This window comes from Azospirillum lipoferum 4B, assembly GCF_000283655.1.
Taxonomy (GTDB): Bacteria; Pseudomonadota; Alphaproteobacteria; order Azospirillales; family Azospirillaceae; genus Azospirillum; species Azospirillum lipoferum_C.
Genome location: NC_016622.1, coordinates 995,294 through 1,050,906 on the forward strand (window position 1 = coordinate 995,294; position 55,613 = coordinate 1,050,906).

Below are 55,613 nucleotides of genomic sequence, written 5' to 3' on the forward strand. Positions count from 1 at the left end.
CGGCGTCATGGCGCGCGCCCTGTCCATCCCCGGCCTGCCGCCGGTGCAGGTGACGCTGAAGGGCGACGGCACGCTGGACGACTGGGCCGGCAAGCTCACCGCCATGGCGGGCGAGGCCGCAGCCCCCACCGGAACCCTGAACGCCGACGCCACCATCAGGAAGGTGCCGGAGGGGCATGCCCTGACGCTGGCGGCCGGCGGCAATTTCGCCCCGCTGATCGCCGGGCTGGCGGGGGAGACGGTGACGCCGCTGATCGGACCCGCCCCGACGCTGAACGCCAGCGTGCTGCGGGCGCCGACCGGCGCCATCACCGTCCGGCCGCTGGCCCTGACCGTCGCCGCCGCGACCGCCACGGTGAACGGCGACATCGCCGCCGACTACAACAGCCTGAACCTGCGCTGGACCCTGCAAGCCGGCCCGGACTCCACCCTGCATCCGCTGGTGCCGCTGTCCTGGCGCGAGGGCGTGGTGGAGGGTTCTGCCGAAGGCGCGCTGAACGCCCTGAACGTCGCGGTCGACGCCACGCTGCGCGATCTCGCCGCCGACGACCCGGCTCTGTCCCAGCTGACCGGGCCGGAGACGGTGCTGGCCGCCCGCGCCCGGATCGACGTCGGCAGCGGACAGGTCGGCCTGGAAACGCTGGCGCTGACCGCCGCCGCAGCGCGGGCGGAGGCGAAGGGGACCATCGGCGGCTGGGGCCAGACCGCCGATTTGACCCTGTCGGCCAGCGCCGACGACCTCGCCCCGCTGTCGGACCTCGCCGGCCGGCCTCTGGCGGGGGCTGTGGCGCTCTCCGGCCCGGTGCGGCGCGGTGCCGACGGCGTGCTGACCACGGAGTTGACCGGCAGCCTCGACCGTCTCGCCACCGGCACCCCGGCCGACGCGGTGCTGGGTGACAAGGCGACGCTGGCGCTGGCGGCGCGGATGGAGCCGGACGGCGCCATGCGGCTGACCGACCTGACGGTGGACGGCCGCAACGGCAAGCTGACCGGCACCGCGGCGCTGACGGACAGCCAAGTCGACGCCCGCACCACCCTGACGGTGGCGAAGCTGGAGCTGCTGGGCGGCGCGCTCGGCACCCCGATGGAGGGGTCGGCGACGCTGGAGGCCACCGCCCGCGGCCCGCTCGACGCCATCGAGGCGCAGGCGAAGCTGAATGCCCGCGACCTCGTGGTCCAGGGCCGCCGCCTGGGCGCCACGGAGGTGCAGGCCACGGCATCCGGCTTGCCGGAGACGCCGAACGGCACGGTGTCGGCCCGCACCAACCTGGACAAGACGCCGCTGTCGCTCGACGGACGCTATGCGCTGCGCGAGCAGACGCTGCGGCTGGATGGGCTGACCATCGCCAACGGGTCGAACCGCATCACCGGTCAGGCCCAGGTGGCGCTCGATACCCTGCTCGCCACCGGACGGCTGGAGGGCGCGCTGCCCAACCTGAACGGGCTGTCGGAACTGGCCGGCATGCCGCTCGGCGGCGGGGCGACCTTCGCGCTGGCGCTCGACGGCAAGGGCGGCAAGCAGGCGGCCAACCTCACCGCCGACGCCACCAACCTGCGGGTGGACGGGGAAGGCGGTCCCCTGCTGACCGCTCGCCGCCTGATGGCGCGGGCCGATGTCGTCGACGCGCTCGGCACCCCCAGCGGCAAGGCGCGGGTGGAGATGACCGGCGGCAACGCTGCCGGCAACGACCTGCGCAGCGTCACCGCCTCGGTCGACGGCTCGCTGGCCAAGGCCTCCTTCCAGGCTAATGCTACTGGGGCCAATGCTACCGGGGCCAATGCCGCAGGTTCAGGCGCCCAGCCGGTCGCCCTCGATCTCGCCGGCACTCTGACGCAGGAGGGGGAGGCGACGCGCATCCGGCTCGACCGCTTGCAGGCGCGCTATGCCGGCGAGGATCTGCGGATGACCGCTCCCGCCACCATCCTGCTGGCCGAGCGCCGCTACGAGGTGAGGGAACTGCGGCTGTCGTCGGGCAATGCCCGGCTGGCCGCCGACCTCGGCCTGAACGGCGAGCGGCTGAGCGGCGAGTTGACCATCGACCGGCTGCCGCTCGCGCTCGCCAAGCTCGCCAGCCCGACCCTGCGGCTGGACGGCGTCGCCAACGCGCGCGCCTCGCTGGGCGGGACTCTGCGCAACCCGCGCGCCGACGCCACCCTGCGGGTCAGAGGGCTGAAGGCGCAGCAGACGACGCAGGCCGGCCTGCCGGGCATCGACGCCAATGTGGACGCGCAGTGGCGCGACCGCCGCCTGTCGATGACCAGCCGCATCGCCATGCCGAAGAATGCAGGCACCCTGACCGCCAACGCCGCCGTGCCGCTGGTGATGGACCCTGACAGCTATGCCGTCAGCCTGCCGCCCAGGGGCGCGCTGGAGGCAGCGGTCAACGGCACGCTCGACCTGTCGCTGGCGAACGACATTCTGGCGTCGTCGGGCGACCGGGCGCGCGGGTCGCTGCAACTCGACGTGCGGGCCGGCGGCACGGTGGAGAAGCCGTCGCTCGGCGGTTCCGTCGTGCTGGCGAACGGGCGTTACGAGAACCGGGCGTCGGGCGCCGTCATCACCAACATCCAGGCCCGTCTGGCCGGCGACGGCGACGTCTTCACCATCCAGAGCTTCCAGGGCCGGACCCGCAACGGCGGCGCCATCAGCGCCAGCGGCGTCATCCGCCCGGCAGCCCCGGCCGACCGGCAGCTCGACATCGCAGTGAAGGCCGACAATGCCCGGCTGGTGGAACTCGACCTCGCGACGGCGGAGATCGGGGCGAACCTGACGCTGACCGGCGGATTCGCCAATGCGCGGCTGGCCGGGCCGGTCGACATCCGCCGTGCCGAAATCCAGATCCCCGACCGCATGCCGGCCAGCGTCGTCGACCTGAAGGTGACGGAGGTCGGTAGGGGCCATGGCCGCGGCACAACCCAGATCTCGACATCCGGCGGCACCCGCCGCATCCCGCAGCCGGAGGAGGCGCCGCCCGCCGCAGCGCCCTTCGTGCTGGCGCTCGACATGACGGTGAATGCGCCCAACCAGATCTTCGTGCGCGGCCGTGGATTGGACGCGGAGCTTGGCGGCAACCTGCGCGTCGGCGGCATCGCCGCAGCGCCCGAGCTGACCGGCCGCTTCACCATCCTGAAGGGCAGCCTGAACCTGCTGGCCCGCAACTTCGAGTTCAAGCGCGGCATCTTCGACTTCGACGGCGGCCTCGATCCCCGGCTCGACCTGCTGGCGGAGGCGACGGCCAACGGCGTCACCGCCAACGTGGTGGTCGGCGGCACCGCCCGCCAGCCGAAGATCGAGCTGACCTCGCCCCAGGGACTGCCGCAGGACGAGGTGCTGGCCGGCGTGCTGTTCGGCAAGTCGGTTGGCGACCTGAGTGCGGCGGAAGCGGTGCAGCTTGCCCAGTCGGCGGCGGCGCTGGCCGGCTTCGGCGGCGGGGGCGGCGGCATCCTCGACCGCGTGCGTCGCAGCATCGGCGTGGACCGGCTGGACTTCACCCAGGGCGCGAACGGCAAGGGCGGCGCGGTGCAGGCCGGCCGCTATGTCAGCGACCGTGTCTATGTCGGCGTCGAACAGGGCATCGGCGCCAACCAGAGCCGCGCGAAGGTCGAGATCGACATCACCAACAACCTGAAGGGCACCGCCGCGGTCGGCGGCAATTCCGACACGGAGTTCGGACTGGTCTACGAGAAGGATTACTGAGGGGAGCGGGGTGGGTAGGGGACGCGCATGTCCGAGGGGCGTCCAGCATGCCGGTCATGAGAGACTCTATCGGCCGTCATTCCCGCGAAGGCGCTACGGGACGCACATATTTCACATTTGCGAAAGAACAGCAGCTTTTGGTAGCGAGTGGCCCTTCTCCCCTTGCGGGAGAAGGGTTGGGATGAGGGGTGCGACCAGCTGAAAGCCCGAGGCAATCACATCTGCGCCCCTCACCCCAACCCCTCTCCCGCAAGGGGAGAGGGGCTTTCCTCAATGCCAAGCTGCACGTCTTTTCGCAAGTGCGAGATCTGTGCATCCCGTAGCGCCTTCGCGGAGATGGCAGAAAGTTCTTTTATTTCAGCACATTAAGGGTGAAGGGTGTGCGAAGAGTCCGGTCACTCCGGCCCGCATCCAGGCTTCAGCCCCGGATCGTTGGCGAAGCTGCCGTCGTCGGCCTGCTTGTCGGCGCCATAGTCCGGGTCGATCCCGGCCGCCAGCGCCGCCAGCCGGTGGGCGGTCGCCACATGGGCTTCGCGTTCGACGGCGCGGTAATGGTCGATGACCTGCTCGCCGAAGGCGGTCAGCACCGTGCCGCCGCCCTGCTTGCCGCCCACCGCCGCGTTGACCACCGGTTCGCGGAAGATGCGGTTGAGGTCGTCCACCAGCAGCCACGCGCGGCGATAGGACATGCCCAGCGCCCGCCCGGCGGCGGAGATGGAGCCGGTCTCGCGGATCCGTTCCAGCAGCGCGATCTTGCCGGGACCGATGGAGCCGCCGCTGTCGAAGTCGATGCGGATCCGCATGCGCGTCATTGCCGCGATTCTCCCGTCACCGTTCGGCGGTCTCGATGCCGTCGCCGCTCCAGGCGCCGGTGCGGAAGAAGCCGTCGATCCGCTCGCACCACGGGCCGATGTCCAGCCCGGCCGAGGTCAGCCAGTCGCGGTTGAAATAGGTCCCCATATAGCGGTCGCCGGGATCGCAGATCAGGGTGGCGACGCTGCCCTGCCGGCCGTCCCGCATCATCCCGGCGATCAGCTCGATGGACCCGACCAGATTGGTGCCGGTGGAGCCGCCGCAGGCGCGGCCCAGCCGGTCGCGCAGCACCCACACCGCGGCGATGCTGGCGGCGTCGGGCACGCGGATCATGCGGTCGATCACCGTCGGCTGGAAGGAGGGCTCGACCGTCGGCCGCCCGATGCCTTCGATGCCGGACCCGCGGCCGACGTCGGCCTTCGGGTTGTTGTCACGAAAGCCCTCGAAGAAGGCCGAATGTTCGGGATCGGCGACGCAGATGCGGGTCGGCAGCCGGCGGTAGCGGACATAGCGCCCGAAGGTGGCGGAGGTGCCGCCGGTGCCGGCGCCGCAGACGATCCAGTCCGGCACCGGATGCGGTTCCTGCGCCAGCTGTTCGAAGATCGACTGGGCGATGTTGTTGTTGCCGCGCCAGTCGGTCGCCCGCTCGGCATAGGTGAACTGGTCCATGAAATGGCCGTTGCAGGCCTGGGCCAGCCGCTGCGCCTCGGCACAGACCTCCGACGCACGCTCCACCATATGGCAGCAGCCGCCATAGAACTCGATCTGCGCGATCTTGGCCGGGGAGGTGTTGCGCGGCACCACCGCGACGAAAGGCAGGTCGAGCAGCTGGGCGAAATAGGCCTCCGAAACCGCGGTGGAGCCCGACGACGCCTCGATCACCGTGGTGCCCTCGCGCACCCATCCGTTGCAGATCGCATAGAGGAACAGCGACCGCGCCAGCCGGTGCTTCAGGCTGCCCGTCGGGTGGGTCGATTCGTCCTTCAGGTACAGCGTGATCCCCGGCGCCGACGGGATTGGCAGGCGCAGCAGATGGGTGTCGGCGGACCGGTTCACGTCCGCCTCGATGCGCCGCAGCGCCTCGTCGAGCCATCCGCGCCGGGCGGCGGTGGTGGGGGCGGCGGCGGGGGTGGGGGAGGTCATGAGGTCCCGTGTGACAGCGATTCGCAGGACACAATCCATAGCGCGGATTGTCGCGGATTGCACCCGGCGCGCGCCTCCCCCAACGCGCGCCCCCCGAACGCGCGCCGTCCGGTCGTTCAGCCCTGGCGGATGCGGGCGACGAAGGCCGAGACCTCGTTCAGCATGCGGTCGGCGCGCTCGCCCACCGCACGGGCCGCCGCAGCCACCTCGGTGGAGGCCTGACCGGTGGCGGTGGCGTGGCTGCAGACGAGGTTCAGGCTGTCCGACACCGAGCTGACGCCCTGCGCCGCCTCGTTGACATTCTGGCTGATGTCGCGGGTGGCGGCACCCTGCTCCTCGATGGCGGCGGAGATGCTGGAGGCGACGTTGTTCACCGTCTCGATGGCGCCGCCGACCCCGCGCATGGCCTCCACCACCGACGAGGTGGCGTCGGTCATCGCGGCGATCTGCGCCTGCACGTCGTCGGTGGCCTTGGCCGTCTGGTTGGCAAGGTTCTTCACTTCGCTGGCGACGACGGCGAAGCCCTTGCCGGCCTCACCGGCGCGTGCGGCCTCGATGGTCGCGTTCAGCGCCAGCAGGTTGGTCTGCTCGGCGATGGAGCGGATCAGGTCGACCACCTCCACCGTGCGTCGGGCGACGCCGTCCAGCTGTTCGATCAGGGCGTAGGTGCGGCGGACGTCCTCCACCGCGCGGGCGGAGCCGGTCGTCGATTCGGCGATCTGCTGGGCGATCTCGCGGATCGACGCCGCCAGTTCCTCGGTCGCGCCGGCCACCGCCTGGACATTGCCCGACGTGGTTTCCGCCGAGCGGGCGGCGCCGTCCATCAGCCGGGTCGTCTGTTCCGCCCCGCTGCTCATCGCGCCGGAAGTGTGGGTCAGCTGTCCCGCCGATTCGGCGACCGAACGGACCAGCCCGCCGACCGTGCTTTCGAACTCGTCGGCAAGGCGGGCCAGGGTTGCACGGCGGGCCTGCTCCGCCTCATGCTTCAGGGCGGCATGGCGGCGGCGCAGGTCCTCAGCCTCGATGGCGCTGAGCCTCAGCGTCTCGACCGAGCGGGCAAGGGCGCCCACCTCGTCACGCCGTTCCGTCCCGCCGACCTGGGTGGCGAGATCGCCCGTGGCGATGCGGCCGGTGGCGGTGCCGATGCCGTCTAGCCCCTTGGAGATGCGCGACACCAGACGGAAGCCGAACAGGCCGAGCAGGACCGACGCGACCAGCGTGACCAGCAGCGTTTCCAGCAGCGTGCGGCGGAAGGCGGCATCGACGTCGTCGATATAGACGCCGGTGCCGATCATCCAGCCCCAGGGCTCGTAGATCGCGGCGAGAGCCAGCTTCGGCACCGGATCGCCGCCGCCGGCCTTGGGGAAGTTGTAGATCAGGAAGCCGTCACCGGACTTTGCCGAGTCGATCAGCCCGCGGATCACCAGGACGCCGTTGCTGTCCTTGAAATCGGCCAGCTTGCGGGTGCCTTCCAGGTCGGCGCGCACACCATGGAAGACGTTCGTCCCGTCGAACTCGTAACCGAACATGTATTCGCTGCCGAAGAAGCGAAGCGCCCGCAGGGCGGCCTTGGCCCGCGCCTGCGCTTCTTCCCGGCTGAACTCGCCCTTTGCCGCGCGGGCGTCGTAGGACTTGATGATCGACAGCGAGGTCTGCACCACCGCCTGGATCGAGTTGCGGTATCCCTCCACCATGGTCTCGCGCTTGGACGTCGCGGACCAGATGCCGGCGCCCAGGATGGTGAAGAGGAACAGCCCCAGAAGGATCAGGAGCTTCGCCTTGATGCTGTGCAGTTTGTCGATCATCGCCCTTTTCCCCCCGAACGCGCGACTCCGCCGCCGGAACGCACCGGTGCGTCGCAATCTGATTAAATGAGCAGCTCCTAATGGAATGAGCCATTCATACTGGAGTATAACGCGTTGATGCAATCCCTAACGGTGGGGTAGGGATAATCCGGATCGACACGTAACCGGTTGTGATCTTTGTAATCCGGCGGATTGCGCCGGCCGGGAAATCTGGCAGGATACGGCACCATGACACTGATCGCCTATCCGCTGTCGGGGGCCATGCCCGACATCCGCCCGGCGCGCCCGACGCGCGACTGGATCGATGCCCTGCCGGAGCAGTACGGCTACCGCTGTCTGCCGCTGAACATCGCCAGCATGCATGGTTGGGAGGTCTGCTGCCCGGTGCGGGTGACGGCGGTGTGGGATGGCGGCGTCGGGATCGATGCCATTGCGGTCACGGCCGACGAGCCACACCCGCTGCTGCCGGCCAGCCATTTCGGCAGCGGCGTGCTGACCTTCCATGTCGCGGCTCTGTTCCGGACGCCGCCGGGTGTGAACCTGATGGTCACCGGACCGCTGAACCACCCGAAGCACGGGATTCTCGGCCTGTCCGGCATCATCGAGACCGATTGGTCGCCCTATCCCTTCACCATGAACTGGAAATTCACCGCGCCCGGCGTGCCGGTGACCTGGGAGAAGGGCGAACCCTTCGCCCATCTGATGCCGATCCAGCGCGGGCTGGTGGAAGGTCTGGAGCCGGAGATCCGCGATCTCGACAGCGATCCGGAAACGGCGGCGCAGTATCGTGCCTGGGCGGCCTCGCGCAGCCAGTTCAACGCCGACCTGCAGACCCCCGGCAGCGCGGCGGCGCAGGAGCGCTGGCAGAAGGGCTATTACCGCGGCAGGAGGCCGGACGGCAGCGACGGCCCGCCCGACCATGAGATCAAGGTTCGGGCGAAGCCGTTTCCCATCGGATAACTACAGCGTGTTCTGGATGCTGCGCACGAATTCCGGCAGGCCGACCTGACGGCGGCGGCGCAGCCGCTCGGCGCGCAGGATCGACTCCACCGCGGTGATGCTCTCTTCCACGTCATGATTGACGATGACGTAGTCGTATTCCGGCCAATGGCTGATCTCGTTGGATGCCTTGGCCATACGGTTGGCGATGACCTCTTCGGAATCCTGGCCGCGGCCGCGCAGCCGGCGCTCCAACTCGCTCACCGACGGCGGCAGGACGAAGACGCTGACCAGATCGTCGCGGGCGTTCTGCGCCAACTGTTGCGCGCCCTGCCAGTCGATGGCGAACAGCACGTCGCGGCCGGCGCCCAGCGCATCCTCCACCGCCACGCGCGGCGTGCCATAGCAGTTGCCGAAGACGCGGGCATGTTCCAGCAGGTCGCCGGTCTCGGCCATGCGGTCGAAGCGCTGCTGGTCGATGAAGTAATAGTCCAGCCCTTCGACCTCGCCGGGACGCATCGCCCGCGTGGTCACCGACACCGACATGGTGATGCCGGAATCGCGGTCCAGCAGGCCGCGGGCGATGGTGGTCTTGCCGGCGCCCGAGGGGGAGGACAGCACCAGCATCAGGCCGCGCCGGTGGATCAGGGGGGTGTTGGTCGCAGCCATGGCGCTCACTCGGTGTTGATGGTTACTCGATGTTGGCGATCATTCGATGTTCTGGACCTGCTCGCGAAGCTGCTCGATCGAGGCCTTCAGCGACAGGCCGATGCGGGTCAGTTCGACATCCGCCGACTTGGAACACAGCGTGTTGGCTTCGCGGTTGAACTCCTGGCACAGGAAGTCGTACCGGCGGCCGATGGCGCCGCCTTCCGCCATCAGGTCGCGCGCCGCCTGGATGTGGGCGCGCAGGCGATCCAGCTCCTCCCGCACGTCGGCCTTGCCGATCAGGATGGCGGCCTCCTGGGCCAGCCGGTCCTCCGACAGGGCGGGGAAGGAGCCGAGGATGGTGGCGACCTGGGCGCGCAGCTTCTCGCGCAGCGCCTCCGGCTGGGTGGAGGCGCAGGCCGACGCGGCATCGACCAGCCGGGCGATCTCGTCCAGATGGCCGTTCAGCACCTCGGCGATGCGGGCACCCTCGGCAAGGCGGTTGACCACCAGCTGGTCGATCAGCTTGGCGAGGTCGGCCTTCAGCGCCGATTCGACGCGCTCGCGCGATTCGGTCTCATCCTCCTCGACCGGCTCGATGATGCCGCGGACGGCCAGCAGCGAATCCAGCCGCGGCGGCGCGGCGCCGGCCCCCTCGATCTCGCGGGCGAGTTCCAGCACCTGGGCCAGAAGCTCCCGGTTGATGCGCAGCTGCGACACCGCCTGGGCGCGGTTGACGGTCAGCGTCAGGTTGACGTTGCCGCGGGCAAGCCGCTTCGGCAGCTCGGCACGGGCCACCGCCTCGACGCTGTCGAAGCCCGACGGCAGGCGGCATCGCAGGTCCAGGCTGCGGCCATTGACGCTCTTGGCCTCGAAGGTCCAGGAATAGCCGTCGCCGTGCCCGTCGACGCGTGCGAAACCGGTCATGCTGGCAATGACGGGGCGATGGGCGGGCAAAGGCGGCCTCACTTGAAAAGCGGTGTCGGTTGGTGTCGTGCTTATAAACGCGACATCACCCCACAACAAGCTCCGGCGCCAGACCTGGAGCGACGAGCAGGGCGGAGATTTCATGAAGCAGCCGCAATCCACCCCCCGTGCCACCCCTCGCTCCATCGTCATCACCGGCGCGTCGAGCGGCATCGGAGAGGCCCTGGCGATCCTCTATGCCGCGCCCGGCGTGGCGCTGGCCCTGACCGGCCGCGACTCCACCAGGCTTGAATCGGTGGCGCAGCGCTGCCGCACGGCCGGCGCCCGCGTGGACACGGCGGTGATCGACGTGGCGGACCGGGCGGCGATGGCGGAGTGGCTGGCGCGGGTCGATGCCGCCGAGCCGGTCGATCTGCTGATCGCCAATGCCGGGATGTCGGCCGGCACCGGCGGCGGCGGCGAGACGGAGGAGCAGGCCCGGCGCATCCTGGCGGTCAACATCGACGGCGTTCTGAACAGCATCCATCCGCTGCTTCCGGCGATGCGGGCGCGGCGGCGCGGGCAGATCGCCCTTATGGCGTCGCTGGCGGGTTTCCGCGGCCTTCCCGGCGCGCCTGCCTATTGCGCCAGCAAGGCGATGGTGCGGGTCTATGGCGAGGCGCTGCGCGGCGATCTGGCGGGGGAGGGGATCGGCGTCTCGGTCATCTGCCCCGGCTTCGTCAAGAGCCGCATGACCGCGGTGAACCGTTTCCCGATGCCCTTCCTGATGGAGACGGAGGCCGCCGCCCGCGTCATCCGCCGAGGGTTGGAGCGCAACGCGGTCCGCATCGCCTTCCCCTGGCCGATGATGGCCGCGGTGTGGCTGCTGGCTCTGCTGCCGCCGTCCTGGACCGACGGTCTGTTGCGGCAGGCCCCGCGCAAGCCGTGAGAGCTGTCCTCAATCCACCTTGGCGTGGGCGATGGCCTCGCGGACGCTGACGCCCTTGCGCATGATGTTGTCGACCGCCCGGCCCTGGACCAGATTGATGCCCATCTTGTGGGCATAGACCAAGCTCGACACGCTGTCGCAGCGGGCCAGGATGAACTTGCAACGGTCCTGTTCGGCGATGCGATCGCGGAAGAACTTCTCGAACGACGGATCCATCTCCAGCATGTCGTTCGACCAGAAGATCTTGGCGTAGTCGGCGTTCAGGTATTCGAGATCGAAATTCGTCACCCAGAACGGGTTCAGCCCGTCCACCGCGATCTGGTATCTGCGGTCCTGGGCGAACTCCACCACCTCGTTGAACAGCGGCAGGTTTTCGATCAGGTCGCCCTTCGACACCTCAAGCACCACCTGCCCGCGGAAATCGATGGGCAGGCGTTCGTCGAACTTCACGAAGCCGGTGGAGATGACGGTGGACAGGTTGATGTTGATGCCGATGCGCCGCCCGCGCATGAAGCTGAGGCCATGGTTCAGCGCCCGCAGAACCGACTGGTCGAGGTTGGCGGTGAAATAGTTGAACAGCCACTTGTTGGCGGTGATGTCATAATCGGGGCAGAGCCGTTCCTGCAGAAGCTTGATGGAGATGTAGAGCTCGTAATACTCCATCTCCGCTTCGCCGCCGCCGATGTTGGCAATGCCCTGGTTGAACAGGAAGGGCGACAAATCGAACATCTGCATCGAGCGTTCGAGCTTGCCCAGTTCCTCCAGCGTGATCGGCGGCTTGGTTTCGGTGACGTGGCTGCCGGTCTCGTTCGCCTGAAGCTCCTCGATGAAGCGGATGACGTTGATGAAGTTCAACGCCAGTTCCATGATCGAGTAGAGCGAATATTCCTTGTACGGGTTGGGGCCGGTCAACGTCGTCTTGGACAGGAAGACCTGTTCGACCGTCTGGCAGACGTCGGTGACGCCGGTCAGCTTCAGGCCCTTGTAGAGGATGATGACGTCGCCGTTGGAAATGTTGAAGGATTGCAGATAGGAGGCCTTGGTCGCCAGTTCCTGGATGATGGAGCGCACCATCATCTGGCTGGTCGGGTCGCGGTCCTTCAGCAGCGACAGGTGCATGTGGATCAACCGCATGCCCTGCAGCTCGTTCTTCGCCGACCGCAGCAGGTTCAGGAGCTTGTCGTTGTCGAATTCCGGCTTCTGGTCCTTGGCGGCGGCGACGGCGGCCTGCTTTTCCGTGGTGGAAAGCCGGACACGGTCCCGTCCCAGGGGGGGTCTGCCGCCAAACCTGCTCATACGATGCTCACTCCCACAACAAGCGCCACGCCTGCCAACCATCCGTATCGCCGGCTGCTCATTGTTCGGCAGCCTTCATGTCCGGTCCGGCGCCCTGTACCGGCCTGAACCGTGACTCCGCAAGCGCCGGTAACCCGGAATTCCTGCGGAGCCGAACCGATTCTAACGGTAACTATCTTTAAAAAGACCTTAAGGCAAAGGTCCGGACGCGGGCGGGTCCGGACCCGGGCAAAGGCCCCTCAGTCATCGAAGCGACGCCACTCGAAAAGGTCAAGTTTCCGAATCGACCGGCGCGGCCGACGGGCGCGGTTCTCCGGCAGGAACGATGCGGACGCGACGGTCGATGACCGCAAGTCCGATCTTTCCGTGTTTCAAGGCGAGCGCATCGCTGCCGAACAGCTCGCGCCGCCACCCGTGCATCGCCGGAATGTCTGCCGCGTCATCGGCGGCCAAAGCCTCCAAATCGGCAGACGAGGCCACAAGCTTCGCCGCGACATTGTTCTCGTCGCATTTCATCTTCAGCAGCACGCGCAGAAGCTCAACGATGGGTTGCAGGCCGGGCGGGGGTTCCTCGCGCGGCTCGACCCGCGGCAGGGCGCTGTCCGGCAGGTCCAGCCCAGCCTGCACCGCGGCAAGCACGTCGGTTCCCTGCCGCCCCTCCGCGAATCCGCGGCCCAGCCCGCGAGTGCGGGCGAGGTCGTCGACGGTGGTGGGGGCGTGGGCGGCGATCTCCAGAAGCGCTTCGTCGCGCAGCACGCGGGAGCGCGGCTGGTCGCGGCGCTGGGCTTCGCGCTCGCGCCACGCCGCCAGCTCCTTGAGGATCGCCATGAAGCGCGGCTTGTTGGTCCGCACCTTCAGCCGCATGTACGAGCTTTCCGGGTCAACCTGATAGGTCGCCGGATCGGTGAGGATCGCCATCTCCTCCTCCAGCCAGTGCGAGCGGCCGGAGCGGGCGAGGCGGCGCTTCAGCTTCTCATAGGCCGGGCGCAGGTGGATCACGTCGGACAGGGCGTAGGTCAGCTGCCGTTCGGTCAGCGGGCGGTGGGACCAGTCGGTGAAGCGGCTGGACTTGTCGATGCGGGCGCCGGCCAGCTTGGTCACCAGCGTCTCGTAGCCGACGCTTTCGCCGAAGCCGCAGACCATCGCCGCGACCTGGGTGTCGAACAGCGGATGCGGGATCTGGCCGGACAGGTGCCAGAAGATCTCCACGTCCTGGCGGGCGGCATGGAACACCTTCAGCACCGACGGGTCGCTCATCAGCGCGAACAGCGGTGCAAGGTCGATGCCCTCGGCCAGCGGGTCGATGGCGACCGCGCCGTCGGGTCCGCCGACCTGCACGAGGCACAATTGCGGCCAATAGGTCTTTTCCCGCAGGAACTCGGTGTCGACCGTGATGTACTCGGCCCCGGCCAGCGACTGACAGAAGGCCTGGAGGGCGTCGGTTGTCGTGATGAGCGTCATGGTTGCTTCATACACGACGGAACGGGTGCTTGAAAGTCCGCCGAAGCGCCGGGACGCCACGCGCTGAAAAAGGGACGCGCGGGCGGCAGGGCAGGAGACGTTGCGGGCGGATTTTCCTCTTGCGCTTATTGCCGCGCGGCGGCGGTGCTAAACTGTGGCCGATTGGACGGTGCGGCGGCCGGGAAGGGGATGTTGAACAGGTGAACAGGGCATCGGAAAGCGTTTCACGGCGTTTCAAACGTTCCATTCCAACCGCCGCGGACGCACGCTCCACCCTATCGCGGCTTGACTTTCGCGCGCGTCCGGTGTGGTGTGTCGGACCGCTTTTTCCGCCGGAATCCGCCCTTTTCAAGGTGTTTCGACCCATGCACCCCTACCGCACGCACACCTGCGGCCAGCTTCGTGAAGAGAATGCCGGTGAGACCGTCCGCCTGTCGGGCTGGATGAACCGGAAGCGCGACCATGGACAGCTGCTGTTCATCGACCTGCGCGACCATTACGGCCTGACGCAGTGCGTGGTCGATACCTCCAACCCGGCCTTCGAGGTCGCGAACCGGCTGAAGCTGGAATCGGTCATCACCGTCACCGGCAAGGTGGTGAAGCGCACGGCCGAGACCATCAACGACAAGCTGCCCACCGGCCGCATCGAGCTGCAGATCGCCGAACTGACCGTGGAAGGCGAGGCGGAGCAGATCCCGCTGCAGGTCAACCAGGACACCGATGCCGGCGAGGACGTGCGCCTGCGCTACCGCTTTCTCGACCTGCGCCGCGAGCGCATCCACGAGAACATCATGCTGCGGTCGCGCGTGATCGCCTCGGCGCGCCGCCGCATGATCGACCAGGGCTTCACCGAATTCCAGACGCCGATCCTCACCGCCTCCTCGCCGGAGGGTGCGCGCGACTATCTGGTGCCCAGCCGCAACCATCCCGGCAAGTTCTACGCATTGCCGCAGGCGCCGCAGCAGTTCAAGCAGCTGCTGATGGTCGCGGGCTTCGACCGCTACTTCCAGATCGCCCCCTGCTTCCGCGACGAGGACGCCCGCGCCGACCGCAGCCCGGGCGAGTTCTACCAGCTCGATTTCGAGATGTCCTTCGTTACCCAGGAAGACGTCTTCGCCGCCATCGAGCCGGTTCTGCACGGCATCTTCGACGAGTTCGGCGGCTTCCGCCGCGACTCGAAGCCGGCCATCGACGGCCTGCCGTTCCGCCGCATCTCCTTCGCCGAGTCGATGCTGAAATACGGCAACGACAAGCCGGACCTGCGCAACCCGCTGGTCATCACCGACGTGACCGAGGTGTTCAAGCGCGACGACGTGGAATTCCGCGCCTTCAAGCAGACGCTCGAGAAGGGCGGCGTCGTCCGCGCCATCCGCGCGCCGAAGGTCTCCGACCGTCCGCGCAGCTTCTTCGACAAGCTGAACGACTGGGCGCGCGGTCTGGGCGCTCCCGGCCTCGGCTACATCGTCATGGAAGCCGGCGGCGGCAAGGGTCCCATCGCCAAGTTCGTGCCGGAGGCGGCGCAAGCCCAGCTGCGCGAGCTGGCCGGCCTGGAAGACGGCGACGCGATCTTCTTCGTCTGCGACCAGCCCGGCCCGGCGGCCAAGCTGGCCGGCTTCGCCCGCACCCGCATCGGCGAGGAACTGGACCTGATCGAGAAGAACGCCTTCCGCTTCTGCTGGATCGTCGACTTCCCGATGTACGAGCTGGATGAGGAGACCAACAAGGTCATCTTCAGCCACAACCCGTTCTCCATGCCCCAGGGCGGCCTGAAGGCGCTGGAGACGATGAACCCGCTCGACATCAAGGCCTACCAGTACGACATCGTCTGCAATGGCGTGGAGCTGTCGTCCGGCGCCATCCGCAACCATCTGCCGGAAGTGATGTACAAGGCCTTCGAAATCGCCGGCTATCCGCCGGAGGAACTGGAGGCCCGATTCGGCGGCATGCTGAGCGCGTTCAAGCTGGGCGCCCCGCCGCACGGCGGCTCGGCCCCGGGCATCGACCGCATCGTCATGCTGCTGGCCGACGAGCCGAACATCCGCGAGGTCATCGCCTTCCCGCTGAACCAGCGGGCCGAAGACCTCCTGATGCAGGCCCCGGCGCCGGTCGACACCGCCCGCCTGAAGGAACTGCACCTGAAGCTCGACCTGCCCAAGCCGAAGGTCGCCGCGCCGTCCGCACCGCAGGCGTAAAGGAACTTTCGCCCCTCTTTGGCGGTTTGGTGAAAAGGCCATCCGGACACTGGTCCGGGTGGCCTTTTTCCTTGTCAACATACGCGCGCGGGGCTATGTAAGCGCCGTCGTCAAAACCTCACGCGGGCTGGCGGACCCTCGGCTTTACCCCGATGGCCCGATCCGGTGTCTTGGGCCATGGACTGCATGCGCTCTCGACAATGCCCGCGGCGGAGCAACCGGAAAAAGGGAATTTTTCCACATGACCATGCCCACCTTCACCATGCGCCAGCTGCTGGAAGCCGGTGTCCACTTCGGTCACCACACCCGCCGCTGGAACCCGAAGATGAACCAGTACATCTTCGGCGTGCGCAATGGCGTGCACATCATCGACCTCGAGCAGACCGTCCCGATGCTGCACCGCGCCCTGCAGGCCGTGCGTGACGTCGTCGCCGGCGGTGGCCGTGTCCTGTTCGTCGGCACCAAGCGCCAGGCCCAGGAGCGTGTCGCCGAGGCTGCCGCCAAGTGCGGCCAGTACTACGTCAACCACCGCTGGCTCGGCGGCATGCTGACCAACTGGAAGACCATCTCCCAGTCGATCAAGCGCCTGCGCGAGATGGAAGAGCGTCTTGCCGGCGACACCTCGGGCCTGACCAAGCGCGAAGTGCTGGAGCTGACCCGCGAGCGCGACAAGCTGGAGCGTGCGCTGGGCGGCATCAAGGAGATGGGCGGCCTGCCGGACGTCATCTTCATCATCGACACCAACAAGGAGTCGATTGCGGTCAAGGAAGCCAACAAGCTGGGCATCCCGGTCATCGCGGTCCTCGACAGCAACTCCGATCCGGACGGCGTGGCCTTCCCGATCCCCGGCAACGACGACGCGCTGCGCGCCATCGAGATGTACTGCGACCTGACGGTCGGCGCCGTGCTTGACGGCCTGCAGGCCGAGATGAGCGCCGCCGGCATCGACGTCGGCGCCGCTGAGGACGCCCCGGCCGAGCAGCTGCCGGAGGAAGAGACCGCCGCCGAGACCGCCCAGGCCTGACCCTGACGGTTCAAGGGCAGCCGGGCCTTATGACCTATGGCCCGGCTGCCTTTTTTATGGGTTGCCACCCGTTTTGACTTTGTGACTCAATCCGATCCGCCAGCCGGATCGCTTGGAAGGAAGAGGGCGCAACATGGCCGAGATTACCGCCTCGCTCGTCAAGGAACTGCGCGAGAAGACCGGCGCGGGCATGATGGACTGCAAGAAGGCGCTGAACGAGACGCAGGGCGACCTCGAGGGCGCCGTCGACTGGCTGCGCAAGAAGGGCCTCGCCGCTGCCGCCAAGAAGTCTGGCCGCATCGCCGCCGAGGGTCTGGTCGCCGTCGCCACCGCCGGGACCAAGGGCGCCGTCGTCGAGGTGAACGCCGAGACCGACTTCGTCGCCCGCAACGACAAGTTCCAGGCTTTCGCCGCCAAGTCCGCCGAGCTGGCCCTGGCCACCGGCGGCGACGTCGAGGCCCTGAAGGCCGCGGCCTATCCGGGCACCTCGCACACCGCCCAGGACGAGCTGACCAGCCTGATCGCCACCGTCGGCGAGAACATGAACCTGCGCCGCTCCGTCACCCTGTCGGTTTCGGCCGGTGTCGTCGTCAGCTATGTCCACTCGGCCATCGCGCCGGGCCTGGGCAAGATCGGCGTTCTGGTCGCCCTGGAGTCGACCGGCGATGCCGCCAAGCTGGCCGACCTCGGCAAGCAGATCGCCATGCACATCGCCGCCGCCCGTCCGGATGCGCTGGACATCGCCGATGTCGACAGCTCGTCGCTGGAGCGTGAGCGCAACGTGCTGGCCGAGCAGGCCCGTGCTTCGGGCAAGCCGGAAGCCATCATCGAGAAGATGGTCGAAGGCCGCGTCCGCAAGTACTACGAGGAAGTCTGCCTGCTGGAGCAGACCTACGTGATCGACGGCGAGACCAAGGTCCGCAAGGTGGTGGAGAACGCCGCCAAGGACATCGGCGCTCCGGTCAAGGTCACGGCCTTCACCCGCTTCGCTCTGGGCGAGGGCATCGAGAAGGCCCAGTCGGACTTCGCCGCCGAAGTCGCCGCCGCCGCCGGCGGTCAGGGCTGAGACCGGTAAGGTCGAACGCTTAGGTCCGCAAGCCGCATTCCGAAACAGCAAGGGAGCGTTCCCCCAATGGTTGAAGCCACCGGGACCACCGCGCCGGCCGAGGGCGTCCGCTACAAGCGCGTCCTCCTCAAGGTGTCGGGCGAGGCGCTGATGGGTCAGCGCGACTATGGTCTGGACCCGGAGATGGTGAACCGCATCGCCAGCGAGGTGAAGGCGGTCATCGCGCTCGGCGTCCAGGTCTGCCTGGTGATCGGCGGGGGGAACATCTTCCGGGGTGTGAAGGGTGCGGCGAGCGGGATGGAGCGTGCCTCGGCCGACTATATCGGCATGCTCGCCACCGTGATGAACGCGCTCTCGATGCAGAGCGCGCTCGAACGGATGGGCGTCAGCACGCGGGTGCAGTCGGCCATTCCCATGTCGACGGTCTGCGAGCCGTACATTCGGCGCCGCGCCGTCCGTCACATGGAAAAGGGCCGGGTGGTGATCTTCGCCGCCGGCACCGGCAACCCCTTCTTCACGACCGACACCGCCGCGGCGCTGCGCGCCTCGGAAATGGGCTGTGACGGTCTGCTGAAGGGGACGCAGGTCGACGGCGTCTATACCGCCGATCCGAAGAAGGATCCGACGGCCCAGCATTACGAACGCCTCACCTACATGGACGTCCTGACCAAGGAACTGCAGGTGATGGACGCTTCGGCGATCGCGCTGTCGCGCGAGAACCACATTCCCATTCTGGTCTTCTCGATCCACACGCCCGGCGCCTTCGCCGAAGTGATGCAGGGCCGTGGCAAGCACACCATCATAACGGAAGAAAGGGAGTAGGCCCGTGGCTGCGCCCGACCTATCGGATCTGAAGCGCCGCATGGAAGGCGCGCTCGAATCGTTTCGCAAGGAACTGGGCGGTCTGCGCACCGGCCGCGCCTCGTCCAACCTGCTTGAACCGGTGATGGTGGAGGCCTATGGCAGCCGCATGCACCTGCGCGAGGTGGCGACCGTCTCCGTTCCGGAGCCGCGTTTGATCTCGGTCCAGGTGTGGGATCGCGGCATGACCAAGGCGGTCGAGAAGGCCATCCGCGACAGCGGCCTGGGCCTGAACCCGCAGGCCGAGGGCCAGGTCATCCGCGTCCCGCTGCCCGACCTGACGCAGGAGCGCCGCGCCGAACTGGCGAAGGTCGCCCACAAATACGCCGAGCAGTGCCGCGTCGCCATCCGCAACATCCGTCGCGACGGCATGGACGGCCTGAAGAAGGCCGAGAAGGCCAGCGAGATCACCCAGGACGAGCACAAGGTCCAATCGGACAAGGTGCAGGTCCTGACCGACCAGCACATCAAGATGGTCGACGATTCGCTTGCGCAAAAAGAAAAGGAAATCATGCAGGTCTGATCCGGAATGCGCGAAGCGGACGACAACCGGTCCAACACGGCCCCCGGGCACGTCGCCATCATCATGGATGGCAACGGGCGCTGGGCCAAGGCGCGCGGCCTGCCGCGCACCGCCGGTCACAAGAAGGGCGTGGACGCCGTCCGCCGCACCGTGGAAGCGGCGCGCGAACTTGGCATCGGCACTCTGACGATCTTCAGCTTCTCTTCGGAGAACTGGCGCCGGCCGGAAGAGGAGATCAGCGACCTGATGGGTCTGCTGCGCTTCTATCTGCGCAGCGAGGTCGCCGAACTGCACCGGGCGGGCATCCGCCTGCGGGTGATCGGCGACCGCAACCGGCTGTCCGAAGACATCAACCGACTGATCGACAACGCCGAGGGACTGACCCGCGACAATCGGGTTATGACGCTGGTCGTCGCCCTCAGCTACGGCTCGCGGCTGGAAATCGTCCATGCGGCGCGCCGGTTGGCGGAAGAGGTGGCGGCGGGGCGCCTGTCGCCCGGCGCCATCGACGAGGACGCGCTGTCGGCCCGGCTCTACACCGCCGACATTCCCGACCCCGACCTGATCATCCGCACCAGCGGCGAGAAGCGGATCAGCAATTTCCTGCTGTGGCAGGCGGCCTATGCCGAGCTGGTCTTCGTGGACACCCTCTGGCCCGATTTCACCAAGCGCGATCTGGAGGCGGCGATTGAAGAGTTCCACCGACGGGAACGCCGCTTCGGCGCCACCACCGCCGGGTCACGCTGACGCCCAGGCTGTGGCTTCGACCACTCCGCCGGTGAAGCCGTCCAGGGCGGGGGATCTGAAGGTCCGCGCCCTGTCTGCGCTCGTCATGGCGCCCGTCGTGCTGGGCGCCGTCTGGCTGGGCGGCTGGGTGTTCCATGCCCTCATCGCCTTCGGATCGGTGGTGGCCGTTTCCGAATGGACCAACATCGTCCCCAGCGCCCGCCGTCTGCCCGCCCGGCTGATGGCGGCAATCGGCATTGCCGTCGCGATGATGGCCCAGATCGCCGCAGGACCTGCCGCAGGGCTGGGCGTTGCCGCGGCCTTCTCCGTACTGACGGCCATCGTCGGCGGCGGCAGCGACCGCGGTCTGCTGGGGTTCGGCGTCTTCTACGTTGCCGCCGGCATGGCGGGGCTCATCTGGCTGCGCGATCTGCCGGACGTCGGGCTGTCGCTGTTCCTGTTCGTGCTCATCGCCATCTGGGCGACCGACATCGGCGCCTATGCCGCCGGGCGCAGCATCGGCGGGCCGAAACTGGCGCCCCGCATCAGCCCGAAGAAGACCTGGGCCGGCCTGATCGGCGGCATGCTGTCCTCCGCCCTGTTCGGCTGGCTGGTGGCGCTTGCCTTCGACGCGGCACGTCCGGACATCGCCATTGTGGTCGGCGCCGCGGTCGCGGTGGTGGGGCAGGCCGGCGACCTGTTCGAATCGGCGGTCAAGCGGCGCTACAATGTGAAGGACAGCGGCCAGCTCATTCCCGGGCATGGCGGCATCCTCGACCGCATCGACGGGCTTCTGGCCGCGGCCCCGGTGCTGGCCTTGTTCCATGCGGCCGTTGGAACGGTTCTCTCATGGTGGTGAAGGCGGAGGCGGCGCCGGGTGCGCCGCGCAGCGTGACGATCCTCGGGTCTACCGGCTCGGTCGGAACGCAGACCGTGGACCTCGTCGCCCGCGATCCGGAGCGCTTCCCGGTCGAGGCGCTGACCGCCAACCGCAACGTCGCCCTGCTGGCCAAGCAAGCCCGCGACCTGAAGGCCCGTCTTGCCGTCGTCGCCGATCCCGCCGGTTATGCGGAGTTGAAGGATTTGCTGTCCGGCACCGGGATCGAGGTTGCCGCCGGTGCCGAGGCGGTGGCCGCGGCCGCCGAACGGCCGGCCGACTGGGTGATGGCCGCCATCGTCGGCGCCGCCGGGCTTGAGCCGACGCTCGCCGCCGTGCGGCGCGGCGCCATCGTCGCCTTCGCCAACAAGGAGGTTCTGGTCTGCGCCGGCTCCCTGATGATGGAGGAGGTGAAGGCGCATGGCGCGACGTTGCTGCCGGTCGACAGCGAGCATTCGGCCATCTATCAGGTCTTCGATTTCGAGCGGACCGATAGCGTCGCCCGTCTGATCCTCACCGCGTCCGGCGGCCCGTTCCGCACCAGGGACCGCGCCTTCATGGCGGCGGCGACGCGGGAGCAGGCGGTGGCGCATCCGACCTGGGACATGGGCGCCAAGATCTCCGTCGACAGCGCCACGATGATGAACAAGGGGCTGGAGCTGATCGAAGCCCATTTCCTGTTCGGCATCCCGGAAGAGCGGATCGACGTCCTCGTCCATCCGCAGTCGGTCATCCACTCTCTGGTCGAGTATGTCGACGGCTCGGTGCTGGCGCAGCTCGGCACGCCGGACATGCGCACGCCCATCGCCTATGCGCTCGGCTGGCCCGCCCGCATCGCCACCCCGGCGGAAAGGCTGGATCTGATCAAGGCGGCCACTCTGACCTTCGAGGGCCCGGATCCCGTGCGTTTTCCGGCCCTTCGGCTTGCCCGGGCCGCCTTGCAAAGCGGTGGGGGCGCTCCTACTATACTCAGTGCCGCCAACGAGGTGGCTGTTCAGGCGTTTCTCGACCGCCGGATCGGCTTCCTCGACATCGAACGGATCGTCGAGGAGACGTTGACGGCGTTGCCCCACCGCCCGCTGCGCGATCTCGCCGCCGTGCGGGAGGCCGATGCGGAGGCCAGGCGGGTTGCCGCCGTCCGCATTCAGGCCATCGGTGCGACGGCGGTTGGCAGCCGATGATCCGCGTTCGAGGCGCTGGAAGGCGCAAGGGTTGAAATGGACGTAATCGGCGGTTTCTGGACCTCGGTGCTGGCTTTTCTGCTGGTCCTCACCGTGCTCGTCTTCGTGCACGAGCTTGGTCACTATCTGATCGCGCGGCGCAACGGCGTGCGGATCGAGACCTTCTCCATCGGCTTCGGGCCGGAGCTGTTCGGCTTCACCGACCGCGCCGGCACGCGCTGGAAATTCAGCGCGCTGCCGCTGGGCGGCTACGTCAAGATGTTCGGCGATGCCGACCCCGCCAGCACCCCCGGTGCCCACCTGACGGGCATGTCGGAGGAGGAGCGGGCGGTATCCTTCCACCACAAGCGGGTGGGGCAGCGCGCGGCCATCGTCGCCGCCGGCCCTATCGCCAACTTCCTGTTCTCCATCGTCGTGCTGGCCGTGCTGTTCATGACGGCGGGGCAGTCCTTCACCCCGCCCGACGTCGGCGGTATCCAACCGGGCAGCGCCGCCGAGCGCGCCGGCATCCAGCCGGGCGACCTGATCCTGTCGGTCGACGGCACCGGCGTGCAGCGCTTCGAGGAAATCCGGCAGATCGTTTCGATCCGGCCGGGGCAGCCTCTGGCAATCGAGTTGAAGCGCGACGGCCGGGTGATGACCGTCACGGCGACGCCGGATTCGCAGTCCGTCACCGACCGACTCGGCAACAGCCATCAGATCGGCCTGCTCGGCATCAGCCGCGGCAGCGTCGGCATGATGCGCCACGACCCGCTGACGGCGGTCTGGCAGGCGGGACGAGAAGTCGCAGGCATGATCACCGGCACCTTCACCGCGCTGGGCCAGATGGTCCAGGGATCGCGCGGGACCGAAGAGCTGGGGGGGCCGCTGCGCATCGCCCAGATGTCGGGCGAGGTGGCGCAATCCGGCTGGTATCCGTTGATCTGGTTCATGACCTTCCTGTCGGTGAACCTGGGGCTGATCAACCTTTTCCCGGTGCCGATGCTGGACGGCGGCCACCTGCTGTTCTACGCCTTCGAAAAGCTGCGCGGCCGGCCGCTCGGAGCGCGAGCGCAAGAATACGGTTTCCGAATTGGATTGGCCTTGGTATTAACGCTCATGGTCTTCGCCACGTGGAACGACTTGGTTCAGCTTCGCGTGGTCGATTTCTTCCGGGGACTGGTCTCCTGATTCCAGCCCCTTGCCAGGGAGCGTGATTTGCCGGTGTCGAGCAAAGTTCTGGTGGCGGGCCTGCTGGCCGGCTGCGCCATGACGACGGTGTCTGTCGCCCACGCCCAAACCGCCGCCTCGCCCGGACGGGCGCCTGCGGGTTCCGGGTCAATGGTCGCCCAGGTTTTCAGCGGCGGTACGGTGCGCGATATCCGGGTCGAAGGCACCCAGCGAATCGAACCGTCCACGGTCCGCTCCTATCTGACGATCCAGCCCGGCGACCCGTTCGATCCCGACCGGATCGATCAGTCGCTGAAGGCGCTGTTCAACACGGGGCTGTTCGCCGACGTGGTTCTGAAGCGCGCGGGCGATGCGCTGGTGGTGACGGTGGCCGAGAACCCCATCATCAACCGCATCGCGTTCGAGGGGAACCGGCGCATCGACAAGGAGACCCTGGAGAAGGAAATCCAGCTGCGTCCCCGCGTCGTCTACACGCGCACCCGCGTCCAGTCCGATGTACAGCGCATCCAGGAGATCTATCGCCGCCAGGGCCGCTTCGCCGCGACGGTCGAGCCGAAGATCATCCAGCTCGACCAGAACCGCGTCGATCTGGTCTATGAGATCAATGAGGGGGTGCGCACCGGCGTGCGGGGCATCACCTTCATCGGCAACGAACATTTCTCCGACGGGACTCTGCGCGAGGCCGTTCAGACCAAGGAATCCGCCTGGTGGCGTTTCCTGTCGTCCGACGACAACTATGATCCGGACCGCCTGAACTACGACCGCGACCTGCTGCGCCGATTCTACCTGAAGGAAGGCTACGCCGACTTCCGCGTGGTCTCGTCGGTGGCCGAGCTGACTCCCGACAAGTCGGACTTCTTCATCACCTTCACCATCGAGGAAGGCGAGCGCTACAAGTTCGGCAAGGTCGACATCAAGACCTCGCTGAAGCAGCTCGACCCGACGGTTCTGCAGAACAGCGTGATCACCACCGAAGGCGACTGGTACAACGCCCAGAAGGTGGAAGACACCATCACGAAGCTGACGAACGCCGTCGGCGACCTGCAATATGCTTTCGTCGATGTCCGGCCGCGGATTTCGCGCAACCGCGAAGCCCATACCGTCGACATCACCTACGAGATCAACGAGGGGCCGCGCACATTCGTCGACCGCATCGACATCACCGGCAACGTCCGCACGTTGGACAAGGTGGTTCGTCGCGAGATGCTGTTGTCCGAAGGCGACCCGTTCAACGCATCCAAGCTGAAGCGGTCCGAGCAGCGCATCAAGGATTTGGGCTTCTTCGAGCGCGTGAACATCACCACGGCCGAGAGCAGCGCGCCCGACCGCACCGTTGTGAACGTCGATGTGGCCGAGCAATCGACCGGCGAAATCTCGATCGGTGCCGGTTTCTCGACCTCCGACGGTCCGTTGGGTGACTTCTCGATCCGCGAGCGCAACCTGCTCGGCCGCGGTCAGGATCTGCGCCTGGGCGCCACGCTGTCCGGCCGTCGCCAGCTGTACGACATCTCCTTCACGGAGCCGTACTTCATGGACCGGGACCTGTCGGCCGGCGTCGACGTCTTCCGGACGCGCTACAACTATCAGGACGAGAGCTCGTTCAACGAAAAGAACACCGGCTTCGCCCTGCGCCTGGGCTATCCGCTGACCGAGCGGCTGCGCCAGCGCGTCTACTACCAGCTGCAGGACACGCTGATCGAGGAAGTGCCGACCACCGCGTCGAAGTACATCCAGGAGCAGCGCGGCGAACGCCTGACCTCGCTGATCGGTCAGGAACTGACCTACGACGTCCGCAACAGCAAGCTGACGCCCACCGAGGGCTATTTCATCCGCCTGACCAACGACATCGCCGGTCTCGGCGGGTCGGTGCGCTTCCTGCGCAATAAGCTGGCCGGCGGCTACTACCTCCCGCTCGGGGAAGACCAGTGGGTGCTGAGCACCACCGGCGAGATCGGCTACATCCACGGCCTCGGCCAGAAGGTGCAGTTGGGCGACCGCTTCTTCATCGGCGGCGATACGCTGCGCGGTTTCAACACTGCCGGCATCGGTCCTCGCGACATCTCCACCGGCGATGCGCTGGGCGGCACCCGTTATGCCCGCGCGTCGGTTGAGATGAGCTTCCCCTTCGGCCTGCCGGAAGAGTTCGGCCTGCTTGGCCACGCCTTCACCGATGTCGGTACGCTCGGCAAGGTCGACATCAGTGATCCGAACGTGAAGGATGACGAGACCATCCGCGTCTCCATCGGCACCGGCGTGTCGTGGAAGTCGCCGTTCGGGCCCATCCGGCTCGATGTCGCGCTGCCGATCCGCAAGGAAGGCTACGACAAGAAAGAGCTCATCCGCTTCAGCTTCGGAACCAGGTTCTAAGATGCAATTCACCCAGTCGAAGGCGCCGTTCCGCGTCGCTGTCCTGTCGGCCGTCACGGTCGCCGGCCTCCTGTTCGCCGCCACGTCGGCACAGGCCCAAACCCAGCCGAAGGCCGAGGCTCCCAAGGCGGCCACGGCTACGGCCACGCCCCCGGCACCGGGTGCGGAGCTGAAGGCGCCGGTCATCGCGGTGATCGACGTCCAGAAGATCATGCAGGAGTCCTCCGCGTCGAAGGGCATCACCAAGTCCTTCGAATCGCTGCGCGATTCTTATCAGAAGGAAATCTCCGCGCTGGAGGACAAGCTCCGCAAGACCGAGGATGAACTGCGCAAGCAGCAGACCGTCCTGTCGCCGGAGGCGCTTGCCACCAAGCGGCGCGATTTCGAGAAGCAGGTCGCCGACGTGCAGAAGACGGTCCAGAACCGCAAGCGCGCACTGGAGACGAGCTTGAACGAAGCGATGGCCGTCGTGCACAAGACGATGGTCGATGTGGTCGCCGAAATCTCCCGCGAGCGCGGCGCCAACCTCGTTCTGGCCCGCCAGCAATTCGTCCTGGTCGACACCCAGCTCGACGTCACCGAAACGGTGATGGAGCGGGTGAACAAGAAGCTGCCTCAGGTCGCGCTGAACGTCCCGAAGCAGTGATGCCTGTCTGACCAGGGCCGTCGCCGTCCCGACCGGGGAAGGTGACGGCCCTGTTGCGTTTCCGGGTTCGGCGGTTGCGGTCGCCGCGGAAATGGGGCAAGAAAGCTCAGCGAACAAAAAGGTGCCGGTGTTCCCCGTTGGGACGGCGGCGCCCGTTCTCCGGGAACGGAGAATGATGAACCCTATCGGTTGGTGGAAAGGCGGGCGGCCGGACAATGGACGTGACGGCGGACAACAACGCGCAAAGCAAGAAGATCGACGACATCGACATCACGCGGATCATGAAGATGATCCCGCATCGCTACCCGATCCTGATGATCGACCGGGTGATCGATGTGACGCTGGGCGAAGGCGCCACCGGCGTGAAGAACGTCACGATCAACGAGCCCTTCTTCCAGGGCCATTTCCCGTCGCGTCCGGTGATGCCCGGTGTGCTCATCATCGAGGCGATGGCGCAGACCTCCGCCGTGCTGGTGGTCGCCACGCTCGGGCCCGAGGCCGAAGGCAAGCTGGTCTATTTCATGACTGTGGACGAGGCGCGCTTCCGTCGTCCGGTCACCCCCGGAGACACGATCCACATCCACGTCACCAAGCAGCGCCAACGCGCCAACGTGTGGAAGTTCAAGGGCGAGGCCAAGGTCAACGGCGTCCTCGTCGCCGAAGCCATCTATTCCGCCATGATCCTGGACGAAAAATGACCGTCACCATCCATCCGTCCGCCATCGTCGATCCCGCGGCCAAGCTGGGCGAGGGGGTCGACATCGGCCCCTTCTGCGTCGTCGGCCCCGACGTCACGCTGGGCGACGGCGTTCGGCTGGTTTCGCATGTGGCGGTGGACGGGCGCACCAGCATCGGCGCCGACACCGTCATCTATCCCTTCGCGTCCATCGGCCATCGTCCGCAGGACCTGAAGTTCCATGGTGAGCCGTCGGAACTCGTCATCGGTGCCCGCAACCAGATTCGCGAGCATGTGACGATGAATCCCGGCACCGAAGGCGGCGGCATGATCACCCGCGTCGGCGATGACGGGCTGTTCATGATGGGCTCGCACGTCGCGCATGACTGCATCGTCGGCGACCATGTGATCATGGCGAACAATGCCACGCTGGGCGGCCATGTGACACTGGGCGACTACGTCATCATTGGCGGGCTGTCGGCGGTGCGCCAGTTCGTGCGCATCGGCTCCCACGCCATGATCGGCGGCATGTCGGGCGTCGAGAATGACGTGATCCCCTTCGGTCTGGTGATGGGTGACCGCGCCCGCCTTGCCGGCCTCAACCTCGTCGGGCTGGAGCGGCGCGGCTTCAAAAAGGACGACATCCACGCCCTGCGTGCGGCCTACCGCATGCTGTTCGGGCCGGAGGGGACTTTCGCCGAGCGGGTGGAGGAGGTCGGTCGCGACTTCGGCGAACGCGCGCTGATCTCGGACGTGCTGTCCTTCATCCGTGCCAAGGAAGCGCGCTCCCTCTGCCAGCCGCGCGAGAGCTGAGGCGTCCGGCCAATGGCCGATACCCATCAGGCTGCCGGTCCCAAGCTGGCGATCATGGCCGGTGGCGGTACGCTGCCGGCCCGCATCGCCAGCGCGGTGCGCGGGCAGGGGCGCGGGGTCTTCATTGTCGCCTTCGAGGGCCATACCGATCCGGAAACGGTCGCCGGGCTGCCGCATCTGTGGAGCCGTTTCGGCGCTGCCGGCAGCATCCTGCGTCGTCTCCATGAGGAAGGCGTCGGCGAGGTCGTGCTCGCCGGTCCGGTGAAGCGTCCGTCCTTCACGGAACTGATGCCGGACTGGCGGACCGCCCGCTTTCTCGCCCGTGTCGGCACCCGTGCGCTCGGCGATGACGGGTTGCTGCGCGCCGTCGTCCGCGAGGTGGAGGAGGATGGCTTCCGGGTCGTTGGCCTGCATGATCTGCTGAAGGATTTGCTGACCACGCCCGGTCCGGTCGGGAGCCTTGCCCCGGATGCCGAGGCGGAGCGTGACATCGCCCGCGCGGTGGAGGTCGCCCGCGCCATGGGGGCGCTCGATGTCGGGCAGGGTGCGGTGGTCCAGCAGGGCATCGTGCTTGCGGTCGAGGCCATCGAAGGCACCGACGCGATGCTCGAGCGCTGTGCCGGCCTGTTGCGGCCCGGACCCGGCGGGGTTCTGGTCAAGGTGAAGAAGCCGAAACAGGACCGCCGCATCGATTTGCCGACCATGGGCGTTACGACGGTCGAGAAGGCCGCCGCGGCCGGACTGCGCGGGATCGCGGTGGAAGCCGGCGGCAGCCTGCTGGTCGACCGCGCGGCGGTGGCGGAGACGGCCGACCGGCTCGGTCTTTTCGTCACCGGCATCGAGATTCCGCAATGAGCTTCAACCCGACCGTCGATCTGGTAGCCGTCGATGCGGTGGCCAATGACGGCCCGACCCTGTTCCTGATTGCCGGCGAGCCGTCGGGGGATGCGCTGGGCGCACGCCTGATGACGGCGGCAAAGCGGCTGACGGGCGGCAAGGTGCGCTTCGTCGGCATCGGCGGCGAGAAGATGACGGCGGCGGGGCTGGTCAGCCTCTTCCCCATGGGCGAACTGACCCTGTTCGGCATCTTCGAACTGCTGCCGCATCTGCCGAACCTGATCCGGCGCATCGACCAGACGGTCGCCGAGATCGTCCGCCTGCGCCCCGACGCGGTGGTGGGCATCGATTCGCCGGGCTTCACCTTGCGCGTGGCGAAGAAGGTGCGTGCTGCGGAGCCCGCCATTCCGCTGATCCACTATGTGGCGCCGACGGTATGGGCCTGGAAGCCGAAGCGCGCGGCCAAATATGCCGCCATCTACGACCACCTCCTTGCGATTCTGCCCTTCGAGCCTCCCTACTTCGAGAAGGAGGGGCTGGCCTGCACCTTCGTCGGTCATTCGGTCGTCGAGGGAGGCGCAGGGAAGGGCGACGGTGCGGCGTTCCGCCAGCGGCATGGCATCGGACCGGGCGAGCGGATCGTCGCCGTGCTGCCGGGAAGCCGCAAGGGAGAGGTGTCGCGCCTGCTGCCCGACTTCCGCGCGACGCTGGACCTGTTGCGACCGTCCCATCCCAATCTGGTGGCGGTGGTGCCGACCGTAGCGACGGTGCGCGACCGCGTGGCTGCCGCCATCGCCGATTGGCCGGTCCGTACTCTGCTGATCGAGGGGGATGCCGAGAAGTACGATGCCTTCGCGGCGGCGGAAGTGGCGCTAGCCGCATCGGGTACGGTCGCATTGGAACTGGCACTTGCCCGACTGCCGACGGTCATTGCCTACCGCCTGAATCCGGTCACCGTTGCGCTCTATCGCCGGCTGATCCGGGTGAAGTACGTCAATCTCGTCAACCTGATGCTCAATCGGATGCTGGTTCCGGAGTTGCTGCAGCAGGACTGCCGGCCGGATAGACTGGCCGACGAGTTGGGGCATCTGCTCGATGAGCCGGCGGCGCGCCAGGCGCAGATCGATGGCGTGGTCGAGGTGGCCCGATGGCTGGGGCAGGGGGATACTCCGCCCAGTGAACGCGCTGCCCGCACCATCCTGGACATCGTCGCCGAACACCGCTTCGGAAGAAACTGAACAACCGTCCAATCAACCGCCGAGTCAACCGCCAAGCGGGAGAAGAGAGACAATGAGCGAATTCCGTCTGTTGCACACGATGCTGCGCGTTTTGGATCTGGAGAAGTCTCTGGACTTCTACACCCGTCTGCTCGGCATGAAGCTGCTGCGCCGCAACGACTATGAAGGCGGCCGCTTCACCCTGGCCTTCGTCGGCTATGGCGACGAATCCGATACCGCCGTCCTGGAACTGACCCACAATTGGGATCAGAAGGAGCCGTACGAGATCGGCACCGCCTATGGCCACATCGCGCTCGGTGTTCCCGACATCTATGGCACCTGCGAGAAGCTGGCCGCGGAAGGCGTCAAGATCCCGCGCCCGCCGGGTCCGATGAAGCACGGCACCACTGTGATCGCCTTCATCGAGGATCCGGACGGCTACAAGGTGGAACTGATCGAGCGGAAGTGACCGTTCCGGGGGTCATCGGCTTCGGACAGGGGCGTGGTCGGCAACGGCCGCGCCCTTGTCATGTTTGGACGGAGCCGGATCGCGGCGGAAGCGTGCCCGATAGCTGGCCGGACTGATCCCCAGACGCTGGCGGAAATGGTGCCGCAAGGTGGCAGCGGAGCCGAAGCCGGCAAGGGTCGCGACATCCTCCACCGGCAGGGTTCCGCTTTCCAGCAGGTCGCGGGCACGGTTCAGCCGCTCCGTGGCCAGCCATTCGCCGGGTGTGGTGCCGGTCAGGCTCTGAAACCGGCGCAGGAAGGTGCGCAGGCTCATGCCGGCGCGCGAGGCCATGCTGGAGAGGCTGTGGTCCTCCGCCAGAGTTTCCCGCAAATGGTCGAGCAGCGGTCCCAGACGGGCGCCCTCGCGGGCGATGGGCACCGGTGCCTCGATGAACTGGGCCTGACCGCCCTCGCGGTGGGGCTGGACCACCAGACGGCGGGCGACGCTGTTCGCGGCCTCCGGTCCGAAATCGCGGCGCACCAGATGAAGGCAGAGGTCGATGCCGGCGGCGCTGCCGGCGGAGGTCAGGATGTTGCCCTCGTCCACATAGAGAACGTCCGGTACCACGCGGATGTCGGGATATAGTTCCCCGAGCGTTGCGGCATAGCGCCAGTGGGTGGTCGCGCGGCGGCCCTTCAGCAGACCGGCGGCGGCCAGCACGAAGGCACCGGAGCAGATCGAGAGGATGCGCGCTCCCCGGGCGTCGGCGCGGCGCAGCGCGTCCGTCAGTTGGACGGGCACCGGTTCGCAGGCGCCGCGCCAGCCGGGAATGACGATGATGTCGGCTTTGTCGAGCAGATCGAGCCCACCATCGGTCTCCATGCGGATTCCGCCCACCGCCCGCAATGGCCCGGATTCGAGCGCGCCGACGGCGAAACGATACCAGCCGGGGCCGAGTTCCGGTCGCGGCAGACCGAATATCTCGACGGCGACCCCGAACTCGAAGGTGCACAGGCCGTCATAGGCGAGGGCTACGGCAAGCGGTGGCGCGGCATTTGGCATGATCTGAACGATAGCTGTCAGTTCCGCCACTTTCCAGCGGAAGTGCCGGCGGGGATGATGTGGGCGACACCGGATCAGGAGAGCCCCATGGCCAGTCTCGTCACCGAAATCCCAGCCGCATCCCCGGCGGACGCCGCCGTCCATTTCGCCCGCAAGCTGTCGTTGGAAACCGACTGTTGGGATGTGCATGCGTCGCTGAAATCCGGCAGTCCCGACTTCGTCCTGCTCGACGTGCGCGGCCCGGCGGCCTTCGCCCAGGGGCATGTGCCGGGGGCGTTGAACCTGCCGCATGGCAAGATCACGGAGCGGCGGATGATGGAGTGGCCGGAGGGGACGCTGTTCGTCGTCTATTGCGCCGGTCCGCACTGCAATGGCGCAGATCGTGCGGCCTTGCGGCTGGCGCGGATCGGGCGTCCGGTCAAGCTGATGATCGGTGGCGTGACAGGCTGGATCGACGAGGGCTTCGCGCTGGACAGCGGGAGCTGAGCAACTGCCTTAGATGAAGACGATCCCGGCGATCAGGGCCAGGATCAGCACATAAACGATCAACCTGCGCACCCGCCAGCCAAGGGGTGCCCGGTTGTCGTTGGCCGGCGAGCGCAGGCGCACGCGCCGGGCCGGAACGATGTACGCAGTCGGGTCCTGGGCGGGCTCCGTTGGAGCCGCCCATTCCCATATGGGCTGTTGGCCGGTTAGCCACGCTCGGCCAGCGGCACGAACGACCGCTTGGTGTCGCCGGTGTAGAGCTGACGCGGACGGCCGATCTTCTGCACCGGATCCTCGATCATCTCCTTCCACTGGCTGATCCAGCCGACGGTGCGGGCCAGCGCGAACAGCACGGTGAACATGCTGGTCGGGAAGCCCATCGCCTTCAGGATGATGCCCGAGTAGAAGTCCACGTTCGGATAGAGCTTCTTCTCGATGAAGTACTCGTCCGACAGGGCGATCTTCTCCAGCTCCATCGCGATGTCCAGCAGCGGCTCGTCCTTGATGCCGAGCTCGTTCAGAACCTCGTGGCAGGTCTGGCGCATGACCTGGGCGCGCGGGTCGTAGTTCTTGTAGACCCGGTGGCCGAAGCCCATCAGGCGGAAGTTGTCGTTCTTGTCCTTGGCGCGGCGGACGAACTCGGGGATGCGATCCACCGAGCCGATTTCCTCCAGCATCTTCAGCACGGCTTCGTTCGCACCGCCATGGGCCGGACCCCACAGCGAGGCAATGCCGGCGGCAATGCAGGCGAACGGGTTGGCGCCCGACGAGCCGGCGAGCCGGACGGTGGAGGTCGAGGCGTTCTGCTCGTGGTCGGCATGCAGGATGAAGATCTTGTCCATCGCCTTGGACAGGATCGGGTTGACCCGGTACGGCTCGCAGGGCGTGCCGAAGGTCATGTAAAGGAAGTTTTCCGCATACGACAGGTCGTTGCGCGGATACATGAAGGGCTGGCCGGTCGAATACTTGTAGGCCATCGCCGCGATGGTGGGCATCTTGGCGATCAGGCGGTGCGCGGCGATCTTGCGCTCCTGCGGATCGTTGATGTCCAGCGAGTCGTGGTAGAAGGCCGACAGGGCGCCGACGACGCCGCACATGATCGCCATCGGGTGGGCGTCACGGCGGAAGCCGCTGTAGAACTTGGTCAGCTGCTCGTGCACCATCGAGTGGCGGCGCAGGATGTTTTCGAAATCCGTGCGCTCGGCCGCGGTCGGCAGGTGGTTGTTGAGCAGGAGGAAGCAGACTTCCGGGAAGGTGGAGTTCTCGGCCAGCTCGTCGATGGCGTAGCCGCGGTGCAGCAGGACACCCTCGTCGCCGTCGATGTAGGTGATGCCCGACTCGCAGCTGCCCGTGGAGGTGAAGCCCGGATCGTAGGTGAAATAGCCGGTCTCGGCGTAGAGCTTGCGGATGTCGATCACGCTCGGCCCGACGCTGCCGTGCAGGACCGGCATCGTGACCTGCTTGCCCGTCTTATTGTCGATGAGGGTAACGGTGTCCTTGCCGTCCTCGGTCTGGGTCATCTCGGCACGTCCTTATCGTTGAGGGTGGGGCTTAAGCGCCCTTTTTTCGTCGGCGCAGCATAGTTCCATGGCAGCCCGATGGCAACGCACGGAAATGACCATTATGCTGCACCCGCTGCATCGCGGATGCGAGAGAGCGTCGCCTCCCGGCCCAGCAGTTCGGCCACCTCGAAGATCGGCGGCGACACGGTCGATCCGGTCAGCGCGGCGCGCAGCGGCTGCGCCACCTTGCCCAGCTTCTCACCCCGTGCCTCGGCGAAGGCGCGGACCTGCGCCTCCAGCGCCGCGGCGGTGAAGTCCGGTTCCCCGGCAAAGGCTTCGGCCAGTTCCTTCAACAGGCCGCGGCCCTTTTCGTCCAGCAGCGCGGACGCTTTTTCATCATAGCTGAGCGGCTGCGCGGCGACGTAGAAGCGGGCGCTTTGCGCCAGATCGACGACGGTGCGGGCGCGCTGCTTCAGGCCGTTCATCGCCCGCGTCAGAAGGTCGCGATCCGCGTCTGTCAGGCTGCGGCCCAGATCGGCCTCCAGCCGCGGGGCGATCAGCCCGACCAGCCGGGTATCGTCGGCCAGACGCATATAGTGTGCGTTGAGGTTCTCCAGCTTGGCGAAATCGAAGCGCGAGGGCGAGCGGCCGATGCTTTCCAGATTGAACCATTCGATGGCCTGTTCGGTCGAGATGATCTCGTCGTCGCCATGCGACCAGCCGAGCCGCAGCAGGTAGTTGCGCACGGCTTCCGGCAGATAGCCCATGTCGCGGTAGGCATCGACGCCCAGCGCGCCGTGACGCTTGGACAGCTTGGCGCCGTCCGGCCCATGGATCAGCGGGATATGGCCGAAGCGCGGCAGGTCCCAGCCCATAGCGTGGAAGATCTGGATCTGGCGGAAGGTGTTGGTCAGATGGTCGTCGCCGCGGATGACGTGGGTGACGTTCATGTCGTGGTCGTCCACCACCACCGCCAGCAGATAAGTCGGCGTGCCATCGGCGCGCAGCAGGATCAGGTCGTCCAATTGGGCGTTCTGGACCGTGACCTCGCCCTGGACGAGGTCGTTCAGGACCGTCTGGCCTTCCTGCGGCGCCTTCAGGCGGATCACCGGGGCGACGCCGGGAGGCGCGTCGGATTCGGGGCGGTCGCGCCAGCGGCCGTCATAGCGCATCGGCTGCCCGGCGGCCTTCTGGGCGGCGCGCATCTCCTCCAGCTCTTCCGGGCTGCAATAGCAGCGATAGGCCTTGCCAGCGGCCAGCATCTGGTGCGCCACCTCGGCATGGCGGTCCTTGCGTTCGAACTGGCTGACCGCGTCGCCGTCCCAATCCAGGCCCAGCCACTGCAGCCCGTCCAGGATGGCGTCGACCGCCGCCTGGGTCGAGCGTTGCCGGTCGGTGTCTTCGATCCGCAGCAGGAACTTGCCGCCGGTGTTGCGGGCGTACAGCCAGTTGAACAGGGCGGTGCGGCCACCGCCGATGTGCAGAAAGCCGGTCGGCGACGGAGCGAAGCGGGTGACGACGGTCATCGGTCTCTCAATTTCCGGTTCGGCGCTGGTATGATGCGCCGGTGGTTCGACACCGTGGTTTAACACAGCCACCGGGCTGGGAGGCAATGCGATGCGCGCATGGACGGTCGTAAAGGCGGGCGCGGGCGGCATCGCCGTGTTGGGAGGCCGTCGCCTGTGACCGTCGCCGGCTGGCCGGAGGAGGAGACGGACGGTCCCGCTGCATCCGCTGGGCGGTGGCGGCGCCAGTGGATTCGCATCGGCAGGCGACTCGCGGCTTTGGCGGAGGCGGAGGGCGACCGGTGGGTCCTGTGGCTTCCCGTCGCCTTCGGGGCCGGAGTGTCGCTGTATTTCGGCCTGATGCGGGAGCCTGACCGGTGGATCGGTCCGGCGGCCTGTGGGGGCTGCGTCGTGCTGCTTCTGGTCCTGCGGCGTTGGTTCGCTCTGTTCGGCGCGGTGATGGCGCTGTCGATGGTGGCGGCGGGGTTCCTGGTGGCACAGGGGCATAGCGCAGGGGTGGCTGCGCCGGTGCTGACCCGTGTCATCACAGGGGCGACGGTCACCGGCCGGGTCATGGCGGTGGAGCGCCGGCCGGGTGCCGTCCGCGTCACTCTGCGGAACCCCACGGTCAGCCGGCTGCCGCCTGAACGGACACCGGCCGCGCTGCGCATCCGCCTGTCGGATCGCCATGCCGTGCCCGAACCCGGATCGGTGATAAGCCTGCGCGCCACGCTGCTGCCGCCCCAGGCCCCGGCCGAGCCGGGAGCCTTCGATTTCCAGCGGCGGGCCTGGTTCATGGGGCTTGGCGGCACCGGCTTCGCCACCGGTGCGGCGGAACTGGTCGAGGCGCCGCCGGTCACGGGCTGGCGCGTGGTGACGGTCGCCTTCGAGCAGGCGCGCGGCGCCATCGCCGAGCGGGTGGCCGCGACCATCGGCGACCCGGTGGAGGCCAGCGTCACCACCGCGCTGCTGAACGGGGAGCAGTTCGGCATCCCGGACGGGACACTGGAGGATTTCCGCAACAGCGGGCTGGCGCATCTTCTTTCGATCTCCGGCCTGCATGTGGGCATCGCCGCCGGCATCCTGTTCTATGTCGTCCGGGCTCTGCTGGCGCTGGTGCCCTATGTGGCGCTACGCTGGCCGATCAAGAAGATCGCGGCGCTGTTCGGCATCCTGTCGGCGCTCGCCTACACGCTTCTGGTCGGTGCGCCGCTGCCGACCGTGCGGTCGGTGCTGATGACCGGCATGGTGATGGGAGCGATCATGCTGGACCGCCACCCGCTCAGCATGCGGCTGGTCGCCTTCGCCGGGCTGGTCACCATCGCCATGGACCCGGAGGGGATGCTCGGCCCCAGTTTCCAGATGTCCTTCGCGGCGGTGGTGGCGCTGATCGCCGCCTTCGAGCGCGGCAGTCCGCGGCTGGCGGAATGGCGCAGCGGGGCGGGGTGGTTTCTGCGCGGCCTGCTCTATGTCGGCGGCATTCTGCTGACCAGCGTGGTGGCGACGCTGGCAACGCTGCCCTTCGCGCTCTTCCATTTTCAGCAGATCGCCTTCTATGGCGTGCTGTCCAACCTGATCGCCATTCCCATCACCTCCTTCTGGGTCATGCCGTGGAGCCTGATCGCCTATGCCCTGATGCCCTTCGGGCTGGAGGCGCCGGCGTTGATCGCGATGAATTGGGGCGACCGGGCGGTGATCTGGACCGCGGAGTTCTTCGGCCGCCTGCCCTGGGCGTCGCTGACCGTGCCGGCGATGCCGGTGGAGGGCTTCGCGGTGCTGGTGCTGGGCGGCATCTGGCTGTGCATCTGGACCCGGCGGTGGCGCTGGCTCGGGCTGCTGCCGGTCCTGGCCGGGCTGGCCTCACCGGCGCTGGTGACGCGACCGGACGTGCTGGTGGCGGGAGACGGGAGCGTGATGGCGGTGCGGACGCCGGACGGTCGCCTCAGCGCATCGGGAAAGACGGGCGGGCGGGTGACGGAGACCTGGCGGGAACGCGACGGTGAGCGGTCGGGCGCCGATCCCTGGCCAGCGGCCGGCGGATGGAGCGAGGGTGAGCGGTCGCTGAGTTGCGATGCGTTGGGGTGTTTGTACCGGGTGCGCGGAAGGGTGGTGGCCTTGCCGCGGCTGCCGGATGCGCTGGACGAGGATTGCGGAGCGGCCGATGCGGTGGTGACGGCGGCGGTGGCGCGGGGATGCCGGGCCGGGGTGGTGGTCGACCGCTGGGCGCTGCGGCACGAAGGGTCGCATGCGCTGAGGGTGACGGCGGAGGGAATAGAGGTGGAGACGGTGCGGGGGATCAGAGGGGATCGGCCTTGGACCGGGGGGAGGTGAGGGGCGACCGAGGTTATGCCCCCTCCCTAACCCTCCCCCGCTCTCAGCGGACCTATGGTCCGCCTGCCGCGTCAGCACAAAGCGAAGCTTTGTGCGAGAGCTGGGCGGGGGAGGGGATCGGTGTTTGGCGGGCAAAACCTCAGTATTTGCGGACCAGACCGACCAGCTTGCCCTGCACGCGGACGCGGTCGGCGCCGAAGATGCGGGTTTCGTAGGCGGCGTTGGCGGGTTCCAGGGCGATGGTGTTGCCCTTGCGGCGCAGGCGCTTCAGCGTCACTTCGCCCTCGTCGACCAGCGCCACGACGATGGTGCCGTTCTCCGCCGCGTCGCAGCGCTGGATGATGATGGTGTCATGGTCGAGGATGCCGGCCTCCACCATCGAATCGCCGGAGACTTCCAGCGCGTAGTGGTCGCCACCGCCCAGCATCGAGGCCGGAACGTCGACGAAGGCGCTGTTGTCGCGCAGGGCCTCGATCGGCGTGCCGGCGGCGATGCGCCCATAGAGCGGCAACTGCACCGTCTCGTTCGCGGCGGCCGGGGTGGGCGTGGGCGGGGCCACGTCGCGGCCGGCGAAGGCGAAATCGCCCTTGATGACGTTGGGCTGGAATTTCGGCTTGGGCGCGGTGCGGGAGCGGGCGGCGTCCAGGCCTTCGGGCAGGCGCAGAACCTCCAGCGCGCGGGCGCGGTGGGGCAGGCGGCGGATGAAGCCGCGTTCCTCAAGGCCGGTGATGAGGCGATGGATGCCCGACTTGGACTTCAGCCCCAGGGCGTCCTTCATCTCGTCGAACGACGGCGAGACACCGCCCTGGCCAAGCCGTTCGTGGATGAACAGCAGCAATTCGTGCTGCTTGCGCGTGAGCATGGATGCCTCCCGGCCGTCGCCAGACTGAAGATGGAACAAAAACCAAACGTTGCCTCCATGTTCTAGTTTGGTTCCTGCCGCGCGTCAAGTCCCCCATCGGCTTCTTTCAGAACTTGAACGGAACATCTGAAACAGCGTGAAACGGTTTTCGGGATGCCGTTCAACTGTTCCATCCGCCGTCCGGGGGCCGTCTCCCAAGGCTAAATGCTGAGCGCTCCATCGGTCAGGGGAAGCACGGCCACCATCGCGCCGGCCGGCTCCGGGTCGGCGTTGGGCGGGCGCGGGATCAGGCAGTCGGCCTGGGCGTAAAGCGAGGTGATGGCGCTGTCCTGCCGGGCAAAGGGGGTGACGGTCAGGACGCCGTCGGGGCCGGCAGCCAGCGTGGCGCGCAGATACTCCTCGCGCCGGTCGTTCGCCTTCAGCGCGGTGGTCAGGCGGGCGCGCAGCGGTGGCCGGTCGTCCTCTGGAGGCAATCCCTGCAGCAGGCGCAGGACCGGGCGCAGGAACAGGACGGCGGTGACGCCGGTGGACACCGGGTTGCCGGGCAGGCCCAGCAGCGACACCCCGCCGGCCCGGCCGAACATCAGCGCCTTGCCCGGCCGCATCGCCACCGTCTGCACCTCCAGAGCCACCCCTCGGTCGGCCAGCACGTCGCGCACGAGGTCGTAGTCGCCATGGGCGGCGCCGCCGGTGGTGACCAGCAGGTCGCAGCCGACGGCACCCTTCGCCATGGCGGCGACGCTGTCGGGCGTGTCCTTGGCGACACCCAGATTGTGGGCGAGCCCGCCCTGGGCGGTCACCAGCGCACACAGGCCGAGCGCGTTGGTGCTGACGATCTGGCTCGGCCCCAGCGGATCGCCGGGCAGGGCGATCTCGTCGCCGGTGGCGAGGATGGCGATGCGCGGCCGGCGGTGGACCGACAGCCAGGGCACGTTGCCACCGGCGGCCAGCGCGATGTCGCGCGCGGTCAGCCGGCGGCCCTTCGGCAGAAGCTCCTGCCCTTGGGCGAAGTCGAAGCCGGCCTGACGGACGAAGCGCCCGGCGGCCACGGCCCGGCCGATCCGCACCGTCGTATCGTCGGCGCTGCAATCCTCCTGCATCACCACGGCGTCGGCGCCGTCGGGCAGCGGCGCGCCGGTGAAGATGCGCACCGCTTCGCCGGGACCGACGCTGCCGCCGAAGGCATGGCCGGCGGAGGATTCGCCGATGCGGCGCAACGCGACAGGAGACTCGGCGGTGGCGGCGGCGATGTCGGCGGAGCGCACCGCCCAGCCATCCATGGCGGCGGCGTGGAAGGGCGGCTGGGTCAGCCGGGCGACCACCGGTTCGGCCAGCACGCGGCCGAGCGCGTCGGGCAGGGCGACCGTCTCCGCCGGCAGAGGGGCGAAGGCCGACAGGATGCGGGCGCGCGCCTCTGCGACGGAGATCATGGCGTCAGGCTCCGGCTGTGGGAGCGGTGGCGGCAGCACCCCATTCGCCGCTCTTGCCGCCGGCCTTGTGCAGCAGGCGGACGTCCGCGATGGTCATGCCGCGGTCCACCGCCTTGCACATGTCATAGACGGTCAGGGCGGCGACGGTGACGGCGGTCAGCGCCTCCATCTCCACGCCGGTCTGGCCCTTCAGCTTGCAGGTGGCGGTCACGTCCACCGCATTGCGCGCCGGGTCGCAGGACAGGTCGACCTTGACCGAGGTCAGCATCAGCGGGTGGCATAGCGGGATCAGGTCCGGCGTGCGCTTGGCCCCCATGATGCCGGCCAGCCGGGCGACCGACAGCACGTCGCCCTTCTTCACCCCGCCCTGCATGATGAGCGCCAGCGTTTCCGGCTGCATCAGCACGGTGGCGGCGGCGGTCGCGGTGCGTTCGGTGTCCGCCTTGTCGGAGACGTCGACCATCACCGCCTTGCCCTCGGCATCGAAATGGGTGAAGCCGCTCATGCGACGGTCTCCCGCAGGGGTTTCTCCATGAAGACGCTGACGCCGTTTTCCTTGTAGCAGGCGTAGGGGCCGCGCTCGGCGAAGCCGGCCTTGCGGTAGAGCCCCAGCGCCTCGTGCTGGTGGATGCCGGATTCGAGCAGCAGGGCGGTCAGCCCCTCAGCCCGCGCCTGCTCCTCCAGCCGGGCGAGCAGCCGGTCGCCGATGCGGTGGCCGCGGGCGGCGGGATCGACGAACATGCGCTTGACCTCGCCATAGCCCGAGGGGTCGACGCGCAGCGCGGCACAGCCGACCGGAACGCCGTCCTTGCGGGCGACGAAGAAGCGCACGTCCGGCGCTTCCAACTCGCCGATGTCGAGCAGGTGGCAGGTGTCCGCCGGATAGAGGTCGAGCAGATAGCGGTCCAACGCGGCGACCAGCGCGATCACCGGCTCCTGGCGCGGGCTTTCTGCGGCGATGGCGATCTCGGTCATCAGTTTAGACCGGGGCCAGCAGGGCGCGGGTGGCCGCGGTCACGTCGGCCTGCCGCATCAGCGATTCGCCGACCAGGAAGCAGCGCGCCCCGACCTTCGCCATGCGGGCCAGATCGGCGGGGGTGTAGAGCCCGCTTTCGGCGACCAGCATGCGGTCGGCCGGCACGTTGGCCGCCAGTTCCTCAGTCGTCGCGATGTCCACCGCCAGCGTCTTGAGGTTGCGGTTGTTGATGCCCAGCAGCGGAGTCTTCAACAGCAGCGCACGGTCCAGCTCGGCGCGGTCATGCACCTCGACCAGCACGTCCAGGCCCTGGGATATCGCGGCATCCTCGATCTCCGCCGCCTGGGCGTCGGACAGCGAGGCCATGATGATGAGGATGCAGTCCGCACCCAGCGCCCGGGCCTCCACGATCTGATAGGGATCGACCATGAAGTCCTTGCGCAGCACCGGCAGATCCACAGCGGCGCGGGCGGCGACCAGATACTCGTCCTTGCCCTGGAAATAGGGCTCGTCGGTCAGGACCGACAGGCAGCTCGCCCCGCCGTCGCGATAGGCGCGGGCCAGGGCCGGGGGATCGAAATCGGCGCGGATCAGGCCCTTGGACGGGCTGGCCTTCTTGATCTCGGCGATCAGGCCGTAGCGCCCGGCCTCCACCGCGGCGCTGAGAGCCCGGATGAAGCCGCGCGGCGGGTCGGTCTCGTTGGCGGCCTTGGCGGCGGCCTCGACCTCCGACAACGGGCGGGCGGCCTTGCGGGCGGCGACCAGCGCACGCTTGTCGTCGTTGATGCGGGTCAGAACGTCGCTCATCAGGCCACCGCCTCGTTGGTGATGGCGACCAGCCGGCGCAGGCGGTCGCGGGCGCCGCCGCTGTCGATGGCGTCGGCGGCCATCGCCACACCCTCCTTCAGCGTCGCGGCCTTGCCGGCCACCAGCAGGGCGGCGGCGGCGTTCAGCAGCACGATGTCGCGATAGGGGCTGCGCACCCCGTCGAACAGGGCGTGGATCGCCTCGGCATTCACCTGGGCGTCGCCGCCCTTCAGGTCCTCGATCCGGGCGCGCGGCAGGCCGGCATCCTCCGGCGTCACCTCGAACACCGTCACCTCGCCGTCCTTCAACTGGGCGACGGTGGTGGGGCCGGTGGTGGTGATCTCGTCCAGCCCGTCGGAACCGTGGACGACCCAGGCCGCTTCGGAGCCCAGGCGATGCAGCACCTGCGCCAGCGGCTCCACCCACTGCTTGGAGAAGACGCCCAGCACCTGCCGCCGGGCGGTCGCCGGGTTGGCGAGCGGACCCAGCAGGTTGAAGACGGTGCGGGTGCCGAGCTCGACGCGGGTCGGGCCGACGTTGCGCATGGCAAGGTGGTGGCGCGGGGCCATCAGGAAAGCGATGCCGGCATCCCACAGCGCCTTGCGCACCAGCGCGAAGTCGCAGTCGAGGTTGACGCCCAATGAGCCCAGCACGTCGGCGGCACCGGATTTCGACGAGATGGCGCGGTTGCCGTGCTTGGCGACCGGCACGCCGCAGGACGACACCACCAGCGCCGCGGCGGTGGAGATGTTGTAGGTGCCGGCGCCGTCGCCGCCGGTGCCGCAGGTGTCGATGGTGCCGGGAGGCGCCTCCACCGGAATCGCCTTGGCGCGCATGACGCGGGCGGCGCCGGCGATCTCGTCCACCGTCTCGCCGCGCACGCGCAGCGCCATCAGGAATCCGCCCATCTGCGACGGGGTGGCATTGCCTGACATGATGATGTCGAAGGCGAAGCCGGCCTCGGCCTCGGTCAGGGCGGCGCCGGTGGCGACCTTGCCCAGAATGGACTTCATGTCGCTGAGGTCGCCGCTCATGCCGCGCTCTCCAGGGCCGCGGTCTCCGGGCGGGGACGGGTCAGGTCGAGGAAATTCTGCAGGATCTTGTGGCCGTGCTCGCTCTCGATGCTCTCGGGGTGAAACTGCACGCCATGGATCGGAAGCTCGCGGTGGGCCAGCGCCATGATCAGGCCGTCGGCGGTCTCGCCGGTCACCTCCAGGCAGGCGGGCAGCGTGTCGCGCTCGACGATCAGCGAGTGGTAGCGGGTGGCGCGGAACGGGCTGGGCAGTCCGGCGAGCACGCCGCGGCCCTCGTGCCGGATGTCGTCGACCTTGCCGTGCATGGGGACCGGCGCGCGGATCACCCGGCCGCCGAAGGCCTGACCGATGGACTGGTGGCCCAGGCAGACGCCCATCAGCGGCAGGCGGGCCTTGGCGGCGGCGTCGATCAGCGGAAGACAGATGCCGGCGCGGTCGGGATCGCAGGGGCCGGGGGACAGCACGATGCCCTCGGGACGGAGGGCCATCGCCTCCTCCACCGTCAGGGCGTCGTTGCGGCGGACCTGCACGTCGGCGCCAAGCTCGCCCAGATAATGGACGAGGTTGTAGGTAAAGCTGTCGTAGTTGTCGATGAGCAGCAGCATGCGCCTTCCACCTTCGCCCGGATCGTCGGGGCCGTTCCGCCCCTGTTCCAACGACGGACACCCTAGCCGCTGAGGGGGCGGATTTCCAGCCTCTGCGGAGAAGCCGTTGCAATCGCTCAAAGCCCCTCTCCCTCGATGGGAGAGGGGTTGGGGTGAGGGTGGCGCCGGCAAGCGCTGGTCGGACTATGTCTCCAGAGTCCTTACCGGTCGGGTAGCACCCCTCACCCCAAACCCCTCTCCCGCAAGGGGAGAGGGGCTTTACCTTTGTTTCTGCTGCGCTGGACAGAACTCGGCGATATGCCGTCAGCGGCAGTCGAGCTGCGGCAGGGTCTTCGGATCGTCCAGCACGGTGCCGCGGATGTCGGTTTCCAGCGTCAGGGTGCAGCGGCGGATCTGGCGCGGCAGGTCGGCGGCGAGCGTCGCCTGGGTGTTGCGGTAGCGGCAGACCAGGAAGACGTTCTCCCGCCGCGAACCGGAAAACTCCCAGACCTGGACGATGCTGCGCCCGCGCCGCACCTCGCGGTCGGGTGCGAGCGTGGCGGGGGCGGCGGAGGTCATCTGGCTGGCGCGGTCGCCCTCGACGATGGAGATGCCGGCGAAGCCGTGGCTGTCGCGGCCGGGGTAGGGCGACCAGCCGCCGGGGGCATCGGGCTGCGCCTGGACGGTCAGGCTGGCCGGGCAGTCCAGCCCCTGGGCGGCCAGAGCCGGAGTCGCGGCGGCGGTCGGAAGCAGGACGGCGATGACAAAGATGGGACGCATCTGGCGGACTCTTCGGGCAGACTCTGGCGGATGGGCTCGGACGGACGGGACAGGCAGCGCCGCAGCGGCGTCCTGCACCGATTGGGCGATTGCGGTCGCGGCGGCAGGGTGCCACTGTGCGGCGCCCCGGTCGCAGGATGGACGTCGTCACCATGGCCCGCAAGGCGCCTTCGAAAGCTCGCAAGTCTCCGCTTCCCCCCTTCCTGTCCAACCCCTTCGTCCTGGCGCTGGCCGCCGTCGCCGCGGTGTTCGCCGTGGCGCTGGGGGTGGCGACGCTGACCGGCGGCGGCTCCGGTGGCGGCTCCGGTGGAAGGGCCGGCGGCGATGCGGCCAAGCCGGCGCCGGTGCAACAGGCGGCCCAGCCGGCGGTACAGCCTCCGCCGGTGCCGACCGCGAAGGTGGAGCCGCCCGCCGCGCCTTCGTCCGCCGCGCCTTCGTCCGCTGTGGCGCAGCCCGAGACCGACGCCCCTGGCAATGCGGTGGCGGAGAAGCCGGCGCAGGTCGAGTCCCGCCCGGCGGCGACGGTGGTGGCGATGCTGCCGCCGCCTGTCGCTCCCGCCCAGCCGCCGCAGGTGCAGGCTCCGCCGGGCAATGCCGCGCTGTGGCGGAAGAATGCCCTTCCGGCGGAGGTGCCGCAGGGCAAGCCGATGATCGCCATCGTCATCGACGACATGGGGCTGGACCGGAAGCGCTCGACCAGGATGGCTGGCCTACGCGGGCCGCTGACGCTGTCCTGGCTGCCCTATGCCCGCGATCTGCCGGTCCAGGCCAGGGCGGCGCGGGCCAATGGGCATGAGCTGATGCTGCACATGCCGATGGAACCCAGCGTGAAGGCCGATCCCGGCCCGAATGCGCTGCTGGTCTCGCTCGACCGGGGGGAGATCGTGAAGCGGGCCCGTGCGGCACTGGACAGCTTCGACGGCTATGTCGGGGTCAACAACCATATGGGAAGCCGCTTCACCGCCGACCGGCAGGCGCTGGCTCCCGTGCTGGCTGAACTGCATCGCCGCGGCCTGCTGTGGCTGGACAGCCGGACGACGCCCAACAGTGCCGGAATCGGGCTGGCGCGGGAGATGAAGATGCCCTGGGTCGGCCGCGACATCTTCCTCGACAACCAGGAAACGGTGGCGGCGGTGAAGGCCCAGCTGGCGAAGACGGAACAGGTGGCGAAGCGGCAGGGCTATGCCGTCGCCATCGGCCACCCGCATGATGCGACAATCGATGCCCTGGCGTCCTGGTTGCCGGAGGTGCAAAAGCGTGGCTTCGTACTTGTCCCGGTCAGCGCGGTGGTGCGGACGCACCATGCCGGCGGCTGACCCGACCGTGAGGGGAGCCCCGTGACGATGGCCGATGCATACAAGGTGGATGGGATGACCTGCGGCGGCTGCGCCCGCTCCGTGTCCAACGCGATCACCAAGGCGGCGCCCGAAGCGGCGGTGACCGTGGACCTCGCGACCGGCACCGTGCTGGTGGACGGCGGCATCCCGGCGGAGGTGGTGCAGCAGGCGGTGGAGGCCGCCGGCTTCGATTTCGGCGGCGCCGCGGCCTGACTGCGGCGCGGTTCGCCGCGTTTGATGCGGCGCAACAAAACCGTTTTCAGAATATGGGTATTGCGGGATACTCGGGACGACGCGATTCGTGCCGGGAGCTTCCGATGCCGCTTTACTCGTACCGCTGCAAAGCCTGCGACCATGGGTTCGAGAGCCTTGTGCGCTCTGGAGAAACGCCGGTCTGCCCGTCCTGCGGCAGCGCCGATCTGACCCGCCAGCTGTCGAATGTGGCGCCGGAGGGCAAGTCCGGCGCCGTCGTCCAGTCGGCCCGCCGGATGGCGGCGAAGGAGGGGCACTTCAGCAACTATTCGCGGGCGGAACGGCCGAAGGGGTGAGGGAGGAAGCGTAACGGCCCCCTCCCTAACCCTCCCCCGCTTTCAGCGGGAGAGGGAACTGCCGCCGCCATGCAAACTCTCCCCTCTCCCGCTGAAAGCGGGGGAGGGAGGGACCCTCGGCAAAGCCGTGGGAGGGAGGGGGCACCACCCGTCTACCGCCGCAGATCCCTGTCCAGGTTCGGCTCCACCCGGTCGCCGCCCAGGCGGGAGCGGTAGACCTGGACGGCCTCCAGCACGCGCTGGACATAGTTGCGGGTCTCGGAGATCGGGATCAGCTCGATCCAGTCGACCACGTCCACAGCCTCGGTCCGCGGATCGCCGTAGGTCTGCAGCCATTGGCGCACCCGGTTCGGCCCGGCATTGTAGCCGGCGATGGCCAGCACCCAGGACCCGTTGAAGCGGTCGATCAGCTCCGACAGATAGGCCGAACCCAGCATGACGTTGTAGCCGGGGTCGGAGGTCAGCCGGGCTTGCGTGTGCTTCAGGCCGAGCTTGCCCGCCACCAGCTGCGCCGTGGCCGGCATAAGCTGCATCAGGCCGCGGGCGCCGGCCGACGAGACGATGGTGGGGTTGAAAGTGCTTTCCTGACGGATGATGCCGTGGATCAGCGCCAGTTCCGGCGCCGCCGGCCGGGCGTCGATCATCGGGTAGCCGGCTTCGACCAGGAACACCTCGTTCTGCGCCGCATCCTTGGCGGCGGCGACGGCGAGATCGCGGCGGCCGACCTCGCTCGCCAGCCGGGCGGCGAGAACATAGTCGGCGGGCGACTTGGCATCCAGGCTGATGCGGCGGACGAAGCTGCCCAGCCGCTCGTCGGTGCTGCCGCCGATCTCCGCCAGCAGGCGGGCGACGCGCACCACCTCGCGCCGGTTGAAGGCGGCGCTGTCGGCGCTGGACACCGACGGCGGGGCCGGCAGGGTGACGGCGCCGTTGGAGACATGGCGGAAGGCCAGCTGGCCGTAGAAGGTGGTGGGGTAGGTCGCGGCCTTGGCGTACCACTCGCGGGCCGGTTCCGTCTGTCCCAGAGCCTCCGCCGCCCGGCCGCACCAGTAGGCGCCGCGCGCCTTGCTGATCGGCGCCGAGACGGAGCGGTAGAGCTTGTGGAAATGGGCGAAGGCCTCCGACGGCTTGTCGAGGAAGCGCAGCGCCAGGAAGCCCGACAGGAACTCGGCGTCGGCGAAGGCGCTGCCCTCGGTCATGCCATGGGTGCTGACCAGACGATAGGCGAGGTTGAAGTCGCCGCGTTCCATCGCCCGGCGGGCCAGCAGATGACGCTCCGGCCACCAGGCCTGCGGACGGCCGAGGTCGGTGCCGGCGCGGGCCATGATCTCCAGCGCGCCGGCATCGTCGCCCTTGCGGCGCAGATAGCGGGCGCGGTCGAACATCAGGCCGGGATCGTCGCGTAGGGCAGGGGCGACCCGCGCCAGCGCCGCGTCGGCGTTCGGGTTGTCGCCGTCCAGCGCGATGCGCGCCTCGATCAGCGTGTCATAGGCCTCGTCGAAGAAGGGCAGCATCCGGCGGACCGGCGCGTCCTGCCTCGCCCACAGCAGCCGGTCGATGCGCGCCTTGTGGTCCTGCGGGCGCAGATAGGGGGTGTAATGGGCAAGGAAGGTCGCCTCCTCGTCCGGGGTGAAGGTGGCGTCGGCCCACTGTTTGCGGATCAGCGTGGTCGCGCGTTCCACGCTGCCGGTGGCGATCAGCGCGTCGGCATGGCGGACGAAACCGTCGTTGGTCTGCGGCGGGGACTGGCGGAACCACTCCACCACCTCGGCCGGCGGGATGTCGGGCATCGCCATCTCGGCCTGACGGCGCAGCGCCGCCATGTTGGGCCAGTCCGGATTGTCGCGGATGAAGGCCGATATGTCGGCGAAGCTGCCGCCGCCGGGGGTGGCGAGCGCCATCCAGCGCAAAACCTTCGCCGGTAACGGGTCCTGGGCGCGGGACGCCGTGGCGAGCGCTTCGGCCAGCCGGTCGTTGTCCGCCAGCTTGAAAGCCTCGCGATAGACGGCGATGTCCTGCGCGCTCAGCGCCGTGGCGGGCAGGGCGCCGGGAACCGCGGCGATAAGGGTGAGGAGACCCGCGAAAACAGCGGTCCGGGCGCTCTTGCCGAGGGCGGCGGGGAGGGATAATGTGCGCAACTCTTTTTTCCAGCTAAGCCGACTGAGGAGGCAGCCATGTTCCACGGTTCCGTCGTCGCCCTTCTGACTCCGTTCAAGGGCGGGAAAGTGGACGAGAAGGCCTTCCAGTCCTTCGTGGAGTGGCAGGTCGCCCAGGGCACGCACGGTCTTGTGCCCTGCGGCACCACCGGCGAGTCGCCGACCCTCTCCCACGAGGAACACAACCGCGTCGTGGAACTGTGCATCGAGGCGGCCGGCGGCAAGGTGCCGGTGATGGCCGGGACCGGTTCCAACTCGACCGACGAGGCCATCGCCCTGACCCGCCATGCCCGCCAAGCAGGCGCGCAGGCGGCGCTCGTGGTCACGCCCTACTACAACAAGCCGTCTCAAGAGGGTCTGTACCAGCATTTCAAGGCGATCCATGACGCGGCGGATTTGCCGATCTTCATTTACAACATTCCCGGCCGCAGTGTCGTGGATATGTCTGTGGCGACGATGGCCCGGCTGGCGAAGCTGCCCAACATCGTCGGCGTGAAGGACGCCACCGCCGATCTGTCGCGCCCGTCCCGCCTGCTGCAGGAGGTCGGCCCCGACTTCATCCAGCTGTCGGGCGAGGATGCCACCGCGCTGGCCTTCAACGCGCAGGGCGGCGTGGGCTGCATCTCCGTCACCGCGAACATCGCACCGGCGCTGTGCTCCGCCATGCAGACCGCCTGGGCCAAGGGCGATCTGAAGGAGGCCTTCCGCCTGCGCGACGTGCTGTCGCCGCTGCACGACTCGATGTTCGTCGAGACCAGCCCGGCCCCGGTGAAGTTCGCCGCCAGCCTGCTTGGCCTCGCCACCGACGAGGTGCGCCTGCCGCTGGTGCCGGCGTCCGACACCGCCCGTGCCGCCGTTCGTGGAGCCATGACCAAAGCCGGCCTGTTGTCGTAAGCGACAGAACGGGCCGTAGAGGAGAGAGACTTGGCGACGCGCGAGGAAGCTAAAAAATACGCGGCGCAGAACCGCCGCGCGCGATTCGACTTCTTCATCGACGATGTTCTCGAAGCCGGGATCATGCTGACCGGCTCCGAGGTGAAGTCGCTTCGCGGCGGCCGCGCCAGCGTGAACGAGGCCTATGCCGGCCTGAAGGGCGGGGAGCTGTTCCTGTTCAACGCCTACATCCCCGAATATCTCCAGGCCGGCCGCGTCGATCAGCATGAGCCGAAACGGCCGCGCAAGCTGCTGGTCCGTCGCCGCGAGTTGGACAAGCTCGCGGCCGGCATCAAGCAGAAGGGCGTCACGCTCGTGCCGATGTCGGTCTATTTCAACGACCGCGGCTTCGCCAAGGTCGAGATCGGTCTCGCCACCGGCAAGAAGAAGCACGACAAGCGCGAGAGCGAGAAGGAACGCAGCTGGCAGCGCGACAAGGCGCGGCTGATGCGCGACAAGGGCTGATTCAGGTGGCACGTCTCGACAACCGGGCCACGGACCGCGACCAGACCGTCGCCGCCGTGGCCGCCGAAGCCCTGTCCGACATCCGGCCGCAGGGCCGGATCCTCGTGGCCTTCGACAGTGACGGCGCCATTGCCGACGCGCTTCGCGACGGTGGGGCGGAGGTGGTGGTGTGGAACCGGCTCGCGGTTGGCGGGCAGGCCGCGACGCCCTGGCCGGCGGAGGGGCCGTTCGACGGTGCCGTGCTGCGCCTGCCGCGCGGCTGGGCCGGATTCGAGATGGCGCTGCATGCGCTGGCCTCCCGCCTTGCCCCTGGTGCCCCGCTGTGGATCGCCGGCGGCAATGACGAGGGCGTGACCAGCGCACCCAAGCATCTCGACGGTCTGGCCGGGGATGCGGAGACGCTGATCATCAAGCGGCGTGCCCGGCTGCTGCTGACCCGGCGCACCGACGCGCCGGCCAAGGGCGCGCTGGAGGATTGGCGGCAGACCGTCAGCCTGACGCTGCCCGACCGGACGCTGGAACTGGTGTCCTATCCCGGCCTGTTCGCCCACGGGCATCTGGATGCCGGCACCGAATGCCTGCTGAAGGTGCTGCCGGAGGTCGCAGCCGGCACCCGTGTGCTGGATTTCGGCTGCGGTGCCGGGGTGATCGCGCGGGCGGTGCGCGAACGCCAGCCGGACGCGCCGCTGACCCTGCTGGACATCGACGCGGTGGCCCTGCACGCCGCCCGCCAGAATGTGCCGGACGCCGAGCTGGTGCTGAGCGACGGGCTGGCGGGGCTGGGCACCCGCGAGCGCTTCGGCCTGATCCTGTCCAACCCGCCGCTCCACCGCGGCAAGGATGAGGATTTCGGCATGCTCGACGCGCTGGTGGCCGGGACCAAGCAGTATCTGAAGCTGCGCGGCACGCTGGTGGCGGTGACCCAGCGAACGGCCGGTGTGGGCAAGCTGTTCAAGGCGGCCTTCGGTCACAGCGACATGCTGCTGGAGACCACGCAGTTCCAGGTCTGGGCGGGGACGCCGAAGTAGGGGGCAGGTGCGGGTGCCCCCTCCCTAACCCTCCCCCGCTTCGCGGGAGAGGGAACTGCCGCCGCTTTGCGAATTACCCACGTCGACAAGCGTTCTACCCCCTCTCCCGCGAAGCGGGGGAGGGATGGGGAGGGGGCGAGCCGTCACCAAATCAGCACCTCTGCCTCACACATTCACCCCCCGCATCCCCTCCGCCGTATAGCGGTCGCCCGCCGCGACACCCGGCGGCAGCGCATCGCTCAGCGCCTTCACCTCCGCTTCGGTCAGCGTCACCGCGGCGGCGCCGACATTCTCCTCCAGATACTTGATCCGCTTGGTCCCCGGGATCGGCAGGATTTCCGGCCCCTGGGCCAGCAGCCATGCCAGCGCCACCTGTCCCGGCGTGCAGCCCTTCCGCGCCGCCAGTGCCTTCACCTGTTCGACCAGGGCCAGATTGCGGTCGAAATTCTCGCCGGCGAAGCGCGGCGCTACGCGGCGGAAGTCGTTCTCGGCGAACTGGTCGGGGCTGCTGACCGCGCCGGTCAGCATGCCGCGGCCGAGCGGCGCATAGGCGACCAGCGAGATGCCCAGCTCGCGGCAGGCCGGCAGCACCGCATCCTCCATGTCGCGGGTCCACAGCGAATATTCGCTCTGCACCGCGGCGATGGGGTGGACGGCATGGGCGCGGCGCAGGGTGGCGGCCGACACCTCCGACAGGCCGAGCGCCCGGACCTTGCCGGCCTTCACCAGATCGGCCATGGCGCCGACCGTCTCCTCCACCGGGATGTCCGGATTCAGGCGGTGGACGTAGTAGAGATCGATGGTCTCCACCCCCAGCCGCTTAAGCGAGGCGTCGCAGGCCTGCGCCACATAGGCCGGGCTGGTGTCGATGCGGCGGGCGTATTCGCCGGGCTGGCGAACGATGCCGAACTTGGTCGCGATCACCACCCGGTCGCGCTTGCCGGCCAGGAAGCGGGCGAGCAGCGATTCGTTATGGCCGCTGCCGTACATGTCGGCGGTGTCGTAATGGGTGATGCCAAGCTCCAACGCCCGCTCCAGCGTGGCGAGCGACTGGGAATCGTCGGTCGGTCCGTAGAACTCCGACATGCCCATGCAGCCGAGACCGATCTCGGAAACGGAAAGAATGCTGCCGATGCTGCGCTGTTTCATCGCTTTACCCCTCCCGCGCCGCGGCCGGGCGGATTACCCTGGGAGCCTGCGGCAGCAAATACACTACACGGTGCAGTGTACTTAACGGCAGGAGAATGTCAATGTCTCGGGAGGGGGATGCTGTGCGCGGTTCGGCGAAGCGGGATGCGGTGGTGGAGGCGGCGACCCGTGCCTTCCTGACCCACGGGTACGAGGCGTCGTCGATGGACGCCATCGCCGCCGACGCGAATGTGTCCAAGCGCACCGTCTACAATCATTTCCCTGGCAAGCGGGAGCTGTTCCAGGCCGTCGTCTCCGGCCTCTATGAGGGGTTCCACAGCGACGGCGACCAGACCCTTCGCCATGACCAGCCGCCGGAGCAGGCGCTTCCCGCCTTCCTGCGGTCGCTGCTGGTCCATATGCGGCGGCCGGAGGTGCGCGGGCTGCTGCGCCTCGTCATCGCCGAGCATCAACGCTTTCCCGAGCTGTCGCAGGACTATCTGGAAGGCGGAAAGGGGCAGGCCTATGCGCTGCTCGACGACTATATCGCCGCCCAGCATGCGCGCGGCCGGCTGAATGCGCCCGATCCGCATGTGGCGGCGACCCAGCTGCTGGGCGGCATCAAGGAGGTGCTGTTCTGGCCGACCATGCTGGGCCTGCCGGTCACCGCCGACCCGGAGCGGGTGATCGCCGAGTCGGTGGCGGCGCTGGTGCGGGCCTATGGCAGGGCGCCGGTCAGCGGTCGCGAAGGTCCGACGGGTTGACGCCGACAGCGGTGCGGATGCGCCGGGCGAAGTGGGACCGGTTGGCGTAGCCGCAGGCCTCCGCCGCCTCCTGCACGCTCAGTCCCTCGCGTTCTAGGAGATCGCGGGCGTGGGCGACGCGCTCCTCGACCAGGATGCTGCGAACGGAGCAGCCCTCCCCGGACAGACGGCGGCGCAACGTGCCGGTGCTGAGGTTCAGCGCGTCGGCAACGGCATCCGCCGTCCAGGCGGTGTCGGGCCGGGTGCGCAGCAGTTGGCGCACCGCATCGGCTGTGCCGGTCGGCGCGACCGGACCCAGCCACCAGACGCCGTCCTCCAGCAGGGCCAGAAGCACCTCCATGCAGCGATGCTCGGCCAGCTTTGCCGGCAGCGGCGGGTCGGCGGTCAGGCCGTCGGCGGCGTGGTGGATGGCATCGGTCAGGGCCGGCGTCAGGGTGACATGCCAGTCGCCCGGCCGGGCGCGCTGGGTCAGCCCCTCCGTGCCATGGGCGCGCAGCAGGCGGCGCACCATCTCCGCTGGGAACTCCAGCACCAGGGCGCGGTAACGGCCGGCGGAACCGGGATCGTTCACCACCGACCCGCACCAGCCCGGCGGCAGCAGCATGGCCGTGCCGGCGGGAAAGTTGCGGGTGGTGCCGGAGGCGTCGGTCAGTTCCTTGACGCCTTCCAGCACGGCGATCAGGGCGGTGCGTTCGATCCGCACCTCCGCCAGCCGCTCGCAGTCATGGGCGATGAAGGCCCACAGCTCCGGCCGGTGCGGACGGTCGCCTGCCCCGGGACGCTGGTCGCGGGCGGCGAAGCGGGACAGGCGGGCGAGGAGGTCTGGACCCATGGACACCATCCTAAGGCGAAGGCCGGCGGGCGATCAACGGCCGTAGCGGGCGGTCAGCGTCGCTTTCGCCAGCGTGGCGGCATTCAGGTTGAAGCCGACCATCGCGCCGGACGCATCGGCCGGCAGGGGCAGGCTGTCGACCTTCAGCGCGTGGACGGTGACGATGTAGCGGTGCGGCGTGTCGCCCTGCGGCGGGCAGGGGCCGCCATAGCCGGCGGTGCCGAAGTCGGTCCGGCTCTGCACCGCGCCGGCGGGCAGCAGCGGCTTTGCCGGGTCGCCGGCACCGGCGGGCAGGCCGCGGGTGTCGGGCGGCAGGTTGAACAGCACCCAGTGCCACCAGCCGCTGCCGGTCGGCGCATCGGGATCGTAGATGGTGACGGCGAGGCTGCGGGTGCCAGCCGGCGGTTCGGTCCAGCTCAGGGCCGGCGACCGGTTGCCGCCGCTGCAGCCGAAGCCGGCGAAGACGTTGCGCTCCGGGATCGGCGACGCGTCGGTGAAGTCGGGGCTGCGCAACTCGAAGGCGGCAGCGGGAGCGGCCGTCAGCAGCAGGGCGGCCAGCAGGGCCGGGCGGAATAACATGGTCGGGGTCATCGGGGCGTCTCCGCTGGGTGGGATGCCCCCGACGATAAAGGGCCGCGGATCGCTCCGCGGCCCCGGACGGCTCAAAGATGGCTCCGAACTGCTCAGCCCTGCCTGAGCAGCTTCGCGGCGTCCACCGCGCCATAGGTCAGGATGGCATCGCAGCCGGCGCGCTTGAAGCCCATCAGGGTCTCCAGCAGGGCCTTGTCGTAGTTCAGCCAGCCATTGGCCGAGGCGGCGCGCAGCATCGCGTATTCGCCCGATACATGATAGGCGAAGGTCGGAACCGCGAACTGGTCCTTCACCCGGCGGATGATGTCGAGATAGGGCAGGCCCGGCTTCACCATCACCATGTCCGCCCCTTCCTGCAGGTCGCAGGCGACCTCGCGCAGGGCCTCGTCGGTGTTGGCCGGGTTCATCTGGTAGGTGGTCTTGTCGCCCTTCAGGAAGCCGCCGGAGTTCACCGCGTCGCGGAAGGGGCCGTAGAAGGCCGACGCGTATTTGGCTGCATAGGAGCAGACGCGGGTCAGCTGATGGCCGTCCCGGTCGAGCGCGTCGCGGATCGCGCCGATGCGGCCGTCCATCATGTCCGACGGGGCGACGATGTCGCAGCCGGCCTCTGCCTGCGACAGGGCCTGGCGGACCAGAACCTCCACCGTCTCATCGTTCTGGATGTAGCCGTCGCGCATGAGGCCGTCATGGCCGTGGCTGGTGTAGGGGTCGAGCGCCACGTCGCCGAGAATCCCGACCTCCGGCGCCGCCGCCTTCACCGCGCGGATGGCGCGGTTCATCAGGTTCTCGGGGTTGTAGGATTCCGCCGCGTCCTCCGACTTGGCATCGGAGCCGACGACCGGGAACAGGGCGATGCAGGGAATGCCGAGCGCGCCGGCGGACGCCACCGCCTCGCACAGCAGGTCGATGGTCAGGCGCTCCACGCCGGGCATGGAGGCTACGGGCTCCCGATGGTTCTCGCCCTCGATCACGAAGACCGGCCAGATCAGGTCGTCGACGGTCAGCGTGTTCTCGGCGACCAGACGGCGGGTCCAGGCATCGGCGCGGTTGCGGCGCAGACGGGTGCGCGGGAAGGCGGCGGGGAGGGAGATCGGCATCGGGAAGACCATGCACTTAGAACGAGTGCGGCGATCCTACGCCTTCCCGCCTAGTGAACTCAAGCCATGGGGGCTGCTGCGGTCCTTTGGGATGGGCCGGCAGCCGTGCGCGCGCCTCATGCCCTGTCCGGTTCAGGCCCTCTTGAAGGGCGGTCGGCCGTTTCCCAGGCGGCGGCGACCGGATCGCCGGCTGCCGGGCGGAATCCGGTGTCCTGGGCCTGCAGGGTCCAGCGATTCCCCTGCTTGCGATACGTTGACACCAGCCCGCCGGTGAAGGCCGCACCCTCCCACGACCGCACTTCGAAGGTCACGGTCGGCTGGTCGACGGTGATCAGATTGTAGGCGTTGGTCTCGTTCCGCAGCCGGGTGGAGGTGGCGGTGGAGGCCTGGGCCACCAGGATCGAGCGGGCGATCTGGGTGTGGAAGCTCATGATGTCGCCGGAATAGGCCTTGTGCAGATGGCCGGCCAACAGCAGGTCGATGCCGCAGCTTTCCAGTGCCGGCAGGGCCATCTTGTGCCGTCCGACCAGCTGGGTCTTCGGCAGGTCCGGCGGCGGCAGGAAGGGATGATGGGTGAACAGCACCTTGAACACGGTGTCGGGCATGCCGCCGAAGACCTCGCGGACCCGCGCGATCTGCCGCCTGTTCATCCGCCCTTCGGAAAAATCCATGATGACCGGGCGGGCGGTGTTGATGCCCAGCACCGCGATTTCGTCGTCGATGTGCAGCGGGCTGAAATCGCTGGTGATGTAGCGCCGGTAATGGCCGAACGGGTCGGTGAAGCGCTTGAACACATTGTAAACCGGAATGTCATGATTCCCCGGAACGGCCATGTAGGGAAAGGGTAATTTCTCCAGGAAGGCTCTCGCTTCCTCGAAGTGGCGTGCTTTTGCCCGCTGCACGAAATCGCCGGAGATGACGATCAGGTCGGGAGCCTGGGCCGTCAGGTCGGCCAGCAGACCGTCGACCACATGCGGGTCGATTCGCCCGAAATGCAGGTCGGAAATGTGAGCGAGCCGTTTCACGCCATCTTCATCCTTTTTCTCAGCCGGGCGCCAGAACCCTCAGGGCTCCCGGGCGAATCCGGTAGTGAA

53 protein-coding genes (2 of these 53 running past the window's edge) are annotated in these 55,613 nt (G+C 68.2%); 28 read left to right on the top strand and 25 right to left on the bottom strand.

The features are described from left to right. Nucleotides 1–3,697, top strand: the 3' portion of a protein-coding gene (locus AZOLI_RS04550) for a translocation/assembly module TamB domain-containing protein (RefSeq protein WP_244442522.1). Its footprint begins 647 nt before the window's first position; 3,697 of the gene's 4,344 nt are visible here — the last part of the coding sequence; its start codon lies beyond the left edge, outside the window; the stop codon is at nt 3,695–3,697. Between the two features lie 395 nt (nt 3,698–4,092). Here the strand turns inward: AZOLI_RS04550 and AZOLI_RS04555 are convergent, their stop codons facing one another. From AZOLI_RS04555 to AZOLI_RS04565, 3 genes are all read right to left on the bottom strand, one after another. Next, nucleotides 4,093–4,509: a winged helix-turn-helix domain-containing protein gene (locus AZOLI_RS04555; RefSeq protein ID WP_014247410.1), complete on the bottom strand. Its 417-nt coding sequence runs from the start codon at nt 4,507–4,509 to the stop codon at nt 4,093–4,095. A gap of 16 nt (nt 4,510–4,525) precedes the next feature. Next, entirely contained in the window at nt 4,526–5,653 is a 1,128-nt protein-coding gene (locus AZOLI_RS04560) for a PLP-dependent cysteine synthase family protein (protein ID WP_014247411.1), read from the bottom strand. A 116-nt stretch (nt 5,654–5,769) separates the two neighbouring features. Beyond that, on the bottom strand, nt 5,770–7,458 hold the full coding sequence (locus AZOLI_RS04565) for a methyl-accepting chemotaxis protein (RefSeq protein WP_014247412.1): 1,689 nt from the start codon (nt 7,456–7,458) through the stop codon (nt 5,770–5,772). A 228-nt stretch (nt 7,459–7,686) separates the two neighbouring features. On the opposite strand from AZOLI_RS04565, the gene AZOLI_RS04570 reads away from it, so the two are divergent. Next, a complete protein-coding gene (locus AZOLI_RS04570) occupies nt 7,687–8,418 on the top strand; it encodes a DUF6065 family protein (protein ID WP_014247413.1) in 732 nt (243 codons plus the stop codon). On the opposite strand, the gene gmk is transcribed toward AZOLI_RS04570, so the two are convergent. Together gmk and AZOLI_RS04580 are read right to left on the bottom strand one after the other, a co-directional pair. After that, entirely contained in the window at nt 8,419–9,066 is a 648-nt protein-coding gene (gmk, locus tag AZOLI_RS04575; RefSeq protein WP_014247414.1) for a guanylate kinase, read from the bottom strand. Nucleotides 9,067–9,105: 39 nt separating this feature from the next. Continuing rightward, entirely contained in the window at nt 9,106–9,972 is an 867-nt protein-coding gene (locus tag AZOLI_RS04580) for a YicC/YloC family endoribonuclease (RefSeq protein ID WP_014247415.1), read from the bottom strand. A gap of 142 nt (nt 9,973–10,114) precedes the next feature. On the opposite strand from AZOLI_RS04580, the gene AZOLI_RS04585 reads away from it, so the two are divergent. Further along, entirely contained in the window at nt 10,115–10,900 is a 786-nt protein-coding gene (locus AZOLI_RS04585; protein WP_014247416.1) for an SDR family NAD(P)-dependent oxidoreductase, read from the top strand. 9 nt (nt 10,901–10,909) lie between these two features. On the opposite strand, the gene AZOLI_RS04590 is transcribed toward AZOLI_RS04585, so the two are convergent. Together AZOLI_RS04590 and rnd are read right to left on the bottom strand one after the other, a co-directional pair. Next, the gene (locus AZOLI_RS04590; RefSeq protein WP_014247417.1) at nt 10,910–12,196 is read right to left on the bottom strand and encodes a hypothetical protein; all 1,287 of its coding nucleotides are present in this window, start codon (nt 12,194–12,196) and stop codon (nt 10,910–10,912) included. Between the two features lie 270 nt (nt 12,197–12,466). Continuing rightward, entirely contained in the window at nt 12,467–13,657 is a 1,191-nt protein-coding gene (gene rnd, locus AZOLI_RS04595) for a ribonuclease D (RefSeq protein WP_014247418.1), read from the bottom strand. 365 nt (nt 13,658–14,022) lie between these two features. Between rnd and aspS the strand changes: the two genes are divergently transcribed. From aspS to gloA, 16 genes are all read left to right on the top strand, one after another. Then, entirely contained in the window at nt 14,023–15,849 is a 1,827-nt protein-coding gene (aspS, locus tag AZOLI_RS04600) for an aspartate--tRNA ligase (RefSeq protein WP_014247419.1), read from the top strand. Between the two features lie 241 nt (nt 15,850–16,090). Then, on the top strand, nt 16,091–16,873 hold the full coding sequence (rpsB, locus tag AZOLI_RS04605) for a 30S ribosomal protein S2 (protein WP_014247420.1): 783 nt from the start codon (nt 16,091–16,093) through the stop codon (nt 16,871–16,873). Between the two features lie 133 nt (nt 16,874–17,006). Continuing rightward, nucleotides 17,007–17,939: a translation elongation factor Ts gene (tsf, locus tag AZOLI_RS04610; protein WP_014247421.1), complete on the top strand. Its 933-nt coding sequence runs from the start codon at nt 17,007–17,009 to the stop codon at nt 17,937–17,939. A gap of 66 nt (nt 17,940–18,005) precedes the next feature. Then, the gene (gene pyrH / locus AZOLI_RS04615; RefSeq protein WP_014247422.1) at nt 18,006–18,761 is read left to right on the top strand and encodes a UMP kinase; all 756 of its coding nucleotides are present in this window, start codon (nt 18,006–18,008) and stop codon (nt 18,759–18,761) included. Between the two features lie 4 nt (nt 18,762–18,765). Continuing rightward, nucleotides 18,766–19,323 carry a ribosome recycling factor gene (gene frr / locus AZOLI_RS04620; protein WP_081505908.1) on the top strand — a complete coding sequence of 186 codons (558 nt, stop codon included), beginning with the start codon at nt 18,766–18,768 and terminating at the stop codon, nt 19,321–19,323. A 6-nt stretch (nt 19,324–19,329) separates the two neighbouring features. After that, a complete protein-coding gene (locus tag AZOLI_RS04625) occupies nt 19,330–20,070 on the top strand; it encodes an isoprenyl transferase (protein ID WP_014247424.1) in 741 nt (246 codons plus the stop codon). 10 nt (nt 20,071–20,080) lie between these two features. Next, entirely contained in the window at nt 20,081–20,908 is an 828-nt protein-coding gene (locus AZOLI_RS04630; RefSeq protein ID WP_244442523.1) for a phosphatidate cytidylyltransferase, read from the top strand. Then, nucleotides 20,899–22,107: a 1-deoxy-D-xylulose-5-phosphate reductoisomerase gene (locus AZOLI_RS04635; RefSeq protein ID WP_014247426.1), complete on the top strand. Its 1,209-nt coding sequence runs from the start codon at nt 20,899–20,901 to the stop codon at nt 22,105–22,107. The genes AZOLI_RS04630 and AZOLI_RS04635 overlap by 10 nt, the downstream gene beginning before the upstream one ends. Nucleotides 22,108–22,143: 36 nt before the next feature. Beyond that, nucleotides 22,144–23,277, top strand: coding sequence for an RIP metalloprotease RseP (rseP, locus tag AZOLI_RS04640; RefSeq protein ID WP_014247427.1), 1,134 nt, complete (start codon nt 22,144–22,146; stop codon nt 23,275–23,277). A gap of 78 nt (nt 23,278–23,355) precedes the next feature. Further along, the gene (gene bamA, locus AZOLI_RS04645; protein WP_429725896.1) at nt 23,356–25,644 is read left to right on the top strand and encodes an outer membrane protein assembly factor BamA; all 2,289 of its coding nucleotides are present in this window, start codon (nt 23,356–23,358) and stop codon (nt 25,642–25,644) included. Nucleotide 25,645: 1 nt separating this feature from the next. Continuing rightward, entirely contained in the window at nt 25,646–26,290 is a 645-nt protein-coding gene (locus AZOLI_RS04650) for an OmpH family outer membrane protein (RefSeq protein WP_014247429.1), read from the top strand. 215 nt (nt 26,291–26,505) lie between these two features. Further along, nucleotides 26,506–26,988 carry a 3-hydroxyacyl-ACP dehydratase FabZ gene (gene fabZ / locus AZOLI_RS04655; protein ID WP_014247430.1) on the top strand — a complete coding sequence of 161 codons (483 nt, stop codon included), beginning with the start codon at nt 26,506–26,508 and terminating at the stop codon, nt 26,986–26,988. Continuing rightward, nucleotides 26,985–27,779 carry an acyl-ACP--UDP-N-acetylglucosamine O-acyltransferase gene (gene lpxA, locus AZOLI_RS04660; protein ID WP_014247431.1) on the top strand — a complete coding sequence of 265 codons (795 nt, stop codon included), beginning with the start codon at nt 26,985–26,987 and terminating at the stop codon, nt 27,777–27,779. Before fabZ ends, lpxA begins: the two co-directional genes overlap by 4 nt. Nucleotides 27,780–27,791: 12 nt before the next feature. Then, a complete protein-coding gene (locus AZOLI_RS04665) occupies nt 27,792–28,634 on the top strand; it encodes an LpxI family protein (RefSeq protein WP_014247432.1) in 843 nt (280 codons plus the stop codon). Continuing rightward, on the top strand, nt 28,631–29,854 hold the full coding sequence (gene lpxB, locus AZOLI_RS04670; protein ID WP_014247433.1) for a lipid-A-disaccharide synthase: 1,224 nt from the start codon (nt 28,631–28,633) through the stop codon (nt 29,852–29,854). Before AZOLI_RS04665 ends, lpxB begins: the two co-directional genes overlap by 4 nt. A gap of 52 nt (nt 29,855–29,906) precedes the next feature. Continuing rightward, complete coding sequence (gene gloA / locus AZOLI_RS04675; RefSeq protein ID WP_014247434.1) at nt 29,907–30,302, top strand: lactoylglutathione lyase; 396 nt, start codon at nt 29,907–29,909, stop codon at nt 30,300–30,302. Nucleotides 30,303–30,314: 12 nt separating this feature from the next. Here the strand turns inward: gloA and ftrA are convergent, their stop codons facing one another. After that, a complete protein-coding gene (ftrA, locus tag AZOLI_RS04680) occupies nt 30,315–31,343 on the bottom strand; it encodes a transcriptional regulator FtrA (protein ID WP_014247435.1) in 1,029 nt (342 codons plus the stop codon). A gap of 87 nt (nt 31,344–31,430) precedes the next feature. Between ftrA and AZOLI_RS04685 the strand changes: the two genes are divergently transcribed. Further along, the gene (locus AZOLI_RS04685) at nt 31,431–31,829 is read left to right on the top strand and encodes a rhodanese-like domain-containing protein (RefSeq protein WP_014247436.1); all 399 of its coding nucleotides are present in this window, start codon (nt 31,431–31,433) and stop codon (nt 31,827–31,829) included. A 206-nt stretch (nt 31,830–32,035) separates the two neighbouring features. Here the strand turns inward: AZOLI_RS04685 and gltA are convergent, their stop codons facing one another. Beyond that, nucleotides 32,036–33,349 carry a citrate synthase gene (gltA, locus tag AZOLI_RS04690; protein ID WP_014247437.1) on the bottom strand — a complete coding sequence of 438 codons (1,314 nt, stop codon included), beginning with the start codon at nt 33,347–33,349 and terminating at the stop codon, nt 32,036–32,038. 101 nt (nt 33,350–33,450) lie between these two features. Further along, entirely contained in the window at nt 33,451–34,857 is a 1,407-nt protein-coding gene (gene gltX / locus AZOLI_RS04695) for a glutamate--tRNA ligase (RefSeq protein ID WP_014247438.1), read from the bottom strand. A gap of 156 nt (nt 34,858–35,013) precedes the next feature. On the opposite strand from gltX, the gene AZOLI_RS04700 reads away from it, so the two are divergent. Further along, complete coding sequence (locus AZOLI_RS04700) at nt 35,014–37,167, top strand: ComEC/Rec2 family competence protein (RefSeq protein WP_014247439.1); 2,154 nt, start codon at nt 35,014–35,016, stop codon at nt 37,165–37,167. A 139-nt stretch (nt 37,168–37,306) separates the two neighbouring features. Here the strand turns inward: AZOLI_RS04700 and lexA are convergent, their stop codons facing one another. From lexA to AZOLI_RS04740, 8 genes are all read right to left on the bottom strand, one after another. Further along, complete coding sequence (lexA, locus tag AZOLI_RS04705) at nt 37,307–38,029, bottom strand: transcriptional repressor LexA (RefSeq protein WP_014247440.1); 723 nt, start codon at nt 38,027–38,029, stop codon at nt 37,307–37,309. A 200-nt stretch (nt 38,030–38,229) separates the two neighbouring features. Then, entirely contained in the window at nt 38,230–39,459 is a 1,230-nt protein-coding gene (locus tag AZOLI_RS04710; protein WP_044549695.1) for a molybdopterin molybdotransferase MoeA, read from the bottom strand. Nucleotides 39,460–39,463: 4 nt separating this feature from the next. Then, nucleotides 39,464–39,964, bottom strand: coding sequence for a cyclic pyranopterin monophosphate synthase MoaC (gene moaC / locus AZOLI_RS04715; protein ID WP_014247442.1), 501 nt, complete (start codon nt 39,962–39,964; stop codon nt 39,464–39,466). After that, the gene (locus AZOLI_RS04720; RefSeq protein WP_014247443.1) at nt 39,961–40,434 is read right to left on the bottom strand and encodes a GNAT family N-acetyltransferase; all 474 of its coding nucleotides are present in this window, start codon (nt 40,432–40,434) and stop codon (nt 39,961–39,963) included. Before AZOLI_RS04720 ends, moaC begins: the two co-directional genes overlap by 4 nt. A 4-nt stretch (nt 40,435–40,438) precedes the next feature. After that, a complete protein-coding gene (gene trpC, locus AZOLI_RS04725; protein WP_014247444.1) occupies nt 40,439–41,242 on the bottom strand; it encodes an indole-3-glycerol phosphate synthase TrpC in 804 nt (267 codons plus the stop codon). Next, on the bottom strand, nt 41,242–42,276 hold the full coding sequence (gene trpD / locus AZOLI_RS04730) for an anthranilate phosphoribosyltransferase (protein WP_014247445.1): 1,035 nt from the start codon (nt 42,274–42,276) through the stop codon (nt 41,242–41,244). The genes trpC and trpD overlap by 1 nt, the downstream gene beginning before the upstream one ends. Further along, nucleotides 42,273–42,881 (bottom strand): anthranilate synthase component II, encoded by a 609-nt coding sequence (locus AZOLI_RS04735; RefSeq protein ID WP_014247446.1) that lies wholly within the window; start codon nt 42,879–42,881, stop codon nt 42,273–42,275. The genes trpD and AZOLI_RS04735 overlap by 4 nt, the downstream gene beginning before the upstream one ends. A 303-nt stretch (nt 42,882–43,184) precedes the next feature. After that, nucleotides 43,185–43,640 carry an STY0301 family protein gene (locus AZOLI_RS04740; protein ID WP_014247447.1) on the bottom strand — a complete coding sequence of 152 codons (456 nt, stop codon included), beginning with the start codon at nt 43,638–43,640 and terminating at the stop codon, nt 43,185–43,187. A gap of 137 nt (nt 43,641–43,777) precedes the next feature. Here AZOLI_RS04740 and AZOLI_RS04745 point away from each other — a divergent pair, with 137 nt between their 5' ends. The 3 genes from AZOLI_RS04745 (at nt 43,778) to AZOLI_RS04755 (ending at nt 45,525) form a co-directional block, all read left to right on the top strand. Further along, nucleotides 43,778–44,956 (top strand): divergent polysaccharide deacetylase family protein, encoded by a 1,179-nt coding sequence (locus AZOLI_RS04745; RefSeq protein WP_244442524.1) that lies wholly within the window; start codon nt 43,778–43,780, stop codon nt 44,954–44,956. Between the two features lie 27 nt (nt 44,957–44,983). Next, a complete protein-coding gene (locus AZOLI_RS04750) occupies nt 44,984–45,190 on the top strand; it encodes a heavy-metal-associated domain-containing protein (protein WP_014247449.1) in 207 nt (68 codons plus the stop codon). A 104-nt stretch (nt 45,191–45,294) separates the two neighbouring features. Beyond that, entirely contained in the window at nt 45,295–45,525 is a 231-nt protein-coding gene (locus AZOLI_RS04755; RefSeq protein ID WP_014247450.1) for an FmdB family zinc ribbon protein, read from the top strand. Nucleotides 45,526–45,677: 152 nt separating this feature from the next. Here AZOLI_RS04755 and AZOLI_RS04760 read toward each other — a convergent pair whose 3' ends face one another. Next, the gene (locus AZOLI_RS04760; RefSeq protein ID WP_014247451.1) at nt 45,678–47,663 is read right to left on the bottom strand and encodes a lytic transglycosylase domain-containing protein; all 1,986 of its coding nucleotides are present in this window, start codon (nt 47,661–47,663) and stop codon (nt 45,678–45,680) included. Between the two features lie 36 nt (nt 47,664–47,699). Between AZOLI_RS04760 and dapA the strand changes: the two genes are divergently transcribed. From dapA to AZOLI_RS04775, 3 genes are read left to right on the top strand one after another with little or no spacing between them, the layout of a single operon-like run. Continuing rightward, nucleotides 47,700–48,575, top strand: a complete 876-nt coding sequence (gene dapA, locus AZOLI_RS04765; protein WP_014247452.1) for a 4-hydroxy-tetrahydrodipicolinate synthase — start codon at nt 47,700–47,702, stop codon at nt 48,573–48,575. Nucleotides 48,576–48,605: 30 nt separating this feature from the next. After that, complete coding sequence (smpB, locus tag AZOLI_RS04770) at nt 48,606–49,079, top strand: SsrA-binding protein SmpB (RefSeq protein ID WP_014247453.1); 474 nt, start codon at nt 48,606–48,608, stop codon at nt 49,077–49,079. A gap of 5 nt (nt 49,080–49,084) precedes the next feature. Next, the gene (locus AZOLI_RS04775; RefSeq protein ID WP_014247454.1) at nt 49,085–50,107 is read left to right on the top strand and encodes a methyltransferase; all 1,023 of its coding nucleotides are present in this window, start codon (nt 49,085–49,087) and stop codon (nt 50,105–50,107) included. 165 nt (nt 50,108–50,272) lie between these two features. On the opposite strand, the gene AZOLI_RS04780 is transcribed toward AZOLI_RS04775, so the two are convergent. Next, nucleotides 50,273–51,256, bottom strand: coding sequence for an aldo/keto reductase (locus tag AZOLI_RS04780; RefSeq protein WP_014247455.1), 984 nt, complete (start codon nt 51,254–51,256; stop codon nt 50,273–50,275). Between the two features lie 101 nt (nt 51,257–51,357). On the opposite strand from AZOLI_RS04780, the gene AZOLI_RS04785 reads away from it, so the two are divergent. Further along, nucleotides 51,358–51,999 carry a TetR/AcrR family transcriptional regulator gene (locus AZOLI_RS04785; protein WP_014247456.1) on the top strand — a complete coding sequence of 214 codons (642 nt, stop codon included), beginning with the start codon at nt 51,358–51,360 and terminating at the stop codon, nt 51,997–51,999. Here the strand turns inward: AZOLI_RS04785 and AZOLI_RS04790 are convergent. From AZOLI_RS04790 to AZOLI_RS04810, 5 genes are all read right to left on the bottom strand, one after another. Then, nucleotides 51,971–52,831: a helix-turn-helix transcriptional regulator gene (locus AZOLI_RS04790; RefSeq protein ID WP_014247457.1), complete on the bottom strand. Its 861-nt coding sequence runs from the start codon at nt 52,829–52,831 to the stop codon at nt 51,971–51,973. The two genes, AZOLI_RS04785 and AZOLI_RS04790, sit on opposite strands and share 29 nt — an antisense overlap. Nucleotides 52,832–52,864: 33 nt before the next feature. After that, entirely contained in the window at nt 52,865–53,422 is a 558-nt protein-coding gene (locus AZOLI_RS04795) for a YbhB/YbcL family Raf kinase inhibitor-like protein (RefSeq protein WP_014247458.1), read from the bottom strand. 92 nt (nt 53,423–53,514) lie between these two features. Continuing rightward, nucleotides 53,515–54,519: a porphobilinogen synthase gene (gene hemB, locus AZOLI_RS04800; RefSeq protein WP_162487985.1), complete on the bottom strand. Its 1,005-nt coding sequence runs from the start codon at nt 54,517–54,519 to the stop codon at nt 53,515–53,517. A 116-nt stretch (nt 54,520–54,635) separates the two neighbouring features. Next, entirely contained in the window at nt 54,636–55,544 is a 909-nt protein-coding gene (locus tag AZOLI_RS04805; RefSeq protein WP_014247460.1) for a metallophosphoesterase family protein, read from the bottom strand. A 19-nt stretch (nt 55,545–55,563) separates the two neighbouring features. Next, nucleotides 55,564–55,613 carry the 3' end of a diacylglycerol/lipid kinase family protein gene (locus tag AZOLI_RS04810; protein ID WP_014247461.1) on the bottom strand. 844 nt of this gene lie beyond the right edge of the window, so only the last 50 of its 894 coding nucleotides appear in the window; its start codon lies beyond the right edge, outside the window; the stop codon is at nt 55,564–55,566.

What these genes read in the sequence shown, in the direction of transcription:
- AZOLI_RS04555 (WP_014247410.1), bottom strand. Translation starts at nt 4,509, where the DNA reads ATGACGCGCATGCGGATCCGCATCGACTTCGACAGCGGCGGCTCCATC.
- AZOLI_RS04560 (WP_014247411.1), bottom strand. Translation starts at nt 5,653, where the DNA reads ATGACCTCCCCCACCCCCGCCGCCGCCCCCACCACCGCCGCCCGGCGC.
- AZOLI_RS04565 (WP_014247412.1), bottom strand. Translation starts at nt 7,458, where the DNA reads ATGATCGACAAACTGCACAGCATCAAGGCGAAGCTCCTGATCCTTCTG.
- AZOLI_RS04570 (WP_014247413.1), top strand. Translation starts at nt 7,687, where the DNA reads ATGACACTGATCGCCTATCCGCTGTCGGGGGCCATGCCCGACATCCGC.
- gmk (WP_014247414.1), bottom strand. Translation starts at nt 9,066, where the DNA reads ATGGCTGCGACCAACACCCCCCTGATCCACCGGCGCGGCCTGATGCTG.
- AZOLI_RS04580 (WP_014247415.1), bottom strand. Translation starts at nt 9,972, where the DNA reads ATGACCGGTTTCGCACGCGTCGACGGGCACGGCGACGGCTATTCCTGG.
- AZOLI_RS04585 (WP_014247416.1), top strand. Translation starts at nt 10,115, where the DNA reads ATGAAGCAGCCGCAATCCACCCCCCGTGCCACCCCTCGCTCCATCGTC.
- AZOLI_RS04590 (WP_014247417.1), bottom strand. Translation starts at nt 12,196, where the DNA reads ATGAGCAGGTTTGGCGGCAGACCCCCCCTGGGACGGGACCGTGTCCGG.
- rnd (WP_014247418.1), bottom strand. Translation starts at nt 13,657, where the DNA reads ATGACGCTCATCACGACAACCGACGCCCTCCAGGCCTTCTGTCAGTCG.
- aspS (WP_014247419.1), top strand. Translation starts at nt 14,023, where the DNA reads ATGCACCCCTACCGCACGCACACCTGCGGCCAGCTTCGTGAAGAGAAT.
- rpsB (WP_014247420.1), top strand. Translation starts at nt 16,091, where the DNA reads ATGACCATGCCCACCTTCACCATGCGCCAGCTGCTGGAAGCCGGTGTC.
- tsf (WP_014247421.1), top strand. Translation starts at nt 17,007, where the DNA reads ATGGCCGAGATTACCGCCTCGCTCGTCAAGGAACTGCGCGAGAAGACC.
- pyrH (WP_014247422.1), top strand. Translation starts at nt 18,006, where the DNA reads ATGGTTGAAGCCACCGGGACCACCGCGCCGGCCGAGGGCGTCCGCTAC.
- AZOLI_RS04625 (WP_014247424.1), top strand. Translation starts at nt 19,330, where the DNA reads ATGCGCGAAGCGGACGACAACCGGTCCAACACGGCCCCCGGGCACGTC.
- AZOLI_RS04635 (WP_014247426.1), top strand. Translation starts at nt 20,899, where the DNA reads ATGGTGGTGAAGGCGGAGGCGGCGCCGGGTGCGCCGCGCAGCGTGACG.
- rseP (WP_014247427.1), top strand. Translation starts at nt 22,144, where the DNA reads ATGGACGTAATCGGCGGTTTCTGGACCTCGGTGCTGGCTTTTCTGCTG.
- bamA (WP_429725896.1), top strand. Translation starts at nt 23,356, where the DNA reads ATGACGACGGTGTCTGTCGCCCACGCCCAAACCGCCGCCTCGCCCGGA.
- AZOLI_RS04650 (WP_014247429.1), top strand. Translation starts at nt 25,646, where the DNA reads ATGCAATTCACCCAGTCGAAGGCGCCGTTCCGCGTCGCTGTCCTGTCG.
- fabZ (WP_014247430.1), top strand. Translation starts at nt 26,506, where the DNA reads ATGGACGTGACGGCGGACAACAACGCGCAAAGCAAGAAGATCGACGAC.
- lpxA (WP_014247431.1), top strand. Translation starts at nt 26,985, where the DNA reads ATGACCGTCACCATCCATCCGTCCGCCATCGTCGATCCCGCGGCCAAG.
- AZOLI_RS04665 (WP_014247432.1), top strand. Translation starts at nt 27,792, where the DNA reads ATGGCCGATACCCATCAGGCTGCCGGTCCCAAGCTGGCGATCATGGCC.
- lpxB (WP_014247433.1), top strand. Translation starts at nt 28,631, where the DNA reads ATGAGCTTCAACCCGACCGTCGATCTGGTAGCCGTCGATGCGGTGGCC.
- gloA (WP_014247434.1), top strand. Translation starts at nt 29,907, where the DNA reads ATGAGCGAATTCCGTCTGTTGCACACGATGCTGCGCGTTTTGGATCTG.
- ftrA (WP_014247435.1), bottom strand. Translation starts at nt 31,343, where the DNA reads ATGCCAAATGCCGCGCCACCGCTTGCCGTAGCCCTCGCCTATGACGGC.
- AZOLI_RS04685 (WP_014247436.1), top strand. Translation starts at nt 31,431, where the DNA reads ATGGCCAGTCTCGTCACCGAAATCCCAGCCGCATCCCCGGCGGACGCC.
- gltA (WP_014247437.1), bottom strand. Translation starts at nt 33,349, where the DNA reads ATGACCCAGACCGAGGACGGCAAGGACACCGTTACCCTCATCGACAAT.
- gltX (WP_014247438.1), bottom strand. Translation starts at nt 34,857, where the DNA reads ATGACCGTCGTCACCCGCTTCGCTCCGTCGCCGACCGGCTTTCTGCAC.
- lexA (WP_014247440.1), bottom strand. Translation starts at nt 38,029, where the DNA reads ATGCTCACGCGCAAGCAGCACGAATTGCTGCTGTTCATCCACGAACGG.
- AZOLI_RS04710 (WP_044549695.1), bottom strand. Translation starts at nt 39,459, where the DNA reads ATGATCTCCGTCGCAGAGGCGCGCGCCCGCATCCTGTCGGCCTTCGCC.
- moaC (WP_014247442.1), bottom strand. Translation starts at nt 39,964, where the DNA reads ATGAGCGGCTTCACCCATTTCGATGCCGAGGGCAAGGCGGTGATGGTC.
- AZOLI_RS04720 (WP_014247443.1), bottom strand. Translation starts at nt 40,434, where the DNA reads ATGACCGAGATCGCCATCGCCGCAGAAAGCCCGCGCCAGGAGCCGGTG.
- trpC (WP_014247444.1), bottom strand. Translation starts at nt 41,242, where the DNA reads ATGAGCGACGTTCTGACCCGCATCAACGACGACAAGCGTGCGCTGGTC.
- trpD (WP_014247445.1), bottom strand. Translation starts at nt 42,276, where the DNA reads ATGAGCGGCGACCTCAGCGACATGAAGTCCATTCTGGGCAAGGTCGCC.
- AZOLI_RS04735 (WP_014247446.1), bottom strand. Translation starts at nt 42,881, where the DNA reads ATGCTGCTGCTCATCGACAACTACGACAGCTTTACCTACAACCTCGTC.
- AZOLI_RS04740 (WP_014247447.1), bottom strand. Translation starts at nt 43,640, where the DNA reads ATGCGTCCCATCTTTGTCATCGCCGTCCTGCTTCCGACCGCCGCCGCG.
- AZOLI_RS04745 (WP_244442524.1), top strand. Translation starts at nt 43,778, where the DNA reads ATGGACGTCGTCACCATGGCCCGCAAGGCGCCTTCGAAAGCTCGCAAG.
- AZOLI_RS04750 (WP_014247449.1), top strand. Translation starts at nt 44,984, where the DNA reads ATGGCCGATGCATACAAGGTGGATGGGATGACCTGCGGCGGCTGCGCC.
- AZOLI_RS04755 (WP_014247450.1), top strand. Translation starts at nt 45,295, where the DNA reads ATGCCGCTTTACTCGTACCGCTGCAAAGCCTGCGACCATGGGTTCGAG.
- dapA (WP_014247452.1), top strand. Translation starts at nt 47,700, where the DNA reads ATGTTCCACGGTTCCGTCGTCGCCCTTCTGACTCCGTTCAAGGGCGGG.
- AZOLI_RS04780 (WP_014247455.1), bottom strand. Translation starts at nt 51,256, where the DNA reads ATGAAACAGCGCAGCATCGGCAGCATTCTTTCCGTTTCCGAGATCGGT.
- AZOLI_RS04785 (WP_014247456.1), top strand. Translation starts at nt 51,358, where the DNA reads ATGTCTCGGGAGGGGGATGCTGTGCGCGGTTCGGCGAAGCGGGATGCG.
- AZOLI_RS04790 (WP_014247457.1), bottom strand. Translation starts at nt 52,831, where the DNA reads ATGGGTCCAGACCTCCTCGCCCGCCTGTCCCGCTTCGCCGCCCGCGAC.
- AZOLI_RS04795 (WP_014247458.1), bottom strand. Translation starts at nt 53,422, where the DNA reads ATGACCCCGACCATGTTATTCCGCCCGGCCCTGCTGGCCGCCCTGCTG.
- hemB (WP_162487985.1), bottom strand. Translation starts at nt 54,519, where the DNA reads ATGCCGATCTCCCTCCCCGCCGCCTTCCCGCGCACCCGTCTGCGCCGC.